This window comes from Kribbella sp. NPDC048928 (assembly GCF_043197975.1).
GTDB lineage: Bacteria > Actinomycetota > Actinomycetes > Propionibacteriales > Kribbellaceae > Kribbella.
On sequence record NZ_JBICUC010000007.1, the window covers coordinates 282,101 to 336,834 of the forward strand.

The following is a 54,734-nucleotide window of genomic DNA, read 5'->3' on the forward strand; positions in this document are numbered from 1 at the left end:
AAGGTGTCCAACACCTGGGTGGTACGCACCAACTGACCTCAGTGCGAGCGCAGGAGGCCCGCACAGGTCACTGCCCACAGCACGCTGGTGAACGTACCGATGATGAAGCGCTCCGCGACCGCCTGCGGAGTGACGGACGCGGGCTGGTCCGGGCTGCGCAGCTCGGGGTACCTGGCGAGGCCCTTGATCGCCAGCACGATGGCGATGCCCTCAGGCCAGTCCGCAACCAGCGACGCATAGATGGCCAGCCGCTCCAGCGCACCGATCAGTGCGCCGCCACGTAGTACCTCACCGGCCTTCTGCGTCGATTGGGCGCGAGTACTGCGACGGTCCGCCAACGCCAGCACAGAGGTCGTCAGCGGGCCGCCACCGGTCACTGCGAGCGCCCCGGCGAGCAGGAGCAGTACGTTCCACCAGCGCTCGGCCCAGTCGCTCACACCGTGCCCAGCGAGCAGCAGTACGCCCACGGCGGCCAGGCAGGCGAGCATGACGCCGCTGATGACGATCTCCAGCGTGGAACCGGACTTGGGAACCCACGCCAGCACGGCCAGGACCAGTGCGGCCGCCGTGAGCGCAAGGACCAGCGCCGTCACGCAGCAGCCCCAGCGCCGAGCAGGTCTGCCGCGAGAACGCGTCCGCGCTGCTCCTCGGCGAATCCGGCCGCCTGGGCCCGTTGGGTCACTGCCGACTGGCTGATGCCGAGCTTCACGCCGACCTCTCGTCTGGTAAGTCCTTCGGCCAGCAGGTCCGCCACTGCCCAGCCACGGTCGCTGCGACGTCGCAGTACGGACGCCATCAGCCACAGCACTGTCTCGACCTGCTCGGCGCTGCGTGGATCCGCTCCGACGACGTTCACGTGGTGCGGGCTGGACTTGGCCCGCGTGACCGCCTCCCGCGCGAACACGAACGCCTCGCCGTTTCCGGCCCGCGTGCTGCGCGGCAGCGGCTCGGTGACGTCGCCGATGCCGAGTCCGACGTACCAGCTGTCGGAGCGGAGCAGCTCGACGATCATGTCGACGGCCGGCCGGGCCTCGGAGAGTACGCCCTGCACCTCGTCGCCGGCGGTCCGCTCGAACTTCCGCAGCAGCCCGGTCCGCCGCGGGCGGCGGTTCAGGGCGGTCAGTAGCTCGGGTACGAGATCGCTCGTGCTTCGGCTGCCGCGCTGATCTACCGTGAGAACGAAGACCATCGCCTGCACCTCCTTCCGAGGGCTTAAGGCTACAGTCTTATTCACGCTGAGTGAAGGCTAAAACCTGAATCGGTTCACCCGATCACTCACCGTATCCGGAGCCAACTGCTCCCGGGGACGAGTCCGGGAGCAGTTGCTATGCCCTAGTCCACGATCGGCAGATAGTGCTCGCGGAGGTCCGCGCTGATCCGCATCGAGCAGAACTTCGGACCGCACATCGAGCAGAAGTGGGCGGTCTTGGCCGGCTCGGCGGGCAGCGTCTCGTCATGGAAGGACCGCGCGGTGTCCGGATCCAGCGAGAGGTTGAACTGGTCCTCCCAGCGGAACTCGAACCTTGCCTTGGACAACGTGTCGTCCCAGGCCTGTGCGCCCGGATGGCCCTTCGCCAGATCGGCCGCGTGGGCAGCGATCTTGTACGTGATGACGCCGGTCTTCACGTCGTCACGGTCCGGCAGCCCGAGATGTTCCTTCGGCGTGACGTAGCAGAGCATCGCCGTACCCAGCCAGCCGATCTGCGCCGCGCCGATCGCCGACGTGATGTGGTCGTAGGCCGGCGCCACATCGGTTGCCAACGGCCCCAAAGTGTAGAACGGCGCCTCGCCGCACAGCTCTTCCTCGAGCCGTACGTTCTCCGCGATCTTGTGCAGCGGCACATGTCCCGGGCCCTCGATCATCACCTGGACGTCGTGCTCCCAGGCGATCCGGGTGAGCTCCCCCAGCGTCCGCAGCTCGGCGAACTGCGCCTGGTCGTTCGCGTCCGCGATACACCCCGGCCGCAGCCCGTCGCCGAGCGAGAACGTCACGTCGTACGCCCGGAGGATCTCGCAGAGCTCCGCGAAATGCGTGTACAGGAAGGATTCCTGCTGATGCGCGAGGCACCACGCTGCCATGATGGATCCGCCCCGCGACACGATCCCGGTGATCCGCCGTACGGTCAGCGGGATGTACGCCCGCAGGACGCCGGCATGCACTGTCATGTAGTCGACACCCTGCTCGCACTGCTCGATCACGGTGTCGCGGTACACCTCCCACGACAGCGCGGCCGGATCGCCGTTGACCTTCTCCAGCGCCTGGTACAGCGGCACCGTCCCGATCGGCACCGGCGAGTTGCGCAGGATCCACTCCCGGGTCTCGTGGATGTTCTTCCCGGTGGACAGGTCCATCACGGTGTCCGCGCCCCACCTGGTCGCCCAGACGAGCTTCTCGACCTCTTCCTCGACCGAACTGGTGACCGCGGAGTTGCCGATGTTCGCGTTCACCTTCACCAGGAACTTCTTGCCGATGATCATCGGCTCGCTCTCCGGATGGCAGCGGTTCGCCGGGATCACCGCCCGGCCGCGGGCGACCTCGTCGCGGACGAGCTCCGGGTCGAGTCCCTCTCGCAACGCGACGTACCGCATCTCCTCGGTGATCACCCCGGCGCGCGCGTGCCCGAGCTGGGTGCGCCGCTCGCGTCCGGCGATCCAGTCCCGCCGCAGCGCGGGCAGACCGGCCTGTACGTCGATCGTCGCGGCCGCGTCGGTGTACGGGCCGGACGTGTCGTACAGGTCGAAGTGCTCGCCGTTGGTGAGATGGACGCGCCGTGCCGGTACGCCGAGATCGGAGCGGTAGATCTTCTCCGAACCCGAGATCGGGCCGGTGGTGACCACCGGACGGATCGTGCTGGACGTGCTGACATTGACCATGGTGCTGCTCCCTACGCCGGAATTACCCGGACAGGTTCGGCGGTCGGCGGCGCCGGCCAGGTGTCGATGCCTGGTCCAGCCGCCCTCTCAGCCCACTACGGTGCGAGCTCCCGCGGTCTCAAGTTGTCACCGGCCACCCTAGTGCACCGCGTCGGAAGTTGTTGAGTGATTGCGGCGCCCAGGCACTGGACGATGCCTGTAGCGTCGGGTCATGCGAGACCTCGTCTACCCGCCCGTCATCGGCTTCGCGAAGACCGCCTTCCTGGCGCTCGATCTGAAGATCCGCCGGACCGGGACCGAACACGTCCCGCGCACCGGCGGCGCCCTGATCGCGATCAACCACATCAGCTACGTCGACTTCATCCTGGGCGGGTACGGCGCCGTGCCGGCCAAGCGGCTGACCCGGTTCATGGCCAAGGAAGTGCTGTTCCGCAATCGGTACTCCGGCCCGCTGATGCGTGGCATGCACCACATCCCGGTCGACCGGGACGCCGGCGCGACGTCGTACCGGACGGCCCTGGAGTACCTCGCCGCCGGTGAGCTCGTCGGCGTCTTCCCGGAGGCGACGATCAGCCGGTCGTTCGAGCTCAAGGAGTTCAAGTCCGGCACGGTACGGATGGCGGCGGAGGCCGGCGTACCGGTGCTGCCGATGATCCTGTGGGGCACCCAGCGGATGTTCACCAAGGACCGGCCGCGGGACTTCTCGAGGCATCGCCCGATCTCGATCAGCATCGGGGCACCGATCACCGTGACGGCCGCCGATGACCCGGCCGCAGCGACCGCGAACCTGCGCTCGGTGATGGCCGGGATGCTCGACGAGAGCATCCGCAGCTATCCCGAGCAGCCGGCCGGCGCCTGGTGGCTGCCGGCCTCGTACGGCGGCGGCGCGCCGACCCCGGACGAGGCCGAACGGCTCGACCGCGAGGAGCTGGCCGAGCGCCGCAAGAAGGCCTGAAACCCTTGACCTGCGGTGCGGATCGAGGGTACGAAAGCACTCGTTGACGTAGCAGGAACCTGGGGGGTCCCTGTGCGGCGAGCTGCTGCGGTGGCTCGCGTACTCGAGCGGGCGGGGGCAGGTTCTTGTTCGATTCACCGGAAGAGCTGCATCTTTTCGACCCCGGTGCCCTGACACCGGCACCGCATGTGGCCGAGCACATCCCGGATGCCGGCGCGTACTTCATCGACTGGGCGACCCGTGGTCTGTCCGCGGACCGTGCCCGCGAGGTGGAGTCCGCGGTGAACGGCCGGCGCAACCAGAACGGCTGGTTCCCACTCGAGTCGCTGGACAGCATCGGCCGGAAGGGGTTCTGGCGCGGCCCGCTGACCTACCTGGCGCGGATGACCGCCGACGACCCGCGGATCGTTCAGGAGTGGGCCACGGACGGCCTGGACGGCAAGCAGGCGACCGGCGTCGAGGCCACCGTGGACCATCTGCTCTACCAGCAGGGCCACGCGGCCGCAGCGACCTGGGCCGTCGCCGTACGCCCACGCACCTTCCTGGACGCGGAGGTCCTCGGCGACCGGCTCCTGGCCGCTTGGGAGTACAACCTCGGCTCCATCCGCGTGAAGGACGTCGCCAAGGCCGTACGCCGCTGGAACCGCTAGTGGAACTGCGGGATGATCAGGTACAGCCCGTAGAGCACCGCGGCCAGGCAGCCCGCGAAGCACAGTGCGGCGACACCGGTGTCCATGAAGGACGGCTGCCGCTTCTCGTCGATCGCCACGGCCCGCCGCGACATGGCGGTCACGCCGAATGCGAACAGGACCGCCAGGCCGACGCCGAAGATCAGGCTGACCAGTGCCACCTCACCGAGGGCACCCCAGTTGACGTGCATCGCCGTACTCCTCTCAGGCTGCCGCGGCCGTGGCTGCGGGGGTCGACGAGCTCGGGTACTCGTTCACGTTGTCCGACGTCACCGGGCGGCGCCGGGACGCGGCGTAGATCGCACCGCCGGCCGCCACCGCGAGGATCGCGATGATCACGACGCCGAGGTTGCCGGAGTCGGCGACCTCACCGGCCAGTGCACCGACGATCGCAGCGGCCGGCAGCGTCAGCAGCCAGGCCACGGCCATCCGGCCGGCCACCGTCCAGCGCACCTCGGCCAGCCGCTTGCCGAGTCCCGCGCCGAGGATGCTGCCGGAGCAGACCTGCGTGGTGGACAGCGGGAAGCCCAGGTGCGACGAGACCAGCAGCACCGAGGTCGAGCTGGTCTCCGCGGAGAAGCCCTGCGGCGACTCGATCTCGGCCAGCCCCTTGCCCATCGTCCGGATGATCCGCCAGCCGCCCAGGTACGTGCCGAGCGCGATCGCCGTACCGGCCGCCAGGATCACCCACAGCGGCGGCTTGGCACCGGAGTGCAGGCTGCCGGAGGTGATCAGTACGAGCGTGATCACACCCATCGTCTTCTGCGCGTCACCCGTGCCGTGCGCCAGCGAGACCAGCGACGCCGAGGCGATCTGCCCGGCCCGGAACCCGTCGTCGACCGACTTCTTCCGGGCCCGCTGGGTGATCTTGTAGGCCAGGAACGTGCCGAGCAGCGCGACGACACCGGCCACGATCGGCGCCGCGACGGCCGGGATGATGATCTTCTGGACGACCGTCGCGAAGTGCACGGCGCTGCTCCCGGAGGCGATCCAGGTGGCGCCGATCAGACCGCCGAAGAGCGCGTGCGACGAGGAGCTCGGCAGGCCGACGTACCAGGTCATCAGGTTCCAGAGGATGGCCCCGACCAGGCCGCCGAAGATCACCGGCACGGTCACCTTGGCGTCGTCGACGATGCCGCTGGAGATCGTCTTGGCGACCTCGGTCGAGATGAACGCGCCGACCAGGTTCAGTACCGCGGACAGCGCGACCGCGATCTTCGGTTTCAGGGCCCCGGTGGCGATCGAGGTCGCCATCGCATTGGCGGTGTCGTGGAACCCGTTGGTGAAGTCGAACACCAGCGCGGTGACGATCACGACGACGACAAGGAACGACAGATCCATTGCGATCACTTCCCTCGGCGGACGATCAGCAGCGTCGATCGACCGTAGGCCGGGTGAGTGAATTCCGAATGAACCGGTTCGGCAGGCTCCGGTACCTGGAGCTGAGGATCAGATGTAGGTCAGCCGGTAGAAGTGATGGAGGCTGACGTAGACCGACGCGCAACTCTCGGTGATCCGATGCCCCTGGGCGGCGACTGCGGCGGCACGCCCTGTGCACTCCCACAGGCCCTTGAACAGCTCGGTGTAGATCACGGACCGCGGCGCCACCTGGTCCTGCGTTGCATGGTTCGTTGCCGCTTCGGCCGGCGTGATCCCGGCGACGCCCGCACCCGCAACGACGCCGGCTACAGCCACCATCTGCACTGCTTTCACAACTTGCTCCCTGGGCCTGGAGGGTTTCAGAAAACCCAGAGTGGGAGCCCAGTGGGGTCTTGGGGGGTCGCTTCGAGGAACGTCGAAGATCACTCGAGGATCAGGTGGACCAGGCCGTAGACGAGGGCCGCGACGACGCCTGCGGCCGGGATGGTCAGGACCCAGGCGGTGACGATGCCTTTGGCGACGCCCCAGCGGACCGCGGACAGTCGCTTGGTGGCGCCCGCACCCATCACCGCGGAGGTGATCGTGTGGGTGGTCGAGACCGGCGCGTGCAGGCCGATCGCCATCACGTACAGCACCGCGGCGGAGACGGCCTCGGAGGCGAACCCGCGGGCCGGGTCCAGATGGATGATGCGGCGGCCGAGCGTCCGCATGATCCGCCAGCCGCCGGAGTACGTACCGAGTGAGATCGCGGTCGCGGCGGACAGCTTCACCCAGATCGGGATGCCGTCCTTGGGGTCGGCGTGCCCGGTGCTGAGCAGCGCCAGGAAGATCACGCCCATCGTCTTCTGCGCGTCCTGCAGGCCGTGCCCGAGCGCCATCGCGGCCGCCGACAGCGACTGCGCGAGCCGGAACCCGCGGGTGGTCTTGCCGGGGTTGTTGTTCCGGAACAGCCACAGGATCCCGGTCATCAGCAGGAACGCGCCGACGAACCCGACCGCGGGCGACAGCACCATCGGGATCACGACCTTGTCGACGATCCCGGACCACAGCACCACGCTGCTGGACGCCAGGCCGGCCCCGACCAGTCCGCCGATCAGTGCGTGCGACGAGGAGCTGGGGAGTCCGAAGTACCAGGTGATCAGGTTCCAGGTGATGGCACCGATCAGGGCGGCGATCACGACGACCAGCCCATGGCGGCCGCCGGGGGTGTTGATGATGCCCTTGCCGACGGTCTCCGCGACCTCGGTGCCGAGGAACGCGCCGAGGAAGTTCATCACCGCTGCCATCGCCAGCGCCACCCGCGGCGTCAGGGCCCGGGTGGAGACCGAGGTCGCGATCGCATTGGCGGCGTCGTGGAAGCCGTTGGTGTAGTCGAAGGCCAGCGCGATGACGACGACGGCGATGACGAGCGTGAGCTCCACGCTCAGCTCTCCTTGACGGCGATCTGCTCGACCGTGTTGGCGACGTGCTCGAACGCGTCGATCGCGGCCTCCAGCAGGTCGACCACGGTCTTCAGCTTCATCACGGTGAGGGCCTCGTACTCGCCGCTGAACAGCTTGGCGACCAGCCTGCGGTGGACCGCGTCACCGGTGTTCTCCAGCCGGTTGATCTCGATCCAGTACTCCGCGAGGTCCTTCATGGTCCGCAGCCGCGGCATCGTCTCCGCGGTCAGCTGGGCGGCGCGCTGGAGGACCTCGATCTGCTCGGCGATCTCCTCCGGCAGCTTCTCCAGGTTGAAGAGGTGGATCGTGTCGACCGCTTCCTCCATGAAGTCCATCACGTCGTCGAGATCGGAGGCCAGCCGGTAGATGTCCTCGCGGTCGAACGGGGTGACGAAGGTCGAGTTCACCCGCCGGATGATCGAGTGGGTGGTCTCGTCGGCCGCGTGTTCCGCGTCCTTCATCTGGGCGGCGATCTGGTGGCTGGAGGACAGCCCGGTCCCCGCCGTACTGCCGAGCAGTTCCGCCAGGATCCGCGATCCCTCCACGAGGTGGTTGGCGGACTCGGTGAAAAGGTCGTAGAACGTCGGGTCGTTCGGACGCAGACGTAACGGCACTTCAAGCTCCGGGTGAACGAGGGACAAACCGTGAACATGCTAGGGGGAACGTACCGCTGACTTCGCATCCGGCTGGGTCAACGTACCGCGTCGTGGTGAACTGCCTCGCGGGGCGATATACAGTTGGTAACCGATCGGTTTCATCGCGTGATCACGGCGTAGAGGTCGAAGAGCCCCACGACGAGCACCAGACCGGCCGCGACCCGGAGCACGTGCTGGTGGCCGAGAGCATGCACCGCACCACCCTTCGTCCGCCGGTAGACGGCGCCGACAGCGGTCCAGCAGCCCAGTGAGAGCACGAGAACGACGATTCCGAGACCGGTCCGGACCTCTGACGATCCGTGGCCGGAGGCGAGCAGTAGTGCGCCGTTGGCGAGCAGACCGAGGGCCGTACGGCGCCACGCGAGCAGTGTCCGCTCCGGCTGGCGGCCGGGATCCGGTGTGCTCATCGCCACAGTGAGAACAGCAGCCCGACCAGCCCGACCACGGCGATCGTTGCCCCGAGCATCAGCGGCAGCCGGCTCGCCGGGAGGGCGCCACCGCGCCGGATAGCGGTCAGGTTGAGCTGCCAGCGCCGGAACGCGCCGGCCGTGGTGACGATCCCGGTCAGGACCAGTACGACACCGATGATCCGGGCGGGCCAGCGATCCGGGCCGAGATCGAGGAACTGTACCGCCGACAGGCCGCCCGCGTAGCAGGCGAGCGAGGTCCGCAGATAGGCCAGATAGGTGCGCTCGTTCGCCAGGGTGAAGCGGTAGTCGGGCTCTTCCTCCTCCGCACTCATCCGCAGCTCACCAGACCGTTGCTCTGTTTGAGGGTCAGCACACGCCGCACGCTACTCGTCAGCTTCGCGGCGAAGAGCTTGTCCTCCCCGGCCTTGGCGACCAGTGCGTTCACCATGGTCGCGGTCAGCCTGGCCTCGGCGTTGATCACGATGTCCCCGCCGGCCGCGACGAACCGGGTCGCCCGCTCGCCGGCCGGGACCGACTGCACCTCCGCGGCGGACCCGACGTCGTCGGTGATCACGACTCCGTGCCAGCCGAGGTCGCCGCGCACCATGCCCTGGATGACGGTCGGCGAGAACACCGCCCGGTTCTTCGGGTCGATCCGCGTGTAGGTCACGGTCGAGATCATCACCATCGACGTACCGGCCTTGATCGCCTCGGCGAACGGCCGCAGCCCGGCGTCGCCGCGGACCGTGACGTCGTCGGTGACCCCGGCGGAGAAGTCGGTGTTGCCGCGCACCCGCCCGAGTCCGGGGAAGTGCTTCACCGATGTCGCGACCCCGGCCGCCCGCATGCCCTGGACGAAGGCCTGCACGCCGCGGCCGGCGTCCTCGGGGGTGTTGCCGTACTCGCGGTCCAGCTGGCCGATCGGTGCGTTCTCCGACTTCAGCGAGCTGGGTACGACGTCGCCGACCGGCGCGAGGTCGACGTTGACGCCGGCGTCCTTGAGCTGCCGGCCCCACCGCTTCGCCTGGGTCGTGAGCTTCGAGCTGGACCAGGTGCCCTGGATCGTAGCGGCCGGGATGCGGTCGAACCCGGATCCCTTCAGCCGCTGGATCTTGCCGCCCTCCTGGTCTGCCGCGATCAGCGGCCGCACGCCCTCGACCGTCGCCGCAGCGGTCACCGCGGCCGTCGCCGTACGGGTGCTGGTCAGGCTCCCGCTGTCGCCGACCAGGAACACGCCGCCGGACTTCTGCTGCCGTACGACCGAACGCTGGGCCGACGTCATGCCGGCGGCGGCGATGCCCGTCATGATCAGTTGCCCGGCCCGCTCCCGGAGTGTGAGGGCCTGGAGCTTCTGATCGACGCAGCTCGCCGCACTGGTCGGCGCCTCGGTCGGTGCCTGCGTCGGTGGCTGGGTCTGTTGCGCCGTCGCGCTGGGGGTCTCGGCGGGTGTCGTCGCAGGGGTGGTGCCCGGATCGACCGAGCCGGTCGTCGGGACCGTGGACGACGGGACGGTGGCCGGGCCGGCTGTCGGTTCGGAAGCGTTGTCGGCACAACCGGTGACAGCGAGGGCAGTCAGCGCGATCAGCGCGACCGGACGCCTCATCTCAGTTCCGCTCCCACGCCGCACGGTCGACAGTGTCACCCGAATGCCGGGCCAGCGTCGCGCAGACGTCGTACAGCTGCTCGACCTGCTCCGGACTCAGCGCGTCGAAGATCGAGCCGCGGACCTCCTCGACATGGCCCGGCGCGGTGTCCACCAGCTTCTGCCGCCCCAGCTCGGTGAGGATCGCGACCTGACCGCGACGGTCGGACTCGATGCCTTCGCGCCGTACCCAGCCGTTCTGCTCGAGGCGGTTGACGGCATGCGACAGCCGGCTGCGGGAGCCCTGGGTGGCAACCGCGAGTTCACTCATCCGCAGCCGGTTGGCCGGCGCCTCGGACAGCCGGACGAGAATCTCGTAGTACGTGTGCGGAATTCCGGCGTCGCGTTGGAGTTGCTGCTCGATCCGGCTGCTCACTACGCGCTGCGCCGCGATGTACGCGCGCCAGGCCTGTGCCTCTGTCTGGTTCAGCCACCGGGGTTCCGCCATCCCCGCAGCGTACTGGTTCACGGATCCGGATCAGCAGCACGGCGGCAGCACACACGAGCATGCCGAGAACGGCCGCTAGGCCGATCGTTTCGTGGAACAGCAGGAACGCGAACACCATCGTGGTCGGCGGCACCAGATACAGCAGGGAGCTGACCCGCGTCGCACCGGACAGCCTGAGGTTGACCAGGTACAGACCCCAGCCGCCACCGGTCGCGAGCAGCACCAGCCAGAGGACCGCGCCGTAGAAGCCTGGCTGGTCGGGCACCGTCAGGCGGTGGGTCGACGCGGCCAGTGCTGTGAAGAAGACAGCCGACACCAGGCTCTGGACTGCCAACGCGTCCAGGGCGCTCGTGCTCGGCTTGCGCTGCCGGTCGAGACAGGTGCCCGCCACCAGGCCGAAGAGACCGGCGATCGGCACCAGGAAGAGCACGGGCGAGGCGTGGCCTGCACTGAGGTCGTCGGCGACGACCAGGCCGACGCCGGTGAGACCGAGACCTAAGCCGATCCACTGCCGCCGGCTGACGCGTTCACCGAGCAACGGCCCGGCGAGGGTCGCGATCAGAATCGGCTGGAGCGAGCCGATCAACGCAGTGATCCCGGCGGGGATCCCGTGGTCGATACCGACGAAGATCAGGCCGAGGTAGACGAACTGGGTCAGGAACGCCATCCACACCTGGGTCACCAGGTCCCGGCGCGAGATCCGCGGGCGCCGGACTGCGAGCAGCGCGACGCCGATCGCCCCTGCGACGAGGAACCGCCAGGCGAGCAGGTCGAAGGCACTCGTGTACTGCGTTCCCCAGCGCGCGCCGATGAAGCCGCAGCTCCAGAACACGACGAACCCGGCTCCGGCGGCCAGTGCCCGCGCCCTGTGCTTGATCATGACAACGACAGTAACCACACCGGTCGGTATACTGTCAGTATGCTCGACCACCAGATGAGACTGATCGTGGACCGCCGGGCGGAGCCGGCACCGCGGCTGACCCCGGCCGGCGAGCGGATCCTGACGGCCGCGTCGACGCTGTTCTACGAGCAGGGGATCCGGACCGTCGGCGTCGATGCGATCGCCGCGGCGGCGGACGTCACTAAGAAGACGCTGTACGACCGGTTCGGGTCGAAGGATCGGCTGATCGCCGCGTACCTGGAGGAACGGAACCGGATCTGGCACCGGTTCCTCGACGAGCAGCTCGCCGCCCGGGATCCGGCGACGCCCGAAGCGGTGATCCTGGCGCTGTTCGCCGCGCTGACGGACTGGCTGGCGGGCTCCCGCAACGGGTGCGGGTTCATCAACGCCAGCGTGGAGCTGGCCGCGCCGGACCATCCGGCGATGCCGGTGATCGTCGGCCAGAAGCAGTGGATGCGGTCCGAGTTCGAGGCACAGGCCCGGGCGGCCGGGTTCGCGGATCCGGGCGAGCTGGCCGATCGGCTGCTGCTCCTGCACGAGGGAGCGCTGGTCAGCTACCGCGTTGCGGCGATGCCCTCAGCACCGGAGGTCGCAGGCCGAGCCGCCGCCGACCTGCTGGCCGGCTGGCCGCGGGACTAGGGCGTGGCGTTGCGTTTGGTGATGGTCAGGCCAACGAGCCTGGACACGACCATCGCGACGTAGCCGACGCCGGCCAGTTGTTCGAGCATGACGACCGAGCGGCCCCACGCCGTGATCGGGACGATGTCGCTGAGCCCTGTACTGGACATCGTGGTGAAGCTCAGGAAGAGCAGCTCCATCCACGTACGATTGTTGCCAGAATCAACGGCCGCGGTGAAGCTGCCGGGGACGAGCGCCTGCACGAACACGTACAAGTAGGCGAATCCCCAGGCCACCAAGGTGAAAGTGGCACCGGTCGCGAACAACTCGTCGACGCTGACGTCGTGGTCGGAGAGCATGTAGCGGAGCAGGCTGTACGCCGCGTAGAAGTAGAACGCCGCGTGCAGGATGCCCGAGATCGCGACGACCGCGTTCGTCGGGTTGAAGGCGTCGAGGACGGACAGTGTGACCGCGGGGATGCCCAGGCAGACGCTGATCCAGGTGAGGCCCGGCGTCGCGCGGACCGAGACGACGGCGAGGACCAGTACGACGATGCCGAGGATCTCGAACGCGACCCGTCCCGGGCTCGACCCCTCCATCGCCGGGTAGACCAGGACACCGAGCAACTGCACAACGAGCAGCACCGCCGACGGGTTGCGCCGGGCGTATCCGATGATCTTCATTCCGCGGCCTGCTCTTCGTGGGCCTGCTCTTCGTGGGCCTGGTCTTGGCGGGACGCGATGATCGCGGTCCGCCGGGCGAGTCGGTGACTGCGGCGGATCTCCGCCTCCCGCAGCCGCCGCCGGTCCTCGTCGGTCTCCGGCACCGCCTGCGGTACCTCGCGCGGCTTGCCCTCCTCGTCGACCGCGACGAACACCAGGTACGCCGACGCGACGTGCATCTGCGGGCCGACCGCGTCCCACCGATCGGCCGTGATCCGGACGCCGACCTCCATCGAGCTGCGGCCGGTCCAGTTCACCTGGGCGCTGAAGTGCACGACGTCGCCGACCCGGACCGGCACCAGGAAGACCATCTCGTCCATCGAGGCCGTGACCGCGGGGCCACCGGAATGCCGCGCGGCGACCACGCCCGCGACCGAGTCGACCAGCGTCATGATCACGCCGCCGTGCACGGTGCCGAGCAGGTTGGTCTCGTTCTGCGCGGTGATGTGCGACAGCGACAGCCGCGTCTCCGAGGTCGGCCGCGACGACGGGCTGCTGGACATGGCGCGCTCCTTCGGACTTACCCGGTCGGTCTGCCGCAGCGTATCCGGCCGGTTGTCCACAGGTTCGGATCCGCGGCTCCGGCGAGACCGGATCCTCGTACCTTCTCTGCCGACTTCTTCACCGCCGCGCTGCACCGCCCTCCGCGGCCGCACCTCCGCAGCCGACCCCTCGCCGCCTTCCCTGTCTGGCGACCTTCCTCCGCTCATCGGGAGTCCCGTGATGCCCATCGACACGACCGAACCTGCCTACGGCAACGACTACAGCAACGACTACTGCAGCAACCCCAACCTGCCCGATCCCGTCCTGCCGCCGCTGTCCCGCCGGCAGGCCGATCGGCTTGTGTGCCTTGCGTTGCACGCGGCCGCTGACCTCGACCTGACACTGACCTATCGCGGCGGCGCCGCCCTGGTGCCGACCGATCCGGCCTCCGACAAACCGATGGTCGGGCTCAGCAACCTCGCCCGCGTCGTTGCCCGCTACGAGGAGGACAACTGGCCGGATCTCGTCGAGGAGCACCTCCGCCACATCCTCGAGCAGCTCCGTGACGGGTCGCCGCCGCTGCCCGCGGATCCCGAGGGCGAGCTGATCCAGCGGATCGTGCCGCGGGACGCGCTGCCGCCCGACTGGACGACCGACCGTCCGGACTTCGTACCCGGCCTGATCTCCGTCCCGTCCATGGAGGCGGACGGCATCGTCACGATGTTCCTGGAGCCCTCAGATCTGGACCTGTCCTGGTCGGATGCCGAGCGCTTCGGTCTCGCCAACCTCCGCCGCCTGCAGGACGGGGTCGAGTTCATCGACCACGAGGACGTACAGATCGCCTTCGTCAGCGGGGACGGTTATGCAGCGTCCCGCGCGCTCGTCCTCGACACGGTGCTGCGCGAGACCCTCCAGGTCCAGGACGCTCCGTACGGTGTGCTCGCCACGCTGCCGACCCGCGACACCCTCATCCTGCACGTCATCGAGGACCTCGGTGTCATCCCGGCCCTCGGCCTCCTGCTGAACCTCGCCGCCCGCTGCTACTCCCGCGACCCCGGCCCGTTGTCGCCCGACGTCTTCCTGGTGACGTCCGACTTCACCTGGCACCCAGCCACGACAGCGCCGACCGACCACGCACCATTGCGGCTCTCCTCCGAACTCGAGTCCCTCGTAGAACAACTCGCCACCCGCGAAATCACCGGGCCCCCTCGATGACACGCGCCCTAGTGCCTCGTTGCTAACGACGGAGCTCTACGTGGCAGGAGGTGTGAAATGACCGGGCCAGTCGGCGTAGCGGATGCGCGAGATCTCTCGGACTTCACCGAGCGTGGTCCACTCGTCCTTGCCGAGTCTGGCGAGCGGACGGAGCCGGCGGACCTCGGGATGGTTCCCGTCGAGTACGTCGGCGTCGATCGCGAGGTGGCGGACCTGACCGATGACCAGCGTGCAGTCTCCGAGCGCGAGCGTGGTGTGCAGCGTGCATTCGATCGCGACGGGCGACTCCGCGACCCGCGGGACGGCGATCGTCCGGGACGGCTCGGCCGTGACGCCGATCGCCTCGAACTCCGACACCTCCGGCGGGAAGCTGGTGCCGGACGCGTTCACCTGCTCGTACAGCGGTTCCGCGGCGAAGTTCACCACGAACTCGCCCGTCGCCTCGACGTTGTTCAGGCTGTCCTTGCGTCCCACCGAGGTGAACTGCACCATCGGCGGCTGCACGGACGCCACCGTGAAGAACGAGTGCGGCGCCAGGTTCAGCACGCCGTCGGCCGAGCGGCTCGACACCCACGCGATCGGCCGCGGTACGACCACCGAGTTCAGCAGCGCATAGAACTCTCGCCGGCCGGCCGTCTCCGGATCTACATCGACACGCACGCCCGAAGTACATCAAACTCGGTGAATGCCGCCGTACCCACCTCGAGTGTTCGGTCACGAGACACCCGGGAGCCGGCCGGCGGTCCCCGCGGACATTGGAGAGCTGGATTGGGCGAGCAGCACGACTTCCTCGAACAGGTAACTGCGGTCGCCCGACGGCACGGTGTCGACCCCGGGCAGGTGCAGGAGGTCGCCGGCGGCGTGGCCAACCGCGGGTTCGTGCTCGGCGAGCACCTGTTCCTGCGGGTCAGTCGGCCGGGCTACGAGGACGACCTCCTGAAGGAGACTCGTGTCGTGCCTGCGGCGCGGCAGGTCGGCGTACTGACCCCGGCCATCATCGAGTACGACGACACGCGCCGCGTGATCGATGCGCCGTACGCCGTGATGGAGCGCGTCCACGGCACCGAGCCGACCGAGCTCCCGACCGGCCTGGCCGAACAACTCGCCCGCCTCCACCAAATCGAACACACCCCACCCACCACACACCCGCCCGTCGACGCCACCGCTCCACGCCAGAACGGGGAGGTTGCGGGCGCGGCGCATCGGGGTGGGGGTGTCGAGCTTGCCGGGCTGTCGGAGGACGGCTGGGGTGATCCGTGGCGGACGATCGACGACTTGGCCGATCGGGGGTACATCGATCCGGGGACGGCAACCTGGCTGACCGGGTGGTTCACGCGGCTCACGCAGCAGATCGACGGCAGCGGGCCGAAGGTGCTGATCCACGGAGACGTTGCCGCCCACAACCTTCTCGCCGGCCCGGACAACGACCTCCGCGGCCTCATCGACTGGGGCGACGCCGCCTGGGCCCCGCACGCGATGGAGTTCGCCAAGCTCCCGCTCACCCAGGTCGCGATGCTCCTCCCCGACTACCTCCAGCACTGCCAGTCACCACAGACCGAGCACGAGCTGGCAGCCGCCGTCCTCTGGTTCCACCTCTCCTGGGCGCTTGCCAAGCTCCCCGCTGCTCCTTGGCCCGGCCAACGCCATTGGACCGCGCCCACCACCAGCCGTCTGCTCGGTCTCCTGCACTTCTTCACCACCGCCCCGCCGGCGCCCTGGTCCGAGCTGGCGTGAGATCAAGAAGGTGGGGTTCTTGGAGTCAGCGATCGGGTTTCTGCTTGAAAACAAGGGGGTTTGAACTTGTTGTGACATGGGGCAGACTGGGGTTCCGTGACTGACTATGAGGCGGCCGCGGGCCGGTACGACGACCAGATGACCTACCGGCGGACGGGCCGGAGCGGGCTGCGGCTCCCGGCGATCTCGCTGGGGTTGTGGCACAACTTCGGTGACGACAAGCCATTCACGACGCAGCGGGACATCCTGCGGCGGGCGTTCGACCTCGGCGTCACGCACTTCGACCTGGCCAACAACTATGGCCCGCCGTACGGGTCCGCCGAGACGAACTTCGGGACCCACTACGCGCGGGACTTCAAGAAGTACCGCGACGAGCTGATCATCTCGACCAAGGCCGGCTACGACATGTGGCCGGGGCCGTACGGTCAGGGCGGCGGCTCGCGGAAGTACCTGCTCGCCTCGCTGGACCAGTCGCTGAGCCGGATGGGCCTGGACTACGTCGACATCTTCTACTCGCACCGGTTCGACCCGGACACCCCGCTCGAGGAGACGATGGGCGCGCTGGACGCGGCCGTCCGCTCGGGCAAGGCGCTGTACGCGGGCATCTCGTCGTACTCCGCGGACCGGACGCGGGAGGCCGCACGGATCCTGCAGGAGCTCGGCACGCCGCTGCTCATCCACCAGCCGTCGTACTCGATGCTGAACCGGTGGATCGAGGAGGACCTCATCGACGCGGTCGGTGAGCTCGGCGTCGGCGTCATCGCGTTCTCGCCGCTCGCGCAGGGCGTGCTCACGAACCGCTACCTGGACGGTATCCCGGCCGACTCGCGGGCCGCGCAGGGCAAGTCGCTGAACCCGGACTCGCTGACCGAGGACACCCTCAAGCACGTCCGCGCGCTGAGCGAGATCGCCAAGGAGCGCGGTCAGTCCGTCGCGCAGCTCGCGCTCGCCTGGACGCTCCGCGACGACCGCGTCACCAGCGCGCTGATCGGCGCCTCCAGCGTCGCGCAACTCGAGGACAACCTCGCCACGGTCCGCAACCTGGGCTTCTCCGACGAGGAGCTCAAAGCGATCGACGCCGACGCCGTCGAGGCCGGCATCAACCTCTGGAAGAAGAGCTCGGACTCCTAACCACAGGCGTCAGCCGGCACCTGCCGAGCGCGCAAACCCACCAGCTGGGAGGTTGACCTTCCAGCTGGTGGGTTTGCCGGCGGCATGAAGCGGACGAAGCCACCAGCTCAGAGGTCAACCTCTCAGCTGGTCCGGCGCGGTCCGCTGGTCCGGGGCGGCCCGCTGGTCCGGCGCGGACAGCTGGCACGGCTCGGCTCACGCCCGGGAAGGTTACGGAGCGGGTAGGGGTGGTTGCGGTTCGGCGAGGATGGGCACACGCTGGAGGGTGACCCCCTGGAGGTGGTTGCCATGACCGCTTCGACGCTCGAAATGGCCCTGAACTACGAACACGAGCGCATCCGGGAGCTGGCCGAGCCGGCCCACCACCCGGACGCGGCGCACCCTGAGAACCGGCACCAGACCGACTGGTTCTACGCGATCGCGGCGCAGCATCTGGCCGCGGCCGAGGACGTGCTCCTCCCACACGTCCGGCGGCTCCCCGACGGGGCCGGACTGGTCACCAGGTACGTCGGCAACGCAAGGGACCTGGAGCGCTCGCTGCGGTTCCTCAAGGGACGGCAGTACGGCGACAGCCGGTTCCTGCACCTGGAGCACGACGACCTGTGGCAGCACATCGACCGGCTGCTCGACGAGCACGAGTCGATGGAGGCGAAGTACAGCCGCCAGATCACCGACCTGCTCGAGGCTTCGGACGTGAACACGCTGACCGAGGACCTGCTGGAGGCAGAAGAGGTCGCCCCGACCAGAGCGCACCCGGCCTCGCCACACACCGGTATGCCCGGCCGGATCGCGCACCGGATGTGGCGGATGGCCGACACCGCGTGGGACAGCGCCGAGGGACGTGTCGTACCGACGAAATACCACGCTCACCCGAAGCGCGATTCCGCCCTCTCGCACTACCTGTACGGCACACCGATGCCGCACGAGGAGGAACCGAAGTAGGAGGGCCCGGCCCCGGCGGATGCCTCCGCCGGAACCGGGCCCGGTGTGCCGACTCCCACTGCGCCTGGTTGTGGGAGCCGGCGCGGGTCCCGTCGCCGCTGCGCCTGATGTGCGGAGCGGGCCCCTGCGTCCTCCCCCGCTGCGCCTGGTGTGCGGGGGAGGACGGTCAGTGTGCTGGGGGTCGCCCGACCTGCTACCGGTACCCAGCCAGTCCCTACTTCAGGCCGTCGAGCGCCTTCTTCGCCCCCGGATGCAGCGGCACCGGGTCGGTCTTGGCGGCGTTGTCCAGCGTGATGCCCTTCGCTGCCGCGTTCACCGCGACCAGGGCAGGCATGTTGTCGTACAGGGTCTTGGTCAGCTGCTCGGCCAGGTCGTCCTTCATGTCCTTGCGGACCAGCAGGACGTTCGGTACGACGATCGTCGCCACGTCGGCCGGCTGCTTGTAGGTCGCCGCCGGGATCGGCGCGGCCGAGTAGACCGAACCGTACTTCTCCTGCATTTTGGGCAGCAGATCCGTGATCGGCAAGAGCTTCACGCCTTTACCCATGCTGGTGGTCAGGTCGGTGATGCCGCCGGTCGGCAGTCCACCAGACCAGACCAGGGCGTCGATCGACCCGGACTTCATCGCGTCCACCGACTCCGGCAGCCCGAGCCGCTGCGCGGTCACGTCCTTCGCCGGATCCAGCCCGGCCGCCTCGAGCAGCCGGCGCGCGATCACCTCGGTCCCGGAGTTCGGCGAGCCGGTCGAGACCCGCTTGCCCTTCAGGTCAGCGATCGAGTTGACGCCCGCCGAGGTCCGTACGGCGACCTGTGTGTAGTTGTTGTAGAGCCGGGTGAGCGCGACGACGTCCTGCTTGGACTTGAAGCTGTTCTCGCCGTTCACCGCGTCCGCCGCGGAGTCACCGAGTGAGAAGGCGATGTCGTAGTTGCCGCTGACCAGGCCCTGTATGTTCTGCACCGAGGCGCCGGTCTCGCTGGCCGTCGCCCGGTAGCCGGACATCTTCTGCGAGATCACCGAGGCGAACGCACCACCGAGCTGGTAGTACACGCCCGTCGTGTTGCCGGTGGCAATCGTCAGCCGGCCGCCCTCGGCGGTCCCGGATCCGGACGGTTCACGTTGACCGCCACAGGCGGCAAGTGAGAGGACAGCAGCGAGCGCCACGAGGTGACGGAGTCTCATACGGTTCCTTCCTCGGCAGCGGCCTGGCGTTGCCGCCGGACCAGGTTGATGACGACGGCGACAAGTAGCAAACAGATTCCGACCATGATGGTTACGGGCGTGAGGTAGAGCAGCAGCGCCGCGGCCGGTACGCAGACCGCGCGCTCCAGCCAGGTCGCACGGACGAACACCCAGCCGCCGGTGACCACCGCGAGCGCGGCGACCGCCAGCATCGACACCAGCGTGGTCCAGACCATCCCCACGAACGATCCCTGACCGAGCAGGTGCGCGCCGTTGTCGGTGAGTACGAACGCGAACGGCACCAGGAAAGCCGGCAGCGTGTACTTCCACGCCTGCCACATCGTCGGGATCACCCGGCCACCGGTGATCGCGGCGGTCGCCACCGCGGCCAGGGCGGTCGGCGGCGACACCTCCGACAGGACGGCGTAGTAGAAGATGAACATGTACGCCTCGGGCTGCGTCACGCCGAGGTTGACCAGCGCGGGCGAGATGATCACCGCCGCGATGATGAACGAGGCGGTCACCGGCACGGCAAGGCCGAGGATCAGCACGGCCACCGCGGACAGCACCACGGTCAGGATCAGCACCACGGTGTGGTTGTCGGTCAGCCCGTGGGCCGCGTTGACGATGATCTCCGCGAGGTTCAGCCCGAGCCCGGTCTGGGTGGTGACCGCGACGATCACGCCCGCGGTCGCGCAGGTCGCCGCCACCGGCAGCACCGAACGGGTGCCCTGGGCAAGCGCCTTGAACAGCGGCCGCCCGGTCAGCCGGTGCGTACGGTCCAGGAACGACAGCCCGAACTGGATGATGACGGCGTACACGACGGCCTTGAACGGCGGGATGTCGACCGCCATGAACGCGATGATCACGAACAGCGAGAGGAAGTGGTACCCGAACCGCAGCAGCAGCCGCAACGCCGAGTCCTTGGAGGTCTCCGCCGATGTCGTCCCGTGCTTGCGGGCGTCGATCTCGATCGCCAGCAGGATGCCGAGGTAGTACAGGATCGTCGGGATCACCGCGAACCCGAGCACCTTCAGGTACGAGACCTGCAGGAACTCCGCGATGATGAACGCGGCCGCCCCGAGCGTCGGCGGCGACAGGATCGCCCCGATCCCGGACGCGGCGAGCATTCCGCCTGCCGGTTCGGGCGGGTACCCGGCGCAGCGCAGGATCGGCCAGGACACGGTGCCGAGCGACACCGCGGTCGCCGTCCCCGAACCCGACACGCTGCCGAGCAGAAAGCCCGCGAGGGTGACCGTGCGGCCGGGCGCCGTACGGCTGCGTTTGAACGCCGCGAACGACAGGTCGATGAAGAACTTGCCTGCACCGGAGTAGTCGAGCACCGCGCCGTAGATGGTGAACAGCACGATGTACGACGCCGCGACGTTCAACGGTGTCCCGTAGAAGCCGGCCGTACCCATCGTGAGCTGGGCGATGATCGCGTCGAAGTTGAAGCCCTGGTGGGCCAGCGACCACGTGTACGGCAGATAGCCGCCGTAGTACGCGTACGCGAGGAAGACCAGGCTGAACACCGGCAGCACCCAGCCGGTCGTCCGGCGGCACGCTTCGAGCAGCAGCACCAGCAGAACGGTCCCGGCCAGGAGATCCAGCGTGCTCGGCGCCTGCCGGCGTTCCAGATAGCCGTCGAAATCGAAGAGCGGGTAGATGCAGACAGCGAACGCGACGACCGCGAGGATCCAGTCGCTCAGGCCCGGGTCGTCGTGCTCCCGCGCCTTGAACGGATTGAGGAACGCCGGCACCTTCCAGCCCCGGTAACACAGCAGCGTGATCGGCAGGATCGCTGCGAGAAAGATCACCAAATAGAACTGGGTGCCCTGTGGTAGTGGGAAGAACACCTGCGCGAGCACGCCGAGGCTGACGATTGCGCACCAGACCGAAACCACCAGGTTCAGGGCAGGGCGAAGCCGCCGAGCGGGGCGTTCCTGTTCGTACTCGGCCAGTTCTTCCTCGGAGGGCGCGGTCACACCACCTCCGCCATCAACACCGACAGTCATTCAGCGGTTCCCTCCTGTGTCCGGAAGGCTAATGATGCCGAACACGGCATGGAGTCGTGTGATTACGTCTTTACCAAGATCTGACACATCAGGCCGTGACCTGGCCTACGATCACCGCATGAGTGGCGCGGTCCGGATTCTGCTGGTCGAGGACGATCTCGATATCGCCAATGCCCTGATACCCGCCTTGCGGCGTTACGGGCTGATGGTGACCCACGTCCGGACGGCGGCGGACGCCTTGGCGGCCGACCCCGGCGACCTGGTCCTGCTGGACCTCGGGTTGCCGGACGGCGACGGCATCAACGTGTGCCGGCAGATCCGTACGGTCTCCGACGTCCCGGTGATCGCGGTGACGGCGCGCGGCGAGGCGGCCGACCGGGTCCGCGGGCTGCGCAGCGGCGCCGACGACTACGTGGTGAAACCGTTCGCGATTTCCGAGCTGCTGGCCCGCATCGATGCTGTACTTCGTCGTACCGGTCTCTTGCAGCCCCGCCCCCGGGTGACTGTCGGCGACCTGACCGTGGACATCGAAGCCCGAACGGTCCAGGTGGCGGACAAACCCATCAGTCTGACCCGCAAGGAGTTCGACGTGCTCGCAGTACTGGCCGCGCACCACGGCCGGGTGGTCCCCCGGGAACAGGTCGCCCTGTACGCCTGGCAGTCGGTGTTCGAGGCGTCCTCGCGCACCATGGACGTCCACGTCGCCAGCCTGCGCGCCAAGCTCGGCCGCCCCGAGCTGGTCCAGACCATCCGCGGCGTGGGTTACCGCCTGGGTTCGGACTGACCGTTGCGCCGTCGACTACTGCAGTCCCTTGTCCCGATGGTCATCGCGCTGGCGATCGTCGCGGTGATCCCGCTGGCGAACTTCATCGCCACGTCGACCTCGCGCACGCTCTTCCTGTCCCGGAGCAACGACGCGGACTGGTTCGCCGCGATGGCCGAAGGCCCGCTGCAGACCGGTGACATCGCCAACCTGCGTGAGCTCGCGGTCCGGTACCAAGAGCTCTACAACACCCCCGTCTTCGTCGTCGACGTCAACTCCCGCGTCGTCGCCACCTCGGTGTCCGGCGTGGACGTCTACGAGGACGACATCGCGACGGCCCTGCACAGCACGCTGGCCGGCCGGCTGCCGCCGGAGCCGCCCGCGCTGTGGCCGTGGCGTTCCGGCGAGATGATCGTGTCCCGTCCGGTCGTCAACAACGGCAGCGTGCTCGGTGCAGCCGTACTGCGGGTTCCCACCGAGAACGCCCGCGCCCAGGTGCAGAGCGGGCTGCTGCTGCTTCTCGGCGGCCTGCTGATCAGCATCGGCGCGATCATCGTCGGCATCGTCCGGCCGATCACCCGCTGGGTGCTGCGGCCGTTGCAGGACCTCGACAACGCCACCCACCAGATCACCCGCGGCGCGCTCGACACCCGAGTGTCGACCGACGGCCGCGCACCGGAGCTGAGACGGCTCGGCGACAGCTTCAACTCGATGGCGCTGAGCCTGCACCAGGCGCGGCAGCGTGAGCGCGAGTTCGTCGCGGACGCGTCGCACCAGCTGCGGACGCCGTTGACGTCTGCCCGGATCCACATCGAGGGCCTGTCCCGGCTGTCGCCGACGGCGCGGTTCGCGCTCAGCGACATCGACCGGCTCGGCCGGATCGTCCAGCGGCTGTCCCGGCTGGCCGGCTCAGACCGCCCGTCGGCCGATGCCGAAGGCAACGAAGCGCCGCTGGACCTGGCCCAGGCCGTGAAGGAGCGGCTGGTCGGCTGGAAGGCCGTGTACTCCGCCGACGACCTGGAGCTGATCATCGGCGAGATGGTCCCGGGTGGGGTCGCGCCGGAGCTCGAGGTCGACGACATTCTCGACGTACTGCTCGACAACGCGTCCAAGTACGGCGCCCCGCCGGTGGAGGTCTCGGTCACCCGGGACGGCACCGAAGTGGTGATGTCGGTGCGCGACCACGGTCTCGGCCTCGGATCCCGGGACCTGAAGAAGGTCGGCGAGCGGTTCTGGCGTAGCGCCCACCACCGGGAGATGCCCGGTACCGGTCTGGGGCTGGCGATCGTCCGCTCCGAGGCCGCGCGGGTCGGCGGCCGTGTGGTCGCCCGTCCGCCGATCGGCGGCGGCCTGGTGATCGAGGTCCGCGTCCCGCTGATCGAGGACTACGACGCCTGACCCTGCACGGTGTGCAGGGTCAGATGTGGTTCTGGCGGTACCAGCGCTCCGCGGCGGGGTGCAGCGGTACCGGCATGGTGGCGATCGCAGACCGCGGGTCCAGCGCACCGGCCTCGGGATGGGCGTTCGCGTTCTGTTTGGGGTCGCCCTGTTTGGCGCCCGGGGTCGGAGTGCCCTGGACCAGGTCGTTCTGGCGACGGAACAGTGTGTTGACCGTCCACCAGGCCCAGGAGTCGGACAGCGTCGCCTTCGCGATCAGGTAGTTCGGGACCGCGAGCGTCGGCACCGAGCTGGCCAGTCCGTACTGCGACGGCGGGATCGCCGACACCAGGAAGCCGCCGAAGTTGTGCAGCGCGATCGGCTCGGCCACCTTGACGATGTTCAGCAGCCGGAACCCGATCCCGTTCTGCAGGTCGGCGATCGGCTTGGTCGGGACGCCGCCGCTCCAGATGAAGGCATCGAGCAGCGGCGCCTTCCGCGAACTGGTAGGCGCCAGGCCGGCGACCATCTCGGCGAGCGTCAGGTTCTTCCGGATCACGTCGACGCCGGCTTTGCTCAGGATCAGGTTCGCGACGATTTCCGTCCCGGAGCCCTTCGGCCCGACACCCACCACCAGCTTCCGGCCGCCCTTGACCGGGTTCAGGTCTTTGAGCTCCGTCGCCTTCGACGCCATCGGTACGACGACGTGCACGTAGTTGTCATACACCCGGGCGAGCGTGACGAACCGGCGGGGCCCGCTGTTGAACGCGCCGGTGCCCTCGTAGGCGGCCAGCGCCGAGTCCGCCGTACAGAACCCGAGATCGGCCTTGCCCGCGGCGACCGTGTTCAGGTTCTCCACGGAGCCGTTGCTCGGGATCGACGTCAGCTCGACGCCGGTGACCTCGCTCACCAGCTTGCTGAGCGCCGTACCGAAGTCGTTGTAGACGCCGCCCGCGTTGCCGGTGATGAACGTTCCCGGCTCCGACGGCGCGGGCTCGTCCGCACGGCCGCGCGAGCAGCCCGGCAGCAGCAACCCGGACGCGGCGGCGGCGCCGAGGCCGAGCACACTGCGGCGGGTCAGGCCGGTTGTCCGGGCAGAAGGGAGCAGGCGGGGGCGATCCATGCAGACAACCTAGACAACAATGGGGGCCTGCCGGTAGCCGTGTCGGCGGCCCGCAACCCAACCGCTACCCACAGGTACGCACCCCGACCGTGTCGAAACTGCGTCTGGACTCAGCCGGGGTCGGTGTGACAGCGTTGTCATCGGTGCGGCCGTAGCGGCCGCGTGAGGATCCTTTCCCGGAGGCTGATTTCGTGCACGACGACCGTCAACTCATCGAGGAGCGGCTCAGGCGCGCCCTGCGGGAGCGGCTCCGCCCCGCGATCTACGGCGCGGCGGTCCCGCTGGACATCGAGGTGTGGCATGCGCCCGGCGAGCCGGTGGCCCCGGCCGAGGCGCTCGCCCAGACCTTCGAGCCGGCGCAGATCGGGCTGCCCTGGGGTCCGGCGTGGGGAACCGCGTGGTTCAAGTTCAGTGGGCAGGTGCCCGCCGAGTGGGCCGGCAGCGAGATCGAGGCGGTCATCGACCTCGGCTTCAGCGGCGGCCCGGGGTTCTCCGCGGAGGGCCTGGTGCACACCACCTCTGGCAAGCCGCTCAAGGGCCTGCACCCCCGGCAGACGTACGCGCCGCTGTCGATCCTCGGCCCGGACGGTACGGCTGCGTCCGCCGGTGACCGGATCGAGTTCTACGTCGAGGCGGCCGCGAACCCCGAGATCCCGCTCGACAACGCCTATGCCAAGACCGACATCGGCGCCGGCCTCGGCGACCACCCGATCTACCAGCTGACCCGTGCGGACCTGGCAGTCTTCAACGCCGAGGTGTGGGACCTGATCCTCGACCTCGAGGCGCTGGCCGGCCTGCAGAACGAGCTCTCGCTGCAGGACCCGCGGCGCCGGGAGATCCTGCGCGCGCTCAGCCGCTCGCTGGACGCGCTCGACTACGAGAACGTGGCCGGCACCGCCGCGGACGCCCGCGCCCAGCTCACCGACGTACTGAGCCGCCCGGCCCACGCCAGCGCGCACCAGCTCTCCGCGGTCGGTCACGCGCACATCGACTCCGCCTGGCTCTGGCCTCTCCGCGAGACCCGCCGCAAGGTGGCCCGGACCGTGTCCAACGTTGCCACTCTTGCCGAGGAGTACCCGGAGCTCGTCTTCGCGTTCTCGCAGGCACAGCAGCACGCCTGGGTGAAGGACAACTACCCCGAGGTCTGGGAGCGGCTCAAGAAGGCCGTTGCCGAGGGCACCATCGTTCCGGTGGGCGGCATGTGGGTCGAGTCCGACACCAACCTGCCCGGCAGCGAGGCGCTCGCCCGGCAGTTCGTGCACGGCAAGCGGTTCTTCCTGGACGAGTACGGCATCGACACCCAGGAGGTCTGGCTGCCGGACTCGTTCGGCTACACCGCGGCGCTGCCGCAGCTGGTGAAGCTGTCCGGCTCGAAGTGGTTCCTGACCCAGAAGATCTCCTGGAACAAGGAGAACAAGTTCCCGCACCACACCTTCTGGTGGGAGGGTCTGGACGGGACGCGCGTGTTCACGCACTTCCCGCCGATCGACACGTACAACTCCGACCTGTCCGGTCGCGAGCTCGCGCACGCACAGCGCAACTTCGCCGAGAACGGTGCCGCGACCCGCTCGCTGGTTCCGTTCGGGTACGGCGACGGCGGTGGCGGCCCCACCCGTGAGTTCGTCGCGACCGCGCGCCGGGTCGCGAACCTGGAGTCCTCGCCGCGGGTGACGATCGAGTCGCCGACCGAGTTCTTCAGCGCGGCCGAGGAGGAGTACCGGGAGAACGCGCCGGTGTGGTCCGGCGAGCTCTACCTGGAGATCCACCGCGCGACGTACACCTCGCAGGCCAAAACCAAGCAGGGCAACCGGCGTACCGAGCACCTGCTCCGCGAGGCCGAGCTGTGGAGCGCCGCGGCGGTCGTCGCAGGCAAGCTCGACGCGTACCCGTACGAGGACCTGGACCGGCTGTGGAAGGTGGCGCTGCTGCACCAGTTCCACGACATCCTGCCGGGCTCGTCGATCTCGTGGGTGCACCGCGAGGCGGAGCGGACGTACGCGAAGCTCGCCGACGAACTGGACGCGATCATCTCCCGGGCGCAGCACGCGCTGGCCGGCGAGGGCTCGGAGCAGATCGTCTTCAACGCGGCGCCGCACGGCCGCAACGGCGTCGCCGGTCTGGGCGCGGGCGTCGCGACCACGGCCGGCCAGGCGGTCACCGTCGAGAACGGCGTGATCGACAACGGCCTGATCCGGGTCACCATCGACGAGCGCGGCCTGATCACCTCGCTGTACGACGTCGAGGCGCAGCGCGAGGTCATCGCACCGGGTGCCGTGGGCAACCTTCTGCAGCTGCACGTGGACACCCCGAACCACTGGGACGCCTGGGACGTCGACTCGTTCTACAAGAACAACGTCCGGGACGTCACCGAGGTCGACAGCGTCGACTTCAGCAGCGCCGACGACGAGGTGACCGTGGTCGTGAAGCGGTCCTTCGGCCGCTCCACCGTCACCCAGACGCTGCGGGTCAGCCCGGGCACCAAGCGGGTCGACATCGAGACCGAGATGGACTGGCACGAGTCGGAGAAGTTCCTGAAGGCGGCGTACCCGGTCGACGTGCACGCCGACCGGTCGGCGTCGGAGACGCAGTTCGGGCACATCTTCCGGCCGACCCACCAGAACACCTCGTGGGACGCGGCGAAGTTCGAGATCGCTGCGCACCGCTGGGTGCACGTCGCCGAGGCCGGCTACGGCGTTGCCGTGGTCAACGACTCGACGTACGGCCACGACATCAACCGGACCGCCCGCGAGGACGGTGGCACCACCACCACGATCCGGACGTCGCTGATCCGGGCGCCGCGGTTCCCCGACCCGCAGACCGACCAGGGCGTGCACGTCGTGAACCACGCGCTGGTGGTCGGCGCAGGCATCCCGGAGGCGATCGAGGAGGGCTACCGGATCAACCTGCCGGAGCGCCTCGTCACCGGTGCCGCCGGCGTCGAGCCGATCGTTGCTGTCGACAACGACAACGTGATCGTCGAGGCGCTCAAGCTGGCCGACGACCAGTCCGGCGACGTCGTCGTCCGGCTGTACGAGTCCAGCGGCGGCCGCTCCCGCGCCACCGTCACACCGTCCTTCCAGGCGGCGTCGGTCAGCGAAGTCGACCTCCTCGAGCGCAACCTCGCGGACCGGGACCTGGACAACAACGGAGTCACCTTCGAACTCCGCCCGTTCCAGATCCTCACCCTCCGCTTCACCCGCGCCTGACCACCCACTCCCCCGACGGCCCGCCCACCACCCCCGGGCGGGCCGTCCCCATTTGCCTGGCAGACCCAGCAATTTCCCTGGCCTGCCAGGCAAATCGTGGGTTCTACACCGGTAAAACGGGTCCGGAACCCCGGATTTGATGGGTCTGCCAGGCAAATGGGGATCAGTGGGCGGCGGTGGTTACGAGGGTGACGAAGGCGGTCATGCCTTGGGCGCTGGGGTGTAGGGGGCTGCTGCTGAGGCGGGGATGAGGCCTTCGAGCCAGCGTTGGCCGATCGGGGCGCAGGCGTCGTGGCCGATGCTCGGCGTACGGAGGTCCACGTAGTGCGCGCCATGAGCGGCCGCCTGCGTGGCGAGCATGGCGTTCAGACCGTCGATGGTCGACTGCAGGTAGTTGGCATCGGTCGGCCAGACCGGGATCTGCGGATAGCAGCCGTTCGGACGGATGTACGTCCCGTAGCCCGTGACGAGGATGCGAGCGTGCGGTGCGCGCCGATGGATCTCGTCGAGTGCCGCCCCGAACGGCGCGGCAGTCGCGGCGATCCAAGCCGCCAACTGATCGGTGCCGCCGGCGGTGTAGCGCGCCTTGCAGGACGTACCAGCAGGCGGCGGCAACAGGTTGATGCAGCTGAGCGCGGCCACGACCAGCCCGGTGTCGTTCCCGCCAATGGCGACCGCCGCTACATCCCGACCCCACACGAGCAGCCCTCTTGGGGGGCTTCGTACGCGACTGGGGCGGGTCGCCGGAGTCGAGGTCACGCTCGCCGCGACAACGGCTGCCCCGTCGGAGGTTCCTGCCGCTGCCGGGCTCGTACGGGAGTTGCTCGACGTCGTCCGTACGCATCAACTGCCGCCCGGCGTCTACGAATTGGACGACCTGCTGCTCGAGTACCAACTCAGCCGCCCCGGCCCAGCACACGATCGGCTGGCGAGCATGCTCGCGCCGTTGGCCGAGCGCGATGACCTGCTGGCAACTCTGCGCCGCTACCTGGCCAACGCAAGGAACCGCCGCCAGACCGCGGCCGAGCTGCACGTCCACGCCAACACCGTCGACTACCGGCTGCGCCAAGTCGGCCGGCTGACCGGACTGGACCCGGTACGGGACGACCAGTTGCCGAGGGTCGTCGCAGCGCTTGCCGCATTCGATGCCCGGCGTTCACCCGGCTGACGTAACTTGGCAGCATGGCTCCGACACCTTTGCTCGGTTCCCGGACCCTCGACCGGCAGACGGCGCGGACGTTGCCGCCCGGCCCGAAGCTCCCGACGCTCGCCCAGACCGTGCTGTTCGCGAGTCACCGCAGGACGTTCTTCCCGCGGATGCGGGACAAGTACGGCGATGTGTTCACGATCCGGCTGGTGCCGTCGAGCCGGGTCTGCGTCGTCCTGAGCCGGCCCGAACACATCCGTGAGGTGTTCGGCAGCCCGCCCGCGGTGATGCACGCCGGCGAGGGCAACACCGTGCTCGAGCCGATCATGGGCTCGCACTCGTTGCTGCTCCTGGACGACGAGGACCACATCCGGATGCGCAAGCAGCTGATGCCCGCCTTCTCCGGCGCGGCCCTGCGTGGGTACGCCGGGATGGTGCACGAGCTCGCCCGCGCCGATGTCGCGACCTGGCCGATCGGGACGCCGTTCAAGGTGCACCACCGGATGCGGAACCTGACGCTCGAGATCATCCTGCAGGTGATCTTCGGCGTCACCGACGTCGACCGGCTGAACACGTTGCGCCCACTGCTCGACAAGATCGTCTCGGTCTCGCCGGTGATCATGCTCGGCGGTTTCTACCCGCCACTGCTCAAGGTCCGGCCGTGGAAGACCTTCCTGGACACGCAGCAGCAGATCGACGAGATCCTGTACGACGAGATCGCCCGCCGGCGCGAGACGTTCACCGGACGTACGGACGTACTCTCCCGATTGCTTGCTGCTGGCAACTGGTCGGACGTGGAGCTGCGCGACCAACTGGTGACGCTGTTGCTGGCCGGGCACGAAACCACGGCGACCGCGATGGCCTGGGCGTTCCACGAGCTCGCGCGGCGGCCGGAGGATCTGGCGTTCGGCCAGCGGGCGGCGGATGCCGGCGCGGACGACGAGCTGGAGGCGGTCGTCAAGGAGGCGCTGCGGCTGCACCCGGTCGTGTACCAGGTCGGGCGGCGGCTCACCGAGACCGCCGACATCGCCGGTTACCGGCTCCCCCGCGGTACGACGATCATGGCCGCGATCGGCCTGGTGCATCGCGACGGCGAGCACTTCCCGCAGCCGAAAGAGTTCCGGCCGCAGCGGTTCCTGTCCGACGACCCGCCCGCACCCGGTACGTGGATGCCCTTCGGCGGCGGCGCCCGGCGCTGCATCGGCGCTGGCTTCTCCCTGATGGAGGGCACAGAAATCCTCCGAGCAGCGCTAACGGCCTACAACTTCCAGGCTCCGCACCCCAAACCAGAACCCGCCCAACCCAAAAACGTAACCCTGGTCCCCCGCCACGGCGCAGAAATCACAGTCACGCCCCGCTGACCCACAGGCGGGTCGTCCGCCGCGGGCCCTCACCGTTTGGAGGGTTCACCCCTCAAATTGCCCCTTCACCCGCGGTGTCCGGGAGGCGAAGGGGCAGCTTGAGGGGTGAACCCTCCAAACGGGGCCTCGTGGGCTCAGTCTTCGGCGTCGCCTACGTCACCTAGGTCTACGTCCTGGTAGCTGTCCAGGTTTTGGTCGTCATCGTCTTCCAGTTCGAAGGCGTCGTCGTCGTCCACGACGTGGACTGCGGCCTCTTCGGCGCCGGCGGCCGCGCCGTCGATGCCGACGTCCTCGGCGAACAGCTCTTCGTCGTCGTCACCGTGCGCACCCTCGTCGGACGCCACCAGACGGCCGGAGCGCTCGGTGCCGACCTCCGGGCCGCCGACATCCTCGCCGTCCTCGGCGTACGGGTCCGCGTCCGGGACCTCCTGGGCGATCCGCTGGTCCAGCGACTCACCCTGCACAGCCTCGTCCGCCGTGGTGCCGAAGCCTTCGCCCGCGGACCACTTCTCCGGCGGCGAGTACCCCTCGTCGAGCAGATCGTCGACACCCCGGTCGTTCAGGGTGTCCTCCTTCTGCAACTGATCCTCGTCGTCTACGGAGTAGCTCCCGTAGTCCTCGCGGTTGTTCTCGGTCATGGACAAACCTTGACGCCTAAGGCGCGGATGAATCAAGCGGGCGCTCAGATCCAGCACAATGGGCCGGGTGGATCCGGTCAAACTGACGTTGGACCAGCTGCGGGAGCTGCGCGACGACATCGCGCCGCAGGCCGCGCGGCGGTCGCGTGCGTCGGTCCGGCGGCGGATCGACCGCTTGCGCAGCCGGGCGTTCTTCATCGCCCAGTGTGCGCTCGCCGCCGGTGTGGCCTGGGCGTTCGCGCGGTACGTGGTCGGCCACAAGCAACCGTTCTTCGCCCCGGTCGCGGCGATGGTCTGCCTCGGATTCAGCTTCGGTCAGCGCCTCCGCCGGGTCGCCGAGGTGATGGTCGGCGTGGCGGTCGGGGTCGGGGTCGGCGACCTGTTCGTCCGGGTGTTCGGCACCGGCGTACCGCAACTGGTCTTCGTGATCGCGCTCGCGATGAGCGTCGCCGTACTGCTCGGTGCGGGCAACCTGATGACCACTCAGGCCGGCGTCCAGGCCGCCATCGTCACCACGCTGCTCCCCAATCCGAACGCCGGCTTCAGCCGCTGGCAGGACGCGACGCTCGGCGGGCTGATCGCGCTCGCGGCGGCCACGATCGCCCCGGCGGCGGCGATCCGGCGCCCGCGGCAGCAGGCCGCCGGCGTCCTCAGCGAGCTGGCCGAGATCCTGAACGAGACCGCGGACGGCCTGCGTTCCCGCGACGAGGAGGCCGTCACGGACGCGCTCCGCCGCGCCCGCGCCAGCGAGTCCCGGCTCGACGACCTGCGGAGCGCCGCCGAGGAGGGCGTCGCGGTGGTCCGGCTGTCCCCGTTCCGGCGCCGGCACCGCGGCCGGGTCCAGGAGATCGCGGACCTGGTCGTCCCGCTGGACCGCGCGATCCGGAACACCCGCGTCCTGGTACGGCGCTGTGCCGTGTCCGTGTGGCGCGACGAGGCGATGCCCGCGGAGTTCCCGATGCTGCTCGAACGCCTCGCCGACGGCACCCGCCTGATCGGCGAATCGCTCTTCGAGCCGGCCGCCGACGTCGCCGCACACCGCGTACTGGGCGAGTTGGGTCGCCGTACGGCGGACATGCCGCTGCCGGTCGGGCTGTCCGCGGTGGTCGTCCTCGGTCAGCTCCGTTCGACGATCATCGACCTGCTCGAGCTCACCGGTACGTCGTACGACGACGCCCGGAAACTGGTCCCGCTCCGGCCGGACGGGCTCGACGAGAAGTAGCAGTGACTCAGGTCACAGCCCGGATCGCCGTCATACCTGCGGACCGGACGCGTCTCACCGGCATGACGATCCACCGACTGATGACCACGATGGCCACCGAGCAGGTCCGTGATCTCGAGGACCTGCTGGCGGTCGACCTGAGCCAGCCCACCGACGACCGGAACGACGCCGCCGCCGAGCAGTAAGGCGCCACCCGGACGAACGGAACCGGGCGGCGCACCCGGACGGCCTGGCCCACCGAGCCAGACCGCACGGAAGTCGCACATCAAACGCAGAGGCGCCCTGGTGCGAGGCGCCCCCGGATCCGTTACCGGTGCACCGCCACAGAGGTGCACCGCCAACCACCCGCCGACCGTCCTGACGCCGCTTGCGCGAGGCTCAGGCCGGTCGGTGGGTGGTTTTGCTTTGCCGGCGCGGCAACAGGTCAGCTCGCGACGGTGATCTCGGTGGTGACCGAGTTCGCGATGAAGCACTCCCGGTGCGCGAGGTGGTGGATCCGCTCGAGCGCCTCGGCGTCCGGCGCCGTACCGCCCCAGACGATCTTCGGATGCAGGGTCACCTCGGTGATCGCCAGCCGGCCGTCGGCGTTCTTCGCCATCACGCCGACTGCGTGGTCGTCGTACGCGTCGACCACCAGGCGCTTGCGGGCCGCGATCGACAGGAACGTCAGCATGTGGCACGACGACAGCGCCGCCACGAACGCCTCCTCCGGGTCGACCGGGCCGGGGTTCCCCAGGTACTTCGGGTTCGCCGAGCCCGGCACCGTGATGCCACCGTCGAAGCGCCACTCGTGGTCGCGGTTGTAGCTGTCGTAGGTGAAATCGTATTCACCACGGCTCCAACTGACATCGACCACGTGCTCCGACATGACTCACCCTTCCGAGACGGCCGCCTTCGCGGATGCGGTGACGGGATTGCATCGTACGGGAGTGTGTCCGGGCAGCTTGGCGACGTAGTCGCTGTCGTAGCGGGCCGCCATCCCGGCAACCGGGAAGTCCGTGGTCACCCATTGCGCGCCACTGGCCAGCGCGATGCCGAGCCGGGTGTAGTCCTTGTCCCGGATCGTTGCCATCGGCTCGTCGGAACGCGTACGGACCAGATAGCCCTTCTTCACCAGGCGCTGGATCTCGGCCTGGTTCGCACCGCGCGGGTCGTTCACCTCGGTGACCGCCGCGTCCGGCGCGCCCTCCGGGCCGCGGGTGAAGACCGCCCGGCCCTCGAGGTTCGGCTTGCCGGCGGTGTAGGTGTCGCGGATCGCGCCGGGTCCACCGTTGTCGAAGTAGAACATCACCTGGCCGCGGACGCTGTTCAGCTTCGGCCAGCCCTTCTTCAGGACCGACTGCTCGAGCGTCAGGCCGGGCTTGCGGACGTCGTCCGGCGTGATGATCTCGTTCTCGCTGAACACCGAACGGATCTCGGTGTCGACGCTGTCCAGGTTCCCGGCGTCCCACGGCGGCGCCTCGACGCCACCGGCGGCGACCACCTGCGGGTCGGACTGCTTCAGCTCGAGGTTGATCGCGATCGGCACGTGGTTCGGGTGCGCGGCGGACCAGGTCTTCACCTGCTGCAGACAGCCGACGAACGTGTCGCAGTTCGTGTTGTAGTCGAAGTCCGGGATGTGCATGACCTTGATCCCCGGCGCGGCCATCGCCGGATCGGTCAGCGGCCCCTGCCCGGTGAGCTTGCGGATCAATGGATACGTATACAGCCCGCCCTGCGGATCCGGGAACAGGTCCAGCTCCAGCGAGCGGACGTTCTGGTCCTCGAGTTGCTGGGTGATCGGTGCGTGCGAGTACCAGAGGTCGACCGAGCCGGCGTTCTGTTGCTGCTGCACCTTCTGCTCGTTCGGGCTGAGTTCGCGGTGGTACGAGTTGTGCGATCCGACCACCTGCAACTGGTTCATCCGCAGGTCGTTGCCCTGCGACCCGTTCCGCGAGTACGCCGTACCGGCCACTCCTGATGCGGCGAGTGCGGCGGACGCGAGTCCGGCGACCACAGCTCTACTGACGCGCATGTATGCCTCCCCTTCCAGTGACGGCATTGAATGCCGCGACTCCGTCGCGGCGGGTCATGCGGCTCTAACTCCCGTCCTTCCCTCGTCGCTCCGGTCGCTTCGCTCCCTCCACTCCTCAGTCCAGGACGGGAGGCCGCATGACCAAGCTGTCGGCAATCTGTCACAAAGAGGTGGCAACGATGTCCCCGCCGGCGTGGACAATGAGTGAATGGTGACATCGGGTGCGTATCCGCTCCGCCGGACGCCGACCCAGGACCGGGCCAGCCGGCAGGTCGAGCGGATCCTCGACGCGGCCTGTGCCGAGGTCGTCGAACGCGGGTACGACGCGGCCTCGACGAGCGGGATCGCGAAGCGGGCCGAGATCGCGGTCGGCAGCGTCTACCGGTACTTCCCGGACAAGCGCAGCCTGATCCAGGCGATCGAGCGCCGCAACCAGGCCCGCTACACCGACGCGGTGCGGGAGCGCCTCGCGGACGTGACGAGCTGGCACGGGGCGATCGACGTCACGCTGGACACGTTCCGGGAGATGCACCGGACAGACCCGGGCTTCAAGGCCGTGGTGCACAGCGGGCTCGGCGACCCGGAGCTCGAGGCGAAGCCGGGAGAGTTCGACGACCAGCACGCCGGGGAGTTCGCGGAGCTGCTGGTGGCGCGCTTCGGCGCCCGCGATTCGCGGGACTTCCAGCTGGCCGTGACGCTGGCCATCACGATGGGCGAGGCGCTGGCGCATCTGGCGGACCGGCTGTCCGCGGCCGAGGCGAAGGCGGTCCTGGATCAGGGCCGGCCGGTGCTCTACGACCTGATCGCCCCGCATCTTCCTGCTTGAGCCAGGGAGTTGGCTCAAGCAGGTGTTCCTCAGGCTGCCGGGGCCGCTGAGTACGGGCCCAGGGTCGGCCAGTGGCTGACCCGTCCGGCCAGGCGAGCCCGGCGCGGGTTCCGGAGGTCGTACGCGACGATCACCCGGTCACCCTTGGTGTAAGTAATCCTGCTCCCGACCGGGAACTTGCGAGCGACCTCGTACGGTCCCTCACCCCGACGGGTGTAGTACTCGACGATGACCTCGGTGTAGACCGCCGGGGCACCGCTCTCCAGTTGGCCGCGGACCGGGCCACGCACCCGGATCACTCGTCCCGCGGTCTTTTCCTCCGTGCCGGTAGGGATTTCGTCCCGGCGCAGGCCGGCCAGGACCTCAGTCACGATGAAAGCCGCGACCACCAGCACCAGGCCGAACCCACCTAGTACAACGATCGTCAACATGGCACTCACCCCCGACGCGCCGCCCGCGAGCGACGCGGTCGTTTTGTCGAAACTGCCTGTGCGGCGTTTGCCGCTTACCGATGGGACGCCACCGAACTTCACTTGGTTCCAGTAGGGTACAAACTTTTTCTACAGGAGCATCATCTCTTCTACAGCTCCATAGTAGAGTCCGGTGGAGCGGTGTTGCTAGAGGTAGAGTTGACCTGTAGTTGTCAGTTTCCGCCCATTCCGAACCGGTACTGCGGCGGAACCGGCCGCTGCGTGCCGAGTGCCTCCTCGGCGGCCAGCCAGTAGTCCGTGAGTGGATTCGCACCCTCACGCACAGTCGCCAACTGGATACCCGCCGCGAGCAGCTCGTGAGCCGCCGCCGGATCGCCCGTCTCCAGCGCATGCCGGACCCGCAACAGCTGGATCCGAGGATCGTCCGGCGCCTGCGCGAGCATCCGCTCAGCCCGCGGTACGTCCGAATCGAGCGCAGCCGCCACCGCCTCCACGACGAGAGGCACCAGATCGGGCCGCACCTCCACAGCGCGCTCGTAGTACTCCAGCTCTCCCGTCACGAGACCGAGGTTGCGAAGCGCCCACGGGTTGTCCCCGGACTGCCGCCACGCCTCGATTGCGCCGTCGACGTCATCGTCGTAGTGCCGCGCCACGCCCCGGTGGTACCAGACGAGCCAGTTGTCATCCGCTGCCTCCAGCAGCTCCCGCCAAGCAACCAGAGTCCCGTCCGGTACGTCGTCACTCGCCGGCAACTGCCCGTCGAGCAACGGCAACCACGCCAGTTCCCGCGCGGTCAACGTGTCATCGCTGAACGGCGTACCGTCCGACACCGTCCAACTGGTGCGCTTGAGCTCAAGGGCACCCCACCCTGACCCCATCGCCAACCGCTCCGCCGGCGCAGCGTCTACAACCCCCAGCCACTCCCGCTCCCGGTCAGGCAGCCCGTCCAGCAAAGGAGCCAGGACAGCAGCTCCCCCGGCTCGAGCTGTCTTCCAGTCCTGGGAGTGCGCGACACCGGCGTCCATCGAGAGACCCCCGTACGCCTCCAGCCAGGACCAGGAGGTCGCCGCGGGCAGCTTGAGATGCTCCATCTGCGTCCGCGCAAGCCCGGCCTGAATCTCGGCGTACCCATCGCTGTCGTGCCCCGGCGCCAGCCACTCCTGCCAGCGGTGGCCACCGTCCCCTTCACCCCAGACGAACAGCTTCCGCCCCTGCAGCCGCTCGGTGGACGCCTGAACGAAGCCGTCACCCGAGCCGTCGACAGACGCGATCCACGACCGTTCCTCCGCCAGCGGCTCGAAGAAGTAGTCGACTGCCCGCGGATGCCGCATCGGGTACGTCAGGTCCGGCTCCACGTCGATGACGTCGATGAGGTCGAGCCGGCTGCCGTACCCGAACCGCCACGCCTGGTCAGCAGGCACCAGCACCCGACGGTCGGGCGACTGCGGTACGGCGATGTTCGACCACCAGTACGCCGGGACCTCGACAGCCGACGGGTTCTGCAGCCGGACGCCGACGTACAGGAACTCGGAGTCCTCCGGCAGCCAGAAGTCGAGCTGGGTGACAAGGTTGCGGGTCCGCTCGAGCTCCCACAGCCGCAGGACCGGCGTACCGTCCGGGCCGTCGACCCGCGCGGCGTGCATCGGTGCGCAGGTGCCGGTCCAGTGGCCGGTGCTCCCGACGTTCCACTCGACGCCGCCCGCGAACCAGGCGTTGCGCAGGGCAAGGTTCGCAGGCTGGAACACCGGATTGCGGTAGAGCAGTTCGGTCCCGCGATGGACGAGCGAGTACAGCCGGCCACCGAGCCCGGGCAGAACGGTCGCGCGGACATGCTCGTTCTCCAGTACGAACGCCGGCAGGGACGTCTCCACGAGCGTGCGGTCGTACCCGTCCTGATTCAGGCACGGCAGCGGACTGTGCAGCCGCCCGTACTCGACGTTCTCCCGCAGGTCGTCCGGCAGCTCGGCGATGTTCTCCACCACATGCGGCTCCCGCTGCATCCGGAGCGGAGCGAGCGGGTTCTCCACACCGAGCGAAGCTGCAGGAAGTACGACGTTTTGCGCAGAAAGGATCGTCACTGCCACATCTTCGCAAGTGCGCTATACATGGTCGACATGGACGCTGATGTGATCGTGGTCGGGGCGGGGTTGGCGGGGCTGGCTGCGACTGCTGAGCTGGCGGACGCGGGGCGGAAGGTGCTGCTGCTCGACCAGGAGCCGGAGGCGTCGCTGGGTGGGCAGGCGTTCTGGTCGTTCGGCGGGCTGCTGTTCGTCGACTCCCCGGAGCAGCGCCGGATGGGGATCAAGGACTCCCGCGACCTCGCGCTGCAGGACTGGCTCGGTTCGGCCGGGTTCGACCGGCTGGCCGACGAGGACAAGTGGGCGCGGCAGTGGGCCGAGGCGTACGTCGACTGGGCGGCCGGCGAGAAGCGCCCATGGCTGCACGCGCAGGGCGTGCGGTTCTTCCCCGTGGTCGGCTGGGCCGAGCGCGGCGGGTACAACGCCGACGGGCACGGGAACTCGGTACCGCGCTTCCACATCACCTGGGGTACCGGTCCGGGCCTGGTGGAACCGTTCGAGCGGCGCGTCCGTGAGGCGGTGGCGAAGGGGCTGGTCGAGTTCCGGTTCCGGCACCGGGTGGACGAGCTGACCGTGACCGGTGGTGTGGTGGACGGTGTCGCCGGCAAGGTGCTCGAGCCCAGCGACGTACCGCGGGGTGTGTCCAGCTCACGGGTCGAGGTCGGCGACTTCGACCTGAAGGCGCAGGCGGTGATCGTCACCTCCGGCGGCATCGGTGGCAACCACGACCTGGTCCGTCAGCAGTGGCCGCAGCGGATGGGCGAACCGCCGAAGCGGATGATCAGCGGCGTCCCCGCGCACGTCGACGGCCGGATGCTCGCGATCACCGAGCAGGCCGGCGGCCGGTACGTGAACCGCGACCGGATGTGGCACTACACCGAAGGCATCCAGAACTGGGACCCGATCTGGCCGCAGCACGGGATCCGGATCCTGCCCGGGCCGTCGTCGCTGTGGTTCGATGCCACCGGCAAGCGACTACCGGTACCGCTGTTCCCCGGGTTCGACACGCTGGGGACGCTCGAGCACATCATGCGGACCGGATACGACTACACCTGGTTCGTCCTCACCCAGAAGATCATCGAGAAGGAGTTCGCGCTCTCCGGCCAGGAGCAGAACCCGGATCTCACCGGCAAGGACATCAAGGGCGTACTGGGCCGCGCCCGCGGTGGGGCGACCGCGCCGGTGCGGGCGTTCATGGAGCAGGGTGCCGACTTCGTTGTTCGCGGCAACCTTCCGGACCTGGTCCGGGGGATGAACGACCTGACCGGCGAGAACCTGATCGACCTCGACGACCTGGAGCGGCAGATCGTCGCGCGGGACCGCGAGCTGACCAACACCTTCACCAAGGACCTGCAGGTGACCGCGCTCCGCGGAGCCCGCAACTACCGCGGCGACAAGCTCATCCGGGTGGCGTCGCCGCACCGGATCCTGGACCCGAAGGCCGGGCCGCTGATCGCCGTACGGCTGAACATCCTGACCCGCAAGTCGCTCGGCGGTCTGCAGACCGACCTGGACTCGCGGGTCCTGCGGACCGACGGCACACCGCTCCCCGGCGTGTACGCGGCCGGGGAGGTCGCAGGCTTCGGCGGCGGCGGCATCCACGGCTACCGCTCCCTGGAAGGCACCTTCGTCGGCGGCTGCCTGTTCACCGGCAGAACCGCCGGCCGAGCCGCCGCGAAGGCTGTCTCCTAGAACACCATCGTCAGGAGGTCGGCGAACAGTTCTTGTTCGTCGACGTCCAGGCCGCGGTTGGTGAACCACGTGGCCATGTTGTGGCAGTCGCGCAGCAGGAAGTCCATCCCCTTCGGGTTGCCGACGATGTCGACGACCTGCGGCAGGTCGATCAGCACGATCCGATCGGCCTGCGCCAGGACGTTGTACGGCGAGAGGTCCCCGTGCGCAAGCCCGGCACGGGCCAGCTCACGCATGCCGTTCCGGAGCTGCTCGAAGTACACGCCGAGCAGCTCCTTCGACGGCCGGACCTGCGCGAGCCGTGGTGCGGCACCGCCTTCGCCGTCGTCGATGAACTCCATCAGCAGCTCGGTGCCGTCCACCTGCACGGGGTACGGCACCGGGACGCCGGCCTTCCACAGCCGGTTGAGGGCCTCCCACTCGGCGTACGCCCAGCCACCCGCCGCGACGCTCCGGCCGTGCGAGGTCTTCTTCGCCATCGCGCGGCTGTCACGGCTGTTGCGGGTACGGCGGCCTTCGACGTACGACGTACTGCGATGGAAGGACCGGTGCTCCTCGGTGCGGTACCGCTTCGCGGCCAGCAGCGAGGACTTCGCCGGGTTGTCGCCGATGGCTTCGACGGCCCGTTCGACCAGGAAGACGTCGGCTTCCTTACCGGTTTTGAGGACGCCGAGCTCGGTGTCGATCGCAGCCTGTTCCGTCACGACCCAGTTGGGTCGTGGTTCCGGGCCGCGAGAACCGCGCTCGACGTCCAGCCAGGTGGACCACCGTTGATCCGGTCCCAGGGTCTCGTCGACCGACTGGAACTGGAAGGTGAAGTAGTTATCGGTGAGTTCGTACTCGGATGAAGACAACTGGAATGCTCCTGAACCGTGAAGTGAGACTGACGCGGACATGCCGCAGCACAGTGATGGCCATCCGTCAGCCCTCCTCAGGTCCAGGCGGCGTTCGTCACCGCTCGGTCGCACCAGGATGCCCGCGCATTCCAGGCTCCGCAACGTATTTACCGGACCATTCAGCGGAACTGCGATCGTGCGGTCGGACGCAACCGGAGCTCCTGCACCGGCCTCGCGGAGCGGCAGACCAGCTCCGGCTGCACCCGCTCCCGCCAGACCCGGGACGCCGCGAGCTGCCGACGGTGTTCGTCGTACGCCGAGTCGCCGGGGAACCGCGCGAACCAGGCCAGCACCACCTCGTCCCGCAACGGCAGCTGCGGAAAGTTGTTCTTGGCAACCAAGCTCTCGAACACCGCGACCGGCTCGGCACCGGTCGCGGCCAGGACGGGCGCGACCGTGTCCGTGAAGTACTCCACGAAGCCGTCGTCCTCCGCGCCGCGGTGATACACGGCGCCGGCGATCACCGAGCTCGGGGACTCGTCGGCGCGCGGCGCGTCGAGCACGGGGTAGCCCGCACCGAGGCGTACTGGCTTCAGCAGCAGGGCGTTGTCGGAGTCGACCATCGTCGCGTTGGCGGCCGCGGAGTGCGCACGCCAGATCGGGCCGTAGTAGAAGGCGTTCAGGGCGTCCGCGCGGGCCGGCAGATCGCGGAACCCGCGGATCCAGACGAACCGGTCCGGGTCGTCGAGATCGCGGAACTGACCGGCGATGTGCATCCCGGTCTGCTCCTGCCCGTCGACGAAGTGCGTGTCGAACAGCTCGATCAACGTGTCCCGTTGCCCGGGATGCAGGGTGTACTGGCGCAGGTCGACGACGGCGCAACACTCGTTCATGAGTGCGAGCAAACCATCGAAACCTGACAGTTACTGTCAGGCGACAAGCGTTTCAAACAGCCGTAACAACCGGGCACTTGCAAGCTGCGCCTGAGTTTGATCTGGTGGAACCCAGTGGTTGAGCCCCCTGCCACGACCTGCAACGACACGACGAGAGGTCTCGCCCGTGACGATCGCAGCAATCGAAGATTCCAAGCAGAGCATCGCCGACACCACCCACGAGCTGCTGCTCGAGGCGGACGCCGTCCCCGATCCACGGCACCAGGCCTGCCTCGACCAGGTCGTCCTGCTGAACGCTCCGGTGGCCAGATCCATCGCGTCCCGCTATCGCAGCAAGGGCGTCGACTCCGACGACCTCGAACAGGTCGCCTATCTCGGTCTCGTGAAGGCCGCGAACGGCTACCGGCTGGACGCGTCGACAGCCTTCCTGTCGTACGCGGTGCCGACGATCCGTGGCGAGCTGAAGCGCTACTTCCGCGACTGTGCGTGGACGATCCGCCCGCCGCGGCGCGTGCAGGAGATGCAGGGCAGCATCGCGGCCGCCGAGCCTGAACTGATGCAGCGCCTCGGTCATGTACCGAGCGACCAGGAGACCGCCGCGGCACTCGGCACCGATCCGTCCGAGGTCGCCGAGGCCACATCGGTCCGCGGCTGTTTCAACACGCTGTCGCTGGACGCTCCCGGTACGACGGACGGCGGGACCAGCCTGATGGAGACGGTCGCGAACGCCGAGGACGGGTACGACCTGGTGGAGAACGTGCACACCCTGACGCCCGCGGTCGCGAACCTCGGCGACCGGGACCGGCGGATCCTCCAGCTGCGGTTCGGCAGCGGGTTCACCCAGGAGGAGATCGGGCACGAGCTCGGCGTCAGCCAGATGCAGGTCTCCCGGCTGCTCCGCGGCATCCTCGAGTCGCTGCGCACCGACCTGGCCGCCCGCGTACCGACGGACGGGTAGTGGTCCGCTCCGCCCGCTCAGCTTGAGCCGCTGCCAGGCTCAGGAAGTGGCGGCTGAGCCCACCACTACCCGTTGTTCGGTGCGGTAGCGTCGCCCTCGTGGACTTCGAGGAGGCGGCGGATGCGGTGTACGCGGCGCCGGCGGCCGACTTCATTGCTACTCGCAACGAGCTGGCCAAGCAGCTGAAGGCCGACGGCGACCCGCTCGGGTCGACCCGGCTGAAGGCGCTGCGCAAGCCGACGGTCGCGGCCTGGATCGCGAACCTGCTCGCCCGCAACCTGCCGGAAGAGCTCGACGACCTGCTCGCGCTCGGCGACGAGTTCCGCGAGGCGACCGCGGACCTAGACGGCGACCGGCTGCGCGAGCTGACGCCGCGCCGGCACCAGCTGCTGGACAAGCTGACGAAGGAAGCCGCGCGGCTGGCCGCTGCCGAGGGTCAGAAGATCAGTCCTGACGTCGGGCAGAAGCTCCGCGAGACGCTCGACGCTGCGCTGGTGGATCCGGCGGCGGGTGACGCCGTACGCGACGGACGGCTGAGCAGTGCGCTGCGGCACGTCGGGTTCGGGGTCGTCGACGAGAACGGCGAGCCGTCGAACGTCACCCCGCTCACCGACGACCGCCGCCGGGCCGCCCGGGACCGCCGCAGGACGCCGCGGGCCGTCGAGGACAAGGCTGCGGAGGTCAGGCCGGGGCGGACCGGGAAGACGGCGGAGGCGGGTGCAGCAGAGCCGGCTGAGGCTGAGCCGGCCGAGACCGCGGCGGCGCGCAAGGCGCGGGAGGCTGCGGAGCGCGAGCGGCGGGAGCGGGAGGAACGCGAGGCTGCCGAGAAGGCGGAGGCGAAGCAGGCCTTCGAGGATGCGGTCACGGCGGCGCAGGAAGCCGAGTCGACGGTCGAGGATCTGGAGACCCAGCTCGACAACGCCCGCGAGGCGCTCTCCGAGGCACAGTCGCTGGTCCACCGCCTCGGCAGCGAGCTCGACGAGGCCCGCCGAACGGCCCGCGAAGCGCAGAAACACAGCCGCGAAGCCCGCAAACACTACAACCGCCTGTAGTCACCCGCCCGCGGCCGGAGCAGCGCAGCCGCCGGTGGGCGATGCAGCCGCCGGTGGGCTGGGGGGCTAGTTTTCGGGGTTTGGGGTGGGGAGTAGGTAGCGGCGGGGGTTGGGTGGTGCGCCGGCGTCGAGCCAGCGGTGGAAGCCGGCAGGGTTGCGGCGCTCGAACTCGTCCAAGCAGATGCGGCGGACCTCGGCGACGGCCTGGCGATCCCGCGGACCGGCCTCGTGCGCGAGCTGCTTCGCGGTGTCGGACCAGACACCGCAGAGCTCGGCGATCGTCAGCGGGCACTGCAGGGTCTCGATCAGCCGCTCGTCCTCCGCGAGCTGCGCGTCGGTCAGGCGCTCCAGCCTCCGCTGCTTACGCGACGGCCGGTGGTCGGGTCGCCGGTCCGGCACCGCGAGGTCGATCAGTACGAACACGATCGCCAGGATCACCGCCGCCGTCACGCCGAGTGCGCCCCAGGCGAGCAGCCGCACCAGCCCGGGCAGACACAGCACAGCCGCAGCCGCCGTCGCCGCGACCAGCGCCGCGGAGCCGTACGGAGCATCGTCGGTCACATGCCGCACCACCGCGGCGAGCGGCCAGATCAGCGCGAAGACGACGACCAGCACGATCGCGGCGGCAATCGGGCCGAGCAGCAGAACACCGGCGAGCGCCCCGGCCGTCCCGATCCCGAGACCGGCCGCGCTCCCCGTCCGCCGTGCGACCCGCGAAAGATGCCTCACCACAGCTCACTCACCGTCACCACACCCCACAGAGTCCCCCTCACCCGATGAACGAACAACCCCTCGGGACGGTTCCGCTTCCGGCGCGCCCCGCGTCGAGGGTGACCTGTTCAACCCGTGGTCGGTGCTGTCATCGACGCCGACTTCACGGATCATTGTTGAAATGAGGACCTTCGCCGAACGCGTCCGCGGCCTCGCCCCGGCCCCGTGGGAGCACGACGTAGAGCTGCTCCGCAGTCTGTACGACGCCCAGCTCGGCAGCCGGCACGCGGACCTGGCGGCCCGCTGGATGCAGTCCCAGGGCACCGGCTTCTACACGATCGGTTCGGCCGGCCACGAGGGGAACGCGGCCGTCGCCGCCGTCCTGCAGCCGACCGACCCGGCGCTGCTGCACTACCGCTCGGGCGCCTTCTACCTGACCCGCGCCGCACAGTGCGGTTCGAAGGACGGCCTGCGCGACATCCTGCTCGGCGTCGCCGCGGCGACCACCGAGCCGATCGCGGGCGGCCGGCACAAGGTTTTCGGCCGGCACGAGCTGTCGATCATCCCGCAGACGTCGACGATCGCGTCCCACCTGCCGCGCGCGATGGGCGTCGCGTTCTCGCTGAACCGTTCGCACAAGCTCGGCGTACCGTCCCCGTGGCCGGACGACGCGATCGTGGTGACCAGCTTCGGCGACGCGTCCGCGAACCACTCGACCGCGACCGGCGCGATCAACGCCGCTCTGCACGCCTCGTACCAGGGCCTGCCGATGCCGTTGCTGCTGGTCTGCGAGGACAACGGCATCGGGATCAGCGTGCGTACTCCGGACGGCTGGATCAGGCAGGCGTACGGCTCGCGCCCCGGCCTGCGGTACTTCGACGCGGACGGCACCGACCTGGACGCGGCGCTCTCGCTGGCGACCGAGGCGGCGACCTTCGTACGGCGGAACCGGCGCCCGGCGTTCTTGCGCCTGCGAACGGTCCGGCTGCTCGGCCACGCCGGGTCCGATGTGGAGACGGCGTACCGCTCCCCCGCAGAGCTCGCCGCGGACGAGGAGCTGGACCCGCTGCTCGGTACTGCCCGCTACTTGCTCGGAGCCGGCTACACCGCCGACGAGATCGTCGAGTTGTACGAGGACAAGCACGCCGAGGCACTCCGGATCGCGGCCGAGGTCGCTGGACTCCCCCAGCTGACCTCACCCGAAGTCGTCGCCGCGCCGCTGCGCTTCCCCGAGTCTGAAGCGGTCGTCGATGCGCTGCCGCAGCGCATCCCGGCCGCAGAACCGTTGACGCTCAGCCAGTCGATCAACCGAGCGCTCAGCGACGTCCTGGCGTCCTATCCGGAGGCGATGGTCTTCGGTGAGGACGTCGGCCGCAAGGGTGGGGTGTACGGGGTGACGCGCGGCCTGCAGAAGGCGTACGGGCCGGCCCGCGTCTTCGACACGCTGCTCGACGAGCAGTCGATCCTCGGACTCGCGCTCGGTGCGGGAGTGTCGGGGTTGCTGCCGATCCCGGAGATTCAGTACCTGGCGTACCTGCACAACGCCGAGGACCAGCTGCGCGGCGAGGCGGCGTCGCTGAAGTTCTTCTCGCAGGGGCAGTACACGAACCCGATGGTGCTGCGGATCGCCGGCTACGGCTACCAGAAGGGCTTCGGCGGTCACTTCCACAACGACGACGCGATCGGCGTCCTGCGCGACATTCCGGGGATCGTGATCGCGTCACCGTCCCGTCCCGACGACGCGGCCGGGATGCTGCACGCGTGCGCGGCCGCGGCCCGGTCGACCGGTGCGGTGAGCGTGTTCCTGGAGCCGATCGCGCTGTACCACCGGCGGGACCTGCACGAGGATGGCGACGAGCAATGGCTGGCACCGTACGCCGGCGAACCGGTGCCGATCGGGCGCGCGCGGACGTACGGCGACGGAACCGAGCTGACGATCGTGACGTTCGGGAACGGTGTGCCGATGAGCCTTCGGGTGGCTGCCCGGGTGCCGGGGATCCGGGTCGTCGACCTGCGCTGGCTGGCGCCGTTGCCGGTCGAGGATCTGTTGCGCGAGGCAAACATCACCGGGCGGGTACTGGTCGCCGACGAGACGCGCCGTACTGGTGGCGTGTCCGAAGGCGTGCTGGCCACGCTGATCGACCACGGGTACACCGGCCGGCTGGCGCGCGTGACGAGCTACGACTCGTACGTCCCGCTCGGCGCGGCCGCCCACGAGGTCCTGCTCAGTGAACAGACCATCGAGGCCGCCGCGCGCGAACTGCTCAGCTGAAGACACTCCTCAGCTGAACAGGCGCTGCCAGAAGGACTTCTTCTTCGGCTGCGGTGGCTCTGCCGGGCCGGAGATCGGCTCGCGGGCCGGGCGGTCCATCCGCCACTGCGCGATGACCACTTCCTCGTCCACCTGGCCGGTCGGGACGACGGGGCCGCTGGTGTCGCGGATCGCGATCCGGATCCGGTTGTTCAGGTCGGCGAGGTACTCGCGCACCTCGGACTCGCGGCGCATCCCGCGGACCTTCTCGTGGATCTGCTGCTTCTCCTTGCGGAGCTGCATCGCCGACGGCAGCAGCGCGTCGGTCTCGACGTTCTCACGGCGGATAAAGTCCTTCACCCACCAGTCCGGATCGTGCCCGTCGGAGAGTTTCAGCGGCTTCCCGGCCCCCGCCAGGTTGTCGAACTCGCCCGCCTGCTGGGCTCGCTTGAGCTGGGCCTCGACCCAGTCCTGGGTCTTCATGCCCGGTGGCTTGCGCTCGGTCATGGTGTCGGCACCTCACCTAGGAGTTGCTTCGGAGCACCATCGTACTGACTTGTGAATGCAATCACAAGGCATACTCGAAACGTGCAGCTGACCGATGAACAGATCGCGGCGATGACGCCGGCCGAGCGCCGGGACCTGATCCTGCGACTCGCGCCGCGCCCGGGCGGGTTGCCGTCCCGGCGGACGATCGAGCGGTTCCGCAAGTGGCGGACCGTACTGATCCTGATCTGCGTGGCCGTCCTGGTCCCGTGGACCGTGTACCTGGCGATCACCCTGCCGAGCCACTACGTCGCCCGGAACTGGGTCGCGACCTGGGTCGGGTTCGACATCTTGCTGCTGACGATGCTGGTGCTGACCGCGATCGGCGGCTGGAAGCGCAAGCAGTTCGTCTTCCCGACCGCGTTCGCCTCCGGCGTGCTGCTGATCTGCGACGCCTGGGTCGACGTGATGACCAGCCAGCGCGGCGACGACCTCACCCAGGCGCTGCTCAGCGCGCTGCTGGTCGAGCTCCCGCTGGCGTTCGTACTGATCGCCGGCCCGCTCCGCCTGCTCCGGATGGTCGCGATCCGGCACGGCATGATCAATCCCGAGTCGCACCTGTGGCGGATGCCGATCCCGATCCCCGATCTGTACACCGACCACAAGGTCCCGCCGCCGGCCTGATGACAGTCCTCCTGACCCGCTCGGACATCCTCCGCGCGCTCCACGTACCGGCGGTGCTCGACGCGCTGCGCGCCGGGTTCCGGCAGTCCAACGACATCGAGCCGCTGCGGATCCGGACCGATCTGCCTGGTCCCGGTACGGCGACGGCGCTGCTGCCGGGCCTGATCCCGGGGATCCCGGCGTACACGGTGAAGGTCAATGCGAAGTTCCCTGATGCCAGTCCGGCGCTCCGCGGCGTCGTGTGCCTGCACGATCTGACCGACGGCACACTGCTCGCGCTCCTCGATTCGGCCACGATCACAGCCTGGCGCACAGGTCTCGCCGCCGCCCTGGCTACCGACGCTTTGGCCGGTCCGGCGACGTCGGTCGGGGTGGTCGGAGCCGGTGCTCAGACCGCGATGGTGATCGCCGGACTCGCGGTCCTCCGCAAGATTGAGCAGCTGGTTGTGTACGACCTCGATCCGGAGCGAGCGGCAGAATTCCTCGTACAGCAAGGGATTCCGGGCACCGTTGCGAACAGTCCACAGGAGGTCGCCGCGGCCGCGGACATTGTCGTTCTCGCCACTTGGTCGCGGCGACCGCTCCTCACGGCCGCCGACGTACGGCCCGGTCAGCACTTCACCACCCTTGGCGCCGACGAGCCGGGCAAGGTGGAGCTCTCCGCCGATCTCCTGTCCGCGGCCCGCGTGGTGGTCGACGACCGCGCACTCGCCGCCCAGATGGGTGCCCTGGGCAACGTTGGCCTGCCCGCCGATGCGGCGCACGCGACCTTCTCCGAGGTACTGACCGGAGCCGCCGCCGGTCGCCGCTCGGCCGGCGAGCTCACCGTCTACGCGCCCGTCGGCCTGCCCTGGCAGGACCTGGCGATCGCCTGGCCCGTCCACCAGGCCGCCGAAGGGAAGACGATCGACTTCCTTGTCTAGTTGACGGTCGCGCCCGCGCTGAGGTTGATCGCGGTGCCGGTGATGGAGGCCGCCTGGTCCGAGGCGGCGAAGGCCGCGACGGCGCCGACGTCGGCAAGGGTAGCGGCGCGGTTCAGCATCGTCTGCGCCGCCGTCTGCTCGGCGATCTCGCGGCGGAAGTCCTCGGGGTAGGTGTCGGGATTCGACTCCGGAATGCCATTGGTCTGCAGGGTGATCACCCGGATGCCGTGCTCGCCCAGCTCGCGCGCCAGGCTGCGGCGGAGCGCCTCGACCGCGCCGAACCCGACCTGGAACGCGCCGAGGTTCGCCATCGGGTCGCCGTTCCCGCCGAAGGTCAGGATCACGCCGGAGCGCTGCTTGATCATCTGCCGGGCGGCGGCGCGGGACGTGAGGTAGAAGGTGCGGAGCATGTTCCGGACCGGTTCCTCGACGTCGGCCAAGGACATGTCGGCCAGCGGCGTACCGAAGTACTGCTTGTGGCCGATCAGGTTGAACGAGATGTCGATCCGGCCGATCGCCTCGGCATGCCGGTCGATCGATTCCTCGTCGAGCGCGTCGACGACACCGGTCTCGGCCTTGCCGCCCGCGGCGCGGATCTCGGCGGCGAGGCGTTCGAGGGTCTCCGCCGTCCGGCCGGCCAGGTGAACGGTCGCGCCTTCGCGGGCGAACGTCTTCGCGACCGCGCCGCCGATCGGGCCGGTCGCGCCGTACACGACCGCTTGCTTGTCGATGAGCATCATGGGTGGGCCTCCTCGGCCAGTGCGGTGACGAGATCGTCGAGTTGCTGCATGGAGGCGACGACCCCGCGTTCCATGCCGCCGTCGACGTACAGGTCGCGGTCCTCGACCGCGAAGAAGACGGTGTTCTGGGTCAGGGTGGTGACCCCGTCGGCCTCGTCGAAGGTGATCAGATTCAGATAGACGGTCCCGGGCGCCTCGTCGAACTCGTACGTCTGCACGATCCGGTCGGGCGTCGGCTCGCCGTGATAGAGCCCGTGGAACGCGTAGCCCTTGCCGTCGACGTCGTAGTGCGTCCACCGCCAGCGGCCGCCGTGCCGCGGGTCGAGCTGGTTGACGACGAGCTCGAGCCCGGCCGGCCCGAGCCAGCGCTTCACCAGGTCGGGCTCGGTGTAGGCGCGGAACAGCAGTTCCTTGGGTGCGTTGAACGTCCGGACGATGACGACCTGCGGTACGCCGGGCTCCGCGGTGATCTTCACGAGTCCTCCTTCAGGTCGTCCAGCAGTTCGTCGAGGCGGTCGAAGCTCTCGGTCCAGTAGGCGCGGTAGTCCATCAGCCAGCCGACGGCGGTCCGCAGCGGCGCGGCCTCGAGATGACTGAGCCGCGCCGTCGCGCGCTGCGAGCGGCTGATCAGGCCGGCCTGCTCCAGCACCTTGAGGTGCTTGGACACGGCCGGCTGCGACATGCTGAACGGCGCCGCGAGCTGCGCGACGGTGGCGTCCCCGCCCTTCAGCTGGACGAGGATCGCCCGGCGGGTCGGATCGGCCAGCGCCGCGAAGACGCCGGTCAACCCATCTTCATAACCAGATGGTTTCAGAACCATGTGGTTAAGGATGCAGAGCGCGGGCCTCTGCTGTCAAGGGTGTCGCCGCCAGGCAGTCGAGTCGCACCAGGCCGGGTCGATGCCCTGCTGGATGCAGTACTGCCGGAAGAGATCCTGCTGGGTCGACGGCGTGACCGTCGACCGCGAGGGGCGCGGCCGGGCGGTTGTCCGGGTGGGAGTCGGGGTCGTCGCTGCCCGCTCGGGGCTCCGGCGCCTGGTCGGCTTCGAGCTCGCCCGATGCGTAGGCGTCTTGCTCGGGACGGCAACGGTGTGCGGTACGAGCGATGGCGCGGTGGTTCGCCGTACGGCAGGAGGCGTCGACACTCGTACCGGAGTCTGGGAAGGCGAGGACGACTGGGTCGCCCCGGCGAACTTCACGGCTGTCGAGTCGTCCGGGCTGCCATTGAAGACGCCGATCGCCAGCACCGCCCAGATGTTGACCGCGGCGAACACGAGCAGCGCCGCCGCCCCGGCGTACACGGCCCGGCGGGACGGGGCGGCGTACCGGCCGACCGGTCCGAGAACCGGCTTGCCCCGACCGTCGACCCAGAAGCGCCAGCCCGGTGGCGCCGGCGGCCAGGAGGCGTCGGGGTGCCAGGACTTCGGCGGGATCCAGTTGCGACGAGGTGTGACCGGCCAGTTCGGCGGTACCACGAACCGCTTCAAGACAACTCCTCCGCCGGCACCGTCAGGACGCTCGCACCCAGCCCAACGACACAGACCCGGCGCGGGCTACTTGCGGCTTCGGTACGACCCGCGTGTCGACTGGCTTTTTCGATCAACCCCTGGCGCGAGGACCGATGAAGTCAGGTTAGGCTTACCTACGTGCGCCACTCTTCGGAGGAACTTCCGCCATGGCTTTGTCTCGTATCCGGTCGGTCGCGGCCGTCGCGATCGCCGCTCTCACCCTCTGCGCCGGCCTGACCGCCTGCAGCCAGGACGACACCCGGAACTCCGCGGCGACCACCGGCGACACCGCCGGGTTTCCCGTGACCATCGACCACCTGTACGGCTCGACCACGATCAAGGCGAAACCGCAACGAGTCGTGACGCTCGGCGGCGGCGACATGGAGGCGGCTATCGCGCTCGGCGTCGTACCGGTCGCCGGCGCCGACTGGTTCGGGGACACGCAGTTGCGCGGCTGGGTGAAGTCCGCGCTCGGTGACCGCCCGGCGCCGAAGCTGATCGGCGCCTCGGAGCCGAAGTTCGAGGAGATCGCGGCGCTGAAGCCGGACCTGATCGTGTACGTCAACACGGTCAACGACAAGAAGCAGTTCGACACCTTGAACGCGATCGCGCCGACGATCGCGGCGCCGGCGGGGACCAAGAACGTGTACGGCGTGCCGTGGCAGGACCAGGTCCGTGAGATCGCCAAGGCGACCGGGACGACAGCCGCCGGCGAGCAGGTCGTGAAGGACACCGAGAAGCTGGTCACCGACACCGCAAAGGCGAACCCGGAGTTCGCGGGCAAGATCATCACCGCCGGCGTGTACTCGGCCAACAGCCTGAACGCCTGGCTGCCGTCGGACCCACGGATGCGGCTGCTGACCTCGCTCGGGTTCAAGTCCAACCCGCAGATCGACGCGATGGAGAACGGCGACTTCTACGTGAAGATCTCCCCGGAGCTGACCCCGAAGCTGGACGCCGACGTGGTCTTCATGGCCGCCCTCGACAGCTCCGGCAAGCTCGACCCCGCGGCCGTCAACGACAAGCTCTTCAACGCCCTCCCCGCAGTCAAGGCCGGCCACATCGCCTACTGGGGCGGCGCCCCGGTCATCAACACCCCCACCCCGAGCGGTGAATTCTCCAGCGCCATGTCCATCGGCGGCCCCCTCGGCATCAAGTACGCCCTCCCCAAACTCGCCCCCATGCTCAAAACCGCCCTATCCGGCAAGAACTAGCGCGAGGCCGACCACCCCGACCTCACGATACTTACATTTGCGAAACTTTCCTCAAAGAAAGTATCTTGAAAGTAAGTATCCGACTCGTGGCCCGGGGTGATCACCAATGCACGGATTCGTCGGACGTCGACGTGAGCTCGGCCTGCTCGACGACCTCCTGACCCCGCTGAAGGCTCGCGAGCGGGGCACCCGACGCGGCAGGGCCGTGCTGCTGCGAGGGCGTCGACGAGTGGGAAAGTCGCGGCTGGTCGAGGAATTCCTTGAGCGCTCGGAACTCCCGCACGTCTTCTTCACCGCGGTGGGCGGCTCGCGGGACGGCGACCTCGCCGCATTCGGCGCTGAGATCGCGGCCTCGACGCTGCCGGACGCGCCACGGTTCGCGGACTTCGCGGTCCCCCAGACGTGGGACGCGGCGTTCGCCCTGCTCGTCGCGGCGCTTCCGCGCGACCAGCCGAGCATCGTGGTGATCGACGAGATGCCGTACCTGATCAGAGACGATCCGACCTTCGAGGGTGCCCTGCAGAAGGCGTTCGACCGCTCGCTCGCCAAGCTGCCGGTGCTGTTGATCCTGATCGGTTCCGATCTCGCGATGATGGAGCAACTGAACACCTACGGCCGCCCGTTCTACCAACGAGGCACCGAGATGGTCGTACCGCCGCTCAATCCGGCCGAGGTTTCCAGCATGCTCGGTCTGCCACCGGCCGAGTCCTTCGACGCCTATCTGATCAGTGGGGGTCTGCCGCTGATCCTGGAGGAATGGCCCCGAGGCGCCGGCACCGTCGAGTATCTGGAGCAGGCACTGCGTCGACCGACGTCGGCCCTGCTCGTCAGCGGGGAACGTGCGCTGGCTGCCGAGTTCCCTACCGAGGCACAGGCGCGCCTCGTGCTGAGTACGATCGGCCACGGGGAGCGCACCTTCACATCGATCGCCCGTGCGTCCGGAGACCTCAACCCCGGCGCCGCAAAACGCGCTTTGGGAATCCTGACCGCTCGCCGGATCGTGGCCGCGGAACTACCGCTGTCCGCACGCCCGAGCCGGGAGACCCGCTACCGGATCGACGACCCCTATCTACGGTTCTGGCTGTCCTTCGTCGGCCCTGGGATCCCGATGATCGAGCGCGGCCGGGGCGATCGCGTCCTCGAGACGATCCGCACGAACTGGACAACCTGGCGAGGCCGGGCGATCGAGCCCGTCGTCCGCGAGGCGCTCCGGCGGCTGACAGACGAATCACTCCCCGCCGGCACCGATGCCGTCGGCGGGTACTGGACCCGAACCAACGACCCCGAGATCGACATCGTCGGAGCCGACAGGGCGCCGATCGCCAAGCAGATCACGGTTGTCGGGTCCATCAAGTGGCTCGAGAACAAGCCCTTCGACCAGCGTGACCTCGCCCGATTGATCCGGCACAGATCACAGCTCCCGGGTGCTGACGACGTGACGCCGCTGCTCGCGGTCAGCCGTCATGGGTGCACCGCGCGGGACGTTGTCCACATCTCGCCGGACGTCCTGATCTCCGCCTGGGAGTGAGCTCCGCTGTACTGCTAGAGGACGGTGGTCAGGAGGTTGGTCAGGTCTTGGCCGAACGGGCGGTCGGTGTGGATCGGGGGGACGGCTGCGTCTACTGCCTGGAAGAGGGGTTGCAGGGCGGTGGGGATGGGGCGGTCGGAGAGGGCGAAGGCCTGGCGTACGGCGAGGAGTTCGCAGGCGGTGGTTTCGCGGGTGAGGCGGATTGCTTCGGCGAGGTTGCCAACCGCTTCCCACGAGAACGTCTGGACGTCTTCCTGACCGTTCGACGTCTCCGCCGTACTGATTGCCGTGGGCAACGTCAGGCGCCGGAGCTGGTGGGTGGTGGCGACGGCGCGCTTGTGGACCGCGACCAGCCCCGCCTGCGGGCCGGGTTCGCGGGCCAGCTGCGGCTGCAGTCCGGTGACCGCGGGATCGAGCAGCCGGTGCAGCCGGGCAGTCGAGACCTCCGCCGCATGCGCGAGCGCCGCGGTCAGGTGGTCGCAGTGCGCCGTCAGGTCGATGCCGTGGAAGCCGGCCGTGCCGACGAACTCTCCGTCCAGGTACGCGGGTGAGTCGGTCACGCCGTCGAACGCGCGCTCGACCGCAGCGTCAAGATTCTGCAGCGTACGTCGGACGTGTGCGAGAACATGCCCCGCGACCCGGAACGACACCGGCGCCTGCAGGCTCCGCGGATCGGGTTCGGGACCGGCGAGGTCACGCAGCCGGGCCAGCTCCGCGGTCAGCGCCTCGTCCGCGCGACCGACCGCCTCGCCGTACGGGTCCCGATTCGCTCCGACCACCGCGATCGCAGCGGCGGCCACCGCGGTGAGCTTGTCGGCCAACTGATGAACGCGCGTCGCGTGCAGTGCGGCTCGACCGGTCGCGCCGGGGATGCCGGCCAGCAGGGAGATGCCTTCTTTCGGTCCCGGATCGAGGGACGCGAACGCGTGCGCCAGCGGGATGATCTCGCCCGCCGATCCCGCGCCCTCGAGCGGGATCTTCGGTGGTTCGCCACTGTTGATCAGGGCAACCAACTGGTGGATGAGGTCGGTGGAGACGGCGGCGTCGCCGGTGAGGAAGGTCCGGAGGCGGCCGATCAAAACGGCTCGTACTTCCTCGGCAGGCAGCCAGGGCGGGCCGCCGACGGCTCGGCCGAGCAGCAGGTTGCGTTGGTGGATGCGCTGCTCGTCCTCGGTCAGCCGCACCTTGCTGAGGTTGCCCATGCCGGTGTTCACGCCGTACACGGGCCTTCCGGACGCCAGCGTGCGCAGGGCATCGGCCCGGATCGCGGCCAGCCGGTCGAGCAACTCCGGTGCTATCTCGATCGGTTCGGGGCCGGCCGGATCCAGCTCCGCCGCGTGGGTGATCGTCTTTGTCATCAGTGGAATCGCAGCATCGTGCCGGCGTCCGCGGCTTCGGCGCGGCGCAGGATCAGGTGCGCGATCGCGACGTCCAGCAAGGACAGACCGCGATGCCAGAAGAGGTTGCGCTCGGCATCGTTCTCGCGACCGGGCTGCTGCCCTGCGACGATGGCGCCGATCTCGGCGTGCATCGTCTCCGGCGACAACCGCCCGGTGTCGACGTGCCGCCGCAGCGCGCCGAAGCTGCCGGACTGCGCCTCCCGCCAGTCGTCGACGACAACCTTGTCCATCACGTC

59 protein-coding genes and 1 riboswitch (2 of these 60 running past the window's edge) are annotated in these 54,734 nt (G+C 68.9%); of the genes, 24 read left to right on the plus strand and 35 right to left on the minus strand.

Translation table 11 applies throughout. From position 1 onward, the window contains the following. Positions 1-36 carry the 3' end of an RDD family protein gene (locus ACGFI6_RS29545; protein WP_393124236.1) on the plus strand. The gene continues 663 nt to the left of window position 1, outside the view, so only the last 36 of its 699 coding nucleotides appear in the window; its start codon lies off the left edge, out of view; its stop codon occupies positions 34-36. Between the two features lie 2 nt (positions 37-38). On the opposite strand, the gene ACGFI6_RS29550 is transcribed toward ACGFI6_RS29545, so the two are convergent. From ACGFI6_RS29550 to thiC, 3 genes are all read right to left on the minus strand, one after another. Then, entirely contained in the window at positions 39-593 is a 555-nt protein-coding gene (locus ACGFI6_RS29550) for a hypothetical protein (RefSeq protein ID WP_393124238.1), read from the minus strand. Further along, a complete protein-coding gene (locus ACGFI6_RS29555; RefSeq protein WP_393124240.1) occupies positions 590-1,189 on the minus strand; it encodes a transposase in 600 nt (199 codons plus the stop codon). Before ACGFI6_RS29555 ends, ACGFI6_RS29550 begins: the two co-directional genes overlap by 4 nt. Before the next feature lie 143 nt (positions 1,190-1,332). Further along, on the minus strand, positions 1,333-2,874 hold the full coding sequence (gene thiC / locus ACGFI6_RS29560; RefSeq protein WP_393124242.1) for a phosphomethylpyrimidine synthase ThiC: 1,542 nt from the start codon (positions 2,872-2,874) through the stop codon (positions 1,333-1,335). Then, a riboswitch (TPP riboswitch) is annotated at positions 2,866-2,998 on the minus strand. Its footprint overlaps the gene before it by 9 nt. 87 nt (positions 2,999-3,085) lie before the next feature. Here thiC and ACGFI6_RS29565 point away from each other — a divergent pair. After that, entirely contained in the window at positions 3,086-3,829 is a 744-nt protein-coding gene (locus ACGFI6_RS29565; protein ID WP_393124244.1) for a lysophospholipid acyltransferase family protein, read from the plus strand. A gap of 125 nt (positions 3,830-3,954) precedes the next feature. Continuing rightward, complete coding sequence (locus tag ACGFI6_RS29570) at positions 3,955-4,479, plus strand: hypothetical protein (protein ID WP_393124246.1); 525 nt, start codon at positions 3,955-3,957, stop codon at positions 4,477-4,479. Here the strand turns inward: ACGFI6_RS29570 and ACGFI6_RS29575 are convergent. The 10 genes from ACGFI6_RS29575 to ACGFI6_RS29620 all read right to left on the minus strand — a co-directional run bounded on the left by ACGFI6_RS29575 (position 4,476) and on the right by ACGFI6_RS29620 (position 11,376). Continuing rightward, the gene (locus ACGFI6_RS29575) at positions 4,476-4,709 is read right to left on the minus strand and encodes a hypothetical protein (protein ID WP_393124248.1); all 234 of its coding nucleotides are present in this window, start codon (positions 4,707-4,709) and stop codon (positions 4,476-4,478) included. The two genes, ACGFI6_RS29570 and ACGFI6_RS29575, sit on opposite strands and share 4 nt — an antisense overlap. A 13-nt stretch (positions 4,710-4,722) precedes the next feature. Beyond that, the gene (locus ACGFI6_RS29580) at positions 4,723-5,859 is read right to left on the minus strand and encodes an anion permease (protein ID WP_393124250.1); all 1,137 of its coding nucleotides are present in this window, start codon (positions 5,857-5,859) and stop codon (positions 4,723-4,725) included. 108 nt (positions 5,860-5,967) lie between these two features. After that, on the minus strand, positions 5,968-6,231 hold the full coding sequence (locus ACGFI6_RS29585; RefSeq protein ID WP_393124252.1) for a hypothetical protein: 264 nt from the start codon (positions 6,229-6,231) through the stop codon (positions 5,968-5,970). An 89-nt stretch (positions 6,232-6,320) separates the two neighbouring features. Next, positions 6,321-7,319, minus strand: a complete 999-nt coding sequence (locus ACGFI6_RS29590; protein ID WP_393124254.1) for an anion permease — start codon at positions 7,317-7,319, stop codon at positions 6,321-6,323. A 2-nt stretch (positions 7,320-7,321) separates the two neighbouring features. Next, positions 7,322-7,954 (minus strand): DUF47 domain-containing protein, encoded by a 633-nt coding sequence (locus ACGFI6_RS29595; RefSeq protein WP_131345157.1) that lies wholly within the window; start codon positions 7,952-7,954, stop codon positions 7,322-7,324. 140 nt (positions 7,955-8,094) lie between these two features. Then, positions 8,095-8,403, minus strand: a complete 309-nt coding sequence (locus ACGFI6_RS29600; RefSeq protein ID WP_393124256.1) for a DUF202 domain-containing protein — start codon at positions 8,401-8,403, stop codon at positions 8,095-8,097. Then, a complete protein-coding gene (locus ACGFI6_RS29605) occupies positions 8,400-8,738 on the minus strand; it encodes a YidH family protein (protein ID WP_393124258.1) in 339 nt (112 codons plus the stop codon). Before ACGFI6_RS29605 ends, ACGFI6_RS29600 begins: the two co-directional genes overlap by 4 nt. Beyond that, a complete protein-coding gene (locus tag ACGFI6_RS29610) occupies positions 8,735-10,009 on the minus strand; it encodes a glycoside hydrolase family 3 N-terminal domain-containing protein (RefSeq protein WP_393124260.1) in 1,275 nt (424 codons plus the stop codon). Before ACGFI6_RS29610 ends, ACGFI6_RS29605 begins: the two co-directional genes overlap by 4 nt. Before the next feature lies 1 nt (position 10,010). Then, on the minus strand, positions 10,011-10,424 hold the full coding sequence (locus ACGFI6_RS29615; RefSeq protein ID WP_393124262.1) for a MarR family winged helix-turn-helix transcriptional regulator: 414 nt from the start codon (positions 10,422-10,424) through the stop codon (positions 10,011-10,013). Beyond that, a complete protein-coding gene (locus ACGFI6_RS29620) occupies positions 10,312-11,376 on the minus strand; it encodes a DMT family transporter (protein WP_393124264.1) in 1,065 nt (354 codons plus the stop codon). The genes ACGFI6_RS29615 and ACGFI6_RS29620 overlap by 113 nt, the downstream gene beginning before the upstream one ends. Before the next feature lie 54 nt (positions 11,377-11,430). Between ACGFI6_RS29620 and ACGFI6_RS29625 the strand changes: the two genes are divergently transcribed. After that, positions 11,431-12,036 (plus strand): TetR/AcrR family transcriptional regulator, encoded by a 606-nt coding sequence (locus ACGFI6_RS29625; RefSeq protein WP_393124266.1) that lies wholly within the window; start codon positions 11,431-11,433, stop codon positions 12,034-12,036. Here ACGFI6_RS29625 and ACGFI6_RS29630 read toward each other — a convergent pair. Beyond that, complete coding sequence (locus tag ACGFI6_RS29630; protein WP_393124268.1) at positions 12,033-12,698, minus strand: potassium channel family protein; 666 nt, start codon at positions 12,696-12,698, stop codon at positions 12,033-12,035. The genes ACGFI6_RS29625 and ACGFI6_RS29630 overlap by 4 nt on opposite strands. Next, positions 12,695-13,240, minus strand: coding sequence for an acyl-CoA thioesterase (locus ACGFI6_RS29635; RefSeq protein WP_393124270.1), 546 nt, complete (start codon positions 13,238-13,240; stop codon positions 12,695-12,697). Before ACGFI6_RS29635 ends, ACGFI6_RS29630 begins: the two co-directional genes overlap by 4 nt. Positions 13,241-13,460: 220 nt before the next feature. On the opposite strand from ACGFI6_RS29635, the gene ACGFI6_RS29640 reads away from it, so the two are divergent. After that, a complete protein-coding gene (locus tag ACGFI6_RS29640) occupies positions 13,461-14,435 on the plus strand; it encodes a hypothetical protein (RefSeq protein WP_393124272.1) in 975 nt (324 codons plus the stop codon). A gap of 36 nt (positions 14,436-14,471) precedes the next feature. Here the strand turns inward: ACGFI6_RS29640 and ACGFI6_RS29645 are convergent, their stop codons facing one another. Then, positions 14,472-15,095 carry a flavin reductase family protein gene (locus tag ACGFI6_RS29645; protein WP_393124274.1) on the minus strand — a complete coding sequence of 208 codons (624 nt, stop codon included), beginning with the start codon at positions 15,093-15,095 and terminating at the stop codon, positions 14,472-14,474. 108 nt (positions 15,096-15,203) lie between these two features. On the opposite strand from ACGFI6_RS29645, the gene ACGFI6_RS29650 reads away from it, so the two are divergent. The 3 genes from ACGFI6_RS29650 to ACGFI6_RS29660 all read left to right on the plus strand — a co-directional run bounded on the left by ACGFI6_RS29650 (position 15,204) and on the right by ACGFI6_RS29660 (position 18,242). Further along, the gene (locus ACGFI6_RS29650) at positions 15,204-16,169 is read left to right on the plus strand and encodes an aminoglycoside phosphotransferase family protein (RefSeq protein ID WP_393124276.1); all 966 of its coding nucleotides are present in this window, start codon (positions 15,204-15,206) and stop codon (positions 16,167-16,169) included. 96 nt (positions 16,170-16,265) lie between these two features. After that, a complete protein-coding gene (gene mgrA / locus ACGFI6_RS29655) occupies positions 16,266-17,300 on the plus strand; it encodes an L-glyceraldehyde 3-phosphate reductase (RefSeq protein ID WP_393124278.1) in 1,035 nt (344 codons plus the stop codon). 288 nt (positions 17,301-17,588) lie between these two features. Continuing rightward, entirely contained in the window at positions 17,589-18,242 is a 654-nt protein-coding gene (locus tag ACGFI6_RS29660; RefSeq protein ID WP_393124280.1) for a hypothetical protein, read from the plus strand. Positions 18,243-18,456: 214 nt separating this feature from the next. Here ACGFI6_RS29660 and ACGFI6_RS29665 read toward each other — a convergent pair whose 3' ends face one another. Both ACGFI6_RS29665 and ACGFI6_RS29670 read right to left on the minus strand, forming a co-directional pair. Next, complete coding sequence (locus ACGFI6_RS29665) at positions 18,457-19,422, minus strand: TAXI family TRAP transporter solute-binding subunit (protein ID WP_393124282.1); 966 nt, start codon at positions 19,420-19,422, stop codon at positions 18,457-18,459. Beyond that, on the minus strand, positions 19,419-21,407 hold the full coding sequence (locus ACGFI6_RS29670) for a TRAP transporter permease (RefSeq protein WP_393124284.1): 1,989 nt from the start codon (positions 21,405-21,407) through the stop codon (positions 19,419-19,421). The genes ACGFI6_RS29665 and ACGFI6_RS29670 overlap by 4 nt, the downstream gene beginning before the upstream one ends. Before the next feature lie 148 nt (positions 21,408-21,555). On the opposite strand from ACGFI6_RS29670, the gene ACGFI6_RS29675 reads away from it, so the two are divergent. Both ACGFI6_RS29675 and ACGFI6_RS29680 read left to right on the plus strand, forming a co-directional pair. Continuing rightward, the gene (locus ACGFI6_RS29675) at positions 21,556-22,221 is read left to right on the plus strand and encodes a response regulator transcription factor (protein ID WP_012918592.1); all 666 of its coding nucleotides are present in this window, start codon (positions 21,556-21,558) and stop codon (positions 22,219-22,221) included. A 36-nt stretch (positions 22,222-22,257) separates the two neighbouring features. Next, a complete protein-coding gene (locus ACGFI6_RS29680) occupies positions 22,258-23,598 on the plus strand; it encodes a sensor histidine kinase (protein ID WP_393124288.1) in 1,341 nt (446 codons plus the stop codon). Between the two features lie 19 nt (positions 23,599-23,617). Here ACGFI6_RS29680 and ACGFI6_RS29685 read toward each other — a convergent pair whose 3' ends face one another. Further along, positions 23,618-24,700, minus strand: a complete 1,083-nt coding sequence (locus ACGFI6_RS29685) for a TAXI family TRAP transporter solute-binding subunit (protein WP_393124290.1) — start codon at positions 24,698-24,700, stop codon at positions 23,618-23,620. Between the two features lie 191 nt (positions 24,701-24,891). On the opposite strand from ACGFI6_RS29685, the gene ACGFI6_RS29690 reads away from it, so the two are divergent. Continuing rightward, positions 24,892-27,906 carry an alpha-mannosidase gene (locus ACGFI6_RS29690; RefSeq protein ID WP_393124292.1) on the plus strand — a complete coding sequence of 1,005 codons (3,015 nt, stop codon included), beginning with the start codon at positions 24,892-24,894 and terminating at the stop codon, positions 27,904-27,906. 201 nt (positions 27,907-28,107) lie between these two features. Here the strand turns inward: ACGFI6_RS29690 and ACGFI6_RS29695 are convergent, their stop codons facing one another. Continuing rightward, positions 28,108-28,605, minus strand: coding sequence for a GDSL-type esterase/lipase family protein (locus ACGFI6_RS29695; RefSeq protein ID WP_393124294.1), 498 nt, complete (start codon positions 28,603-28,605; stop codon positions 28,108-28,110). Between the two features lie 121 nt (positions 28,606-28,726). On the opposite strand from ACGFI6_RS29695, the gene ACGFI6_RS29700 reads away from it, so the two are divergent. Further along, complete coding sequence (locus ACGFI6_RS29700; RefSeq protein WP_393124296.1) at positions 28,727-29,074, plus strand: PucR family transcriptional regulator; 348 nt, start codon at positions 28,727-28,729, stop codon at positions 29,072-29,074. Between the two features lie 14 nt (positions 29,075-29,088). Then, positions 29,089-30,414 carry a cytochrome P450 gene (locus ACGFI6_RS29705; RefSeq protein ID WP_393124298.1) on the plus strand — a complete coding sequence of 442 codons (1,326 nt, stop codon included), beginning with the start codon at positions 29,089-29,091 and terminating at the stop codon, positions 30,412-30,414. Between the two features lie 134 nt (positions 30,415-30,548). On the opposite strand, the gene ACGFI6_RS29710 is transcribed toward ACGFI6_RS29705, so the two are convergent. Beyond that, a complete protein-coding gene (locus ACGFI6_RS29710; protein WP_393124300.1) occupies positions 30,549-31,052 on the minus strand; it encodes a DUF5709 domain-containing protein in 504 nt (167 codons plus the stop codon). Positions 31,053-31,110: 58 nt separating this feature from the next. Between ACGFI6_RS29710 and ACGFI6_RS29715 the strand changes: the two genes are divergently transcribed. Both ACGFI6_RS29715 and ACGFI6_RS29720 read left to right on the plus strand, forming a co-directional pair. Beyond that, complete coding sequence (locus ACGFI6_RS29715) at positions 31,111-32,274, plus strand: aromatic acid exporter family protein (RefSeq protein ID WP_393124302.1); 1,164 nt, start codon at positions 31,111-31,113, stop codon at positions 32,272-32,274. A 2-nt stretch (positions 32,275-32,276) separates the two neighbouring features. After that, positions 32,277-32,459, plus strand: a complete 183-nt coding sequence (locus ACGFI6_RS29720; RefSeq protein ID WP_393124304.1) for a hypothetical protein — start codon at positions 32,277-32,279, stop codon at positions 32,457-32,459. Between the two features lie 239 nt (positions 32,460-32,698). On the opposite strand, the gene ACGFI6_RS29725 is transcribed toward ACGFI6_RS29720, so the two are convergent. Both ACGFI6_RS29725 and ACGFI6_RS29730 read right to left on the minus strand, forming a co-directional pair. Beyond that, positions 32,699-33,142, minus strand: a complete 444-nt coding sequence (locus tag ACGFI6_RS29725; protein ID WP_393124306.1) for an OsmC family protein — start codon at positions 33,140-33,142, stop codon at positions 32,699-32,701. A 3-nt stretch (positions 33,143-33,145) separates the two neighbouring features. After that, entirely contained in the window at positions 33,146-34,288 is a 1,143-nt protein-coding gene (locus ACGFI6_RS29730) for a phosphatidylinositol-specific phospholipase C1-like protein (protein WP_393124308.1), read from the minus strand. 208 nt (positions 34,289-34,496) lie between these two features. Between ACGFI6_RS29730 and ACGFI6_RS29735 the strand changes: the two genes are divergently transcribed. Continuing rightward, complete coding sequence (locus ACGFI6_RS29735) at positions 34,497-35,114, plus strand: TetR/AcrR family transcriptional regulator (protein WP_393124310.1); 618 nt, start codon at positions 34,497-34,499, stop codon at positions 35,112-35,114. A gap of 29 nt (positions 35,115-35,143) precedes the next feature. Here ACGFI6_RS29735 and ACGFI6_RS29740 read toward each other — a convergent pair whose 3' ends face one another. Both ACGFI6_RS29740 and ACGFI6_RS29745 read right to left on the minus strand, forming a co-directional pair. Further along, on the minus strand, positions 35,144-35,545 hold the full coding sequence (locus ACGFI6_RS29740) for a DUF3592 domain-containing protein (RefSeq protein ID WP_393124312.1): 402 nt from the start codon (positions 35,543-35,545) through the stop codon (positions 35,144-35,146). Positions 35,546-35,757: 212 nt separating this feature from the next. Next, complete coding sequence (locus ACGFI6_RS29745; RefSeq protein ID WP_393124314.1) at positions 35,758-37,623, minus strand: DUF5107 domain-containing protein; 1,866 nt, start codon at positions 37,621-37,623, stop codon at positions 35,758-35,760. A gap of 36 nt (positions 37,624-37,659) precedes the next feature. Between ACGFI6_RS29745 and ACGFI6_RS29750 the strand changes: the two genes are divergently transcribed. After that, on the plus strand, positions 37,660-39,315 hold the full coding sequence (locus ACGFI6_RS29750; RefSeq protein ID WP_393124316.1) for an FAD-binding dehydrogenase: 1,656 nt from the start codon (positions 37,660-37,662) through the stop codon (positions 39,313-39,315). Here ACGFI6_RS29750 and ACGFI6_RS29755 read toward each other — a convergent pair. Beyond that, the gene (locus ACGFI6_RS29755) at positions 39,312-40,169 is read right to left on the minus strand and encodes a serine protein kinase RIO (protein ID WP_393124318.1); all 858 of its coding nucleotides are present in this window, start codon (positions 40,167-40,169) and stop codon (positions 39,312-39,314) included. The genes ACGFI6_RS29750 and ACGFI6_RS29755 overlap by 4 nt on opposite strands. A 161-nt stretch (positions 40,170-40,330) precedes the next feature. Next, positions 40,331-41,044 carry an NIPSNAP family protein gene (locus tag ACGFI6_RS29760; RefSeq protein ID WP_393124320.1) on the minus strand — a complete coding sequence of 238 codons (714 nt, stop codon included), beginning with the start codon at positions 41,042-41,044 and terminating at the stop codon, positions 40,331-40,333. A 166-nt stretch (positions 41,045-41,210) separates the two neighbouring features. Between ACGFI6_RS29760 and ACGFI6_RS29765 the strand changes: the two genes are divergently transcribed. Continuing rightward, positions 41,211-42,002 carry a sigma-70 family RNA polymerase sigma factor gene (locus tag ACGFI6_RS29765; RefSeq protein ID WP_393124322.1) on the plus strand — a complete coding sequence of 264 codons (792 nt, stop codon included), beginning with the start codon at positions 41,211-41,213 and terminating at the stop codon, positions 42,000-42,002. Positions 42,003-42,100: 98 nt separating this feature from the next. Then, entirely contained in the window at positions 42,101-43,054 is a 954-nt protein-coding gene (locus ACGFI6_RS29770; RefSeq protein WP_393124324.1) for a hypothetical protein, read from the plus strand. Positions 43,055-43,120: 66 nt separating this feature from the next. Here the strand turns inward: ACGFI6_RS29770 and ACGFI6_RS29775 are convergent, their stop codons facing one another. Next, positions 43,121-43,783 (minus strand): hypothetical protein, encoded by a 663-nt coding sequence (locus ACGFI6_RS29775; protein ID WP_393124326.1) that lies wholly within the window; start codon positions 43,781-43,783, stop codon positions 43,121-43,123. Between the two features lie 163 nt (positions 43,784-43,946). Between ACGFI6_RS29775 and ACGFI6_RS29780 the strand changes: the two genes are divergently transcribed. Continuing rightward, entirely contained in the window at positions 43,947-46,037 is a 2,091-nt protein-coding gene (locus ACGFI6_RS29780) for a thiamine pyrophosphate-dependent enzyme (protein WP_393124328.1), read from the plus strand. 9 nt (positions 46,038-46,046) lie between these two features. Here ACGFI6_RS29780 and ACGFI6_RS29785 read toward each other — a convergent pair whose 3' ends face one another. Further along, positions 46,047-46,523: a DUF1992 domain-containing protein gene (locus ACGFI6_RS29785; protein ID WP_393124330.1), complete on the minus strand. Its 477-nt coding sequence runs from the start codon at positions 46,521-46,523 to the stop codon at positions 46,047-46,049. A gap of 81 nt (positions 46,524-46,604) precedes the next feature. On the opposite strand from ACGFI6_RS29785, the gene ACGFI6_RS29790 reads away from it, so the two are divergent. Continuing rightward, the gene (locus ACGFI6_RS29790) at positions 46,605-47,186 is read left to right on the plus strand and encodes a hypothetical protein (protein ID WP_393124332.1); all 582 of its coding nucleotides are present in this window, start codon (positions 46,605-46,607) and stop codon (positions 47,184-47,186) included. Beyond that, positions 47,186-48,109, plus strand: a complete 924-nt coding sequence (locus tag ACGFI6_RS29795; protein WP_393124334.1) for an ornithine cyclodeaminase family protein — start codon at positions 47,186-47,188, stop codon at positions 48,107-48,109. The genes ACGFI6_RS29790 and ACGFI6_RS29795 overlap by 1 nt, the downstream gene beginning before the upstream one ends. On the opposite strand, the gene ACGFI6_RS29800 is transcribed toward ACGFI6_RS29795, so the two are convergent. The 4 genes from ACGFI6_RS29800 to ACGFI6_RS29815 form a co-directional block, all read right to left on the minus strand. After that, positions 48,106-48,849, minus strand: coding sequence for an SDR family NAD(P)-dependent oxidoreductase (locus ACGFI6_RS29800; RefSeq protein ID WP_393124336.1), 744 nt, complete (start codon positions 48,847-48,849; stop codon positions 48,106-48,108). The genes ACGFI6_RS29795 and ACGFI6_RS29800 overlap by 4 nt on opposite strands. Beyond that, a complete protein-coding gene (locus tag ACGFI6_RS29805) occupies positions 48,846-49,325 on the minus strand; it encodes an SRPBCC family protein (protein WP_393124338.1) in 480 nt (159 codons plus the stop codon). The genes ACGFI6_RS29800 and ACGFI6_RS29805 overlap by 4 nt, the downstream gene beginning before the upstream one ends. Further along, a complete protein-coding gene (locus tag ACGFI6_RS29810) occupies positions 49,322-49,636 on the minus strand; it encodes an ArsR/SmtB family transcription factor (protein WP_393124340.1) in 315 nt (104 codons plus the stop codon). Before ACGFI6_RS29810 ends, ACGFI6_RS29805 begins: the two co-directional genes overlap by 4 nt. A 66-nt stretch (positions 49,637-49,702) precedes the next feature. Further along, positions 49,703-50,335, minus strand: a complete 633-nt coding sequence (locus tag ACGFI6_RS29815) for a hypothetical protein (RefSeq protein WP_393124342.1) — start codon at positions 50,333-50,335, stop codon at positions 49,703-49,705. A gap of 188 nt (positions 50,336-50,523) precedes the next feature. Between ACGFI6_RS29815 and ACGFI6_RS29820 the strand changes: the two genes are divergently transcribed. Together ACGFI6_RS29820 and ACGFI6_RS29825 are read left to right on the plus strand one after the other, a co-directional pair. Then, a complete protein-coding gene (locus tag ACGFI6_RS29820) occupies positions 50,524-51,570 on the plus strand; it encodes an iron-siderophore ABC transporter substrate-binding protein (RefSeq protein ID WP_393124344.1) in 1,047 nt (348 codons plus the stop codon). Between the two features lie 106 nt (positions 51,571-51,676). Further along, positions 51,677-53,098 carry an ATP-binding protein gene (locus ACGFI6_RS29825; protein WP_393124346.1) on the plus strand — a complete coding sequence of 474 codons (1,422 nt, stop codon included), beginning with the start codon at positions 51,677-51,679 and terminating at the stop codon, positions 53,096-53,098. 14 nt (positions 53,099-53,112) lie between these two features. Here ACGFI6_RS29825 and ACGFI6_RS29830 read toward each other — a convergent pair whose 3' ends face one another. Further along, entirely contained in the window at positions 53,113-54,456 is a 1,344-nt protein-coding gene (locus tag ACGFI6_RS29830; RefSeq protein WP_393124348.1) for an aromatic amino acid lyase, read from the minus strand. Next, positions 54,456-54,734, minus strand: partial view of an ornithine cyclodeaminase family protein gene (locus tag ACGFI6_RS29835; RefSeq protein WP_393124350.1) — the end only. The gene runs 735 nt beyond the window's last position; the window shows 279 of its 1,014 coding nt (coding positions 736-1,014); its start codon lies beyond the right edge, outside the window; it ends in the stop codon at positions 54,456-54,458. The genes ACGFI6_RS29830 and ACGFI6_RS29835 overlap by 1 nt, the downstream gene beginning before the upstream one ends.

What these genes read in the sequence shown, in the direction of transcription:
- ACGFI6_RS29580 (WP_393124250.1), bottom strand. Translation starts at nt 5,859, where the DNA reads ATGGATCTGTCGTTCCTTGTCGTCGTCGTGATCGTCACCGCGCTGGTG.
- ACGFI6_RS29635 (WP_393124270.1), bottom strand. Translation starts at nt 13,240, where the DNA reads ATGTCCAGCAGCCCGTCGTCGCGGCCGACCTCGGAGACGCGGCTGTCG.
- ACGFI6_RS29760 (WP_393124320.1), bottom strand. Translation starts at nt 41,044, where the DNA reads ATGAACGAGTGTTGCGCCGTCGTCGACCTGCGCCAGTACACCCTGCAT.
- ACGFI6_RS29705 (WP_393124298.1), top strand. Translation starts at nt 29,089, where the DNA reads ATGGCTCCGACACCTTTGCTCGGTTCCCGGACCCTCGACCGGCAGACG.
- ACGFI6_RS29800 (WP_393124336.1), bottom strand. Translation starts at nt 48,849, where the DNA reads ATGATGCTCATCGACAAGCAAGCGGTCGTGTACGGCGCGACCGGCCCG.
- ACGFI6_RS29795 (WP_393124334.1), top strand. Translation starts at nt 47,186, where the DNA reads ATGACAGTCCTCCTGACCCGCTCGGACATCCTCCGCGCGCTCCACGTA.
- ACGFI6_RS29680 (WP_393124288.1), top strand. Translation starts at nt 22,258, where the DNA reads ATGGTCATCGCGCTGGCGATCGTCGCGGTGATCCCGCTGGCGAACTTC.
- ACGFI6_RS29565 (WP_393124244.1), top strand. Translation starts at nt 3,086, where the DNA reads ATGCGAGACCTCGTCTACCCGCCCGTCATCGGCTTCGCGAAGACCGCC.
- ACGFI6_RS29825 (WP_393124346.1), top strand. Translation starts at nt 51,677, where the DNA reads ATGCACGGATTCGTCGGACGTCGACGTGAGCTCGGCCTGCTCGACGAC.
- ACGFI6_RS29605 (WP_393124258.1), bottom strand. Translation starts at nt 8,738, where the DNA reads ATGAGTGCGGAGGAGGAAGAGCCCGACTACCGCTTCACCCTGGCGAAC.
- ACGFI6_RS29715 (WP_393124302.1), top strand. Translation starts at nt 31,111, where the DNA reads ATGGGCCGGGTGGATCCGGTCAAACTGACGTTGGACCAGCTGCGGGAG.
- ACGFI6_RS29610 (WP_393124260.1), bottom strand. Translation starts at nt 10,009, where the DNA reads ATGAGGCGTCCGGTCGCGCTGATCGCGCTGACTGCCCTCGCTGTCACC.
- ACGFI6_RS29620 (WP_393124264.1), bottom strand. Translation starts at nt 11,376, where the DNA reads ATGATCAAGCACAGGGCGCGGGCACTGGCCGCCGGAGCCGGGTTCGTC.
- thiC (WP_393124242.1), bottom strand. Translation starts at nt 2,874, where the DNA reads ATGGTCAATGTCAGCACGTCCAGCACGATCCGTCCGGTGGTCACCACC.
- ACGFI6_RS29575 (WP_393124248.1), bottom strand. Translation starts at nt 4,709, where the DNA reads ATGCACGTCAACTGGGGTGCCCTCGGTGAGGTGGCACTGGTCAGCCTG.
- ACGFI6_RS29730 (WP_393124308.1), bottom strand. Translation starts at nt 34,288, where the DNA reads ATGCGCGTCAGTAGAGCTGTGGTCGCCGGACTCGCGTCCGCCGCACTC.
- ACGFI6_RS29630 (WP_393124268.1), bottom strand. Translation starts at nt 12,698, where the DNA reads ATGAAGATCATCGGATACGCCCGGCGCAACCCGTCGGCGGTGCTGCTC.
- ACGFI6_RS29625 (WP_393124266.1), top strand. Translation starts at nt 11,431, where the DNA reads ATGAGACTGATCGTGGACCGCCGGGCGGAGCCGGCACCGCGGCTGACC.
- ACGFI6_RS29555 (WP_393124240.1), bottom strand. Translation starts at nt 1,189, where the DNA reads ATGGTCTTCGTTCTCACGGTAGATCAGCGCGGCAGCCGAAGCACGAGC.
- ACGFI6_RS29710 (WP_393124300.1), bottom strand. Translation starts at nt 31,052, where the DNA reads ATGACCGAGAACAACCGCGAGGACTACGGGAGCTACTCCGTAGACGAC.
- ACGFI6_RS29665 (WP_393124282.1), bottom strand. Translation starts at nt 19,422, where the DNA reads ATGAGACTCCGTCACCTCGTGGCGCTCGCTGCTGTCCTCTCACTTGCC.
- ACGFI6_RS29780 (WP_393124328.1), top strand. Translation starts at nt 43,947, where the DNA reads ATGAGGACCTTCGCCGAACGCGTCCGCGGCCTCGCCCCGGCCCCGTGG.
- ACGFI6_RS29785 (WP_393124330.1), bottom strand. Translation starts at nt 46,523, where the DNA reads ATGACCGAGCGCAAGCCACCGGGCATGAAGACCCAGGACTGGGTCGAG.
- ACGFI6_RS29830 (WP_393124348.1), bottom strand. Translation starts at nt 54,456, where the DNA reads ATGACAAAGACGATCACCCACGCGGCGGAGCTGGATCCGGCCGGCCCC.
- ACGFI6_RS29820 (WP_393124344.1), top strand. Translation starts at nt 50,524, where the DNA reads ATGGCTTTGTCTCGTATCCGGTCGGTCGCGGCCGTCGCGATCGCCGCT.
- ACGFI6_RS29685 (WP_393124290.1), bottom strand. Translation starts at nt 24,700, where the DNA reads ATGGATCGCCCCCGCCTGCTCCCTTCTGCCCGGACAACCGGCCTGACC.
- ACGFI6_RS29740 (WP_393124312.1), bottom strand. Translation starts at nt 35,545, where the DNA reads ATGTTGACGATCGTTGTACTAGGTGGGTTCGGCCTGGTGCTGGTGGTC.
- ACGFI6_RS29725 (WP_393124306.1), bottom strand. Translation starts at nt 33,142, where the DNA reads ATGTCGGAGCACGTGGTCGATGTCAGTTGGAGCCGTGGTGAATACGAT.
- ACGFI6_RS29675 (WP_012918592.1), top strand. Translation starts at nt 21,556, where the DNA reads ATGAGTGGCGCGGTCCGGATTCTGCTGGTCGAGGACGATCTCGATATC.
- ACGFI6_RS29750 (WP_393124316.1), top strand. Translation starts at nt 37,660, where the DNA reads ATGGACGCTGATGTGATCGTGGTCGGGGCGGGGTTGGCGGGGCTGGCT.
- ACGFI6_RS29640 (WP_393124272.1), top strand. Translation starts at nt 13,461, where the DNA reads ATGCCCATCGACACGACCGAACCTGCCTACGGCAACGACTACAGCAAC.
- ACGFI6_RS29660 (WP_393124280.1), top strand. Translation starts at nt 17,589, where the DNA reads ATGACCGCTTCGACGCTCGAAATGGCCCTGAACTACGAACACGAGCGC.
- ACGFI6_RS29600 (WP_393124256.1), bottom strand. Translation starts at nt 8,403, where the DNA reads ATGAGCACACCGGATCCCGGCCGCCAGCCGGAGCGGACACTGCTCGCG.
- ACGFI6_RS29735 (WP_393124310.1), top strand. Translation starts at nt 34,497, where the DNA reads ATGGTGACATCGGGTGCGTATCCGCTCCGCCGGACGCCGACCCAGGAC.